We start from the raw sequence: 57,671 nt of genomic DNA, 5'->3' as shown, positions 1-57,671 counted from the left end.
AGCACTTTACCTGCGCAAACTCATTCAAAACCGCAGCACGCTCGACAAACAAGTCCGGACTTTTCTCCTGAATGTCCTGGACAAAACTGAGAGCCAAGGAGCCTGACATGAACATGGCAACCCGAACCGCCGACCCCGCATCCTACGCCATCAGTTCCTGGCCTGATAATCGCGACCTCATGGACCGGCTCAACGTGCTTCTGAAGCAGCCACCCAAGGGCATCTCGGCCGCCAACATGCCCAAGGTGCTGAATTACTTCGAGGAGAAATGCACGACCTCGAAGGCATGGGCCAAACGCGCGGCAGAGGTCATTCCCGGTGGCGTCCAGCACAACCTCGCCTTCAATTACCCATTCGCGATTGCCGCCACGAAAGTCGATGGACCTTATATGTGGGATGCCGACGGCAACCGCTATATCGACTTCCTGCAGGCAGGCGGTCCGACCGTGCTCGGCTCCAACTACCTGCCGGTGCGGCAGAAGGCGCACGAAATCATCGATGACTGCGGACCGGTTACCGGTTTGCTGCACGAATACGAATTCAAGCTCGCCGAAATCATCCGCCAGCACATGCCCGGCATCGAGATGTTCCGCATGCTGGGCTCCGGTACCGAAGCCTGCATGGGCGCGATCCGCCTGGCGCGCGTCTATACTGGAAAGAAATGGGTCATCAAGGTGGGTGGTGACTATCATGGCTGGAGCGACCAGATGGTCTACGGCATGCGCGTGCCCGGCACTGGTCGGCGCGAGGCGACCGGCATTCCAAAGGGCGTGACCGGCCACACCCAGGAGGTCTTCCCCAACGAACTCGGCACGCTTCGTCGCAAGCTCATGCTCAACCGCATCCGGGGCGGTACGGCCGCCGTGATCGTGGAGCCGCTCGGCCCGGAAAGCGGGACGCGTCCGGTGACGCCGGAATACAACAGGGAAGTTCGCAAGCTGTGCGACGAGTTCGGCGCTCTGCTGATCTTCGACGAAGTCGTCACCGGCTTCCGCGTCGGCATGGGCGGTGCCCAGGGCTATTTCAACGTCAATCCCGACATCACCGTCTTTGGAAAATGCCTGACCGGCGGCTATCTGATGGCAGGAGGCATTGGCGGACGCAAGGAGGTGATGATGTCGCTTGTGGGTGGCATTGGCACATCGAGCAAGCGCGCTTTTGTGGGCGGCACCCTGTCGGCCAACCCGCTCTCCTGCGTGGCCGGGTACTACGCCATCGAGGAGATGGCACGGACCAACGCTCCTGTCATCGCCGGGCGTGCAGGCGACCGGCTGACACGCGGCCTCAAGGAAATCATGACCCGCCGCGGCCTGCCCTACGTGGTCTACAACATGGGATCGATCGTGCATCTCCAGACATCGGCGGTGTTGCTGATGAGCATGCGCAACCCCATCAAGCTGATGCGGGAGGCCAATGCCCGCAAACATCTGATGGAGGAAATGGGCGCGGCCTACATGGCACATGGCCTGCTGACACTGGCGGGGAGCCGCATCTACACGAGCATGGCCGATACTGACGAGGTGATCGACGATGCGCTCAACCGCTTCGACGCGGTTTTCGGTCTGATCTGAGACGACGATGTCGATATTCCAACCCCCAACATCTGCTGTCGAGCACCAACTGGGGCTTGCAGCAGCCCGCTTGTCGGGCAAGGGCCTCTTGAAGCCCGGCGACCAGCTGTCCCAGCGCATCCCGGAGCTCAATGCCTTCGTGAAGGTCATGATCACCGCGCGCAACGACGTGCCCGCAGATTTCGAGTGGGTCAGGCTCTCCGATACCCCCGCAGACCTGCATCACCGGATCTACCGCGCACGACCGGATGTCGGCGCGATAGCCGCCGGTCGTCCGACCTGGACCTCGTGGCTTTCGCGCATCGACCTGTCGATGCCCGGGGTTTTTGACGAACAGATCCGCCATCTGGGGATCGAGGCCAGACGGATCGGCATGTCGTCGAGCGAGACGGCACCGATGCCTGCCCTGTCGAGTGGCGCCAACGCCTATTGCCTCGATGATCTCGTGCTCTGCTTCGGCATGGGACTTGAGCGGCTGCTGCTCAACATCGAGATCCTGGAAAAATGCGCCGAATGCTACGTGCTGGCGCAAAGCACCGGCGCGGAGGTGAAGCGCATCCCCTGGCTGATCCGTTTCATCGCCAACGGCCGTCTGCGAAAGGACCAGAAAGAGGCTGCAGCTCGGCACCTGCGGGGGGAGAGATCCATTCTAAAGGCCGGATACTGACGTCGGGCGGGTCGAACCGCCCGCCCTATCCCACCAAGGAAGCAACGTCACGCCACGCAAACGGAACAGGTGTTCACATGCAAGACAAGGTGCTCGTCACAGGCGGAAGCGGCTTCGTCGCCAGCCATCTGATCCTTCAGTTGCTCGAGGCTGGCACCATGGTCCATGCCACGATCAGAAGTCTTGAAAACAGGGCGAAGATCCAGCCGCTGACCGAGATGGCATCTCGGTTTCCCGGTCGCCTTCGCCTGTTCGAGGCCGACTTGCTGAAGGAAGGCTCTTTCGATGACGCGATGAGCGGCTGCGAAGTCGTCTTCCATGTTGCCTCTCCGTTCAAGCTGCCCGAGAAGATCAAGGACGGTCAGCGCGAAATGGTCGAGCCTGCGCTGCGCGGCACACATAACGTGCTGGCGAGCGTTCAACGGACCAAGAGCGTTCGGCGCGTCGTCATGACCTCGACGATCGGGGCTATTTTTGGCGATTATGCCGATGTACGACGGATGAAAAACAACACCGTCGCGGAGGACTACTTCAACACGTCCAGCAATGTGCGCAACAATCCCTATCACTACTCGAAGGTGCTCGCCGAAAAGGCGGCTTGGGCCAAGGCCAGCGAACAAGAGCGTTGGAGCCTCGTCACCATCAATCCCGGCATGATCCTCGGCCCGTCGCTGACGCCTGCGTCGGAATCGGGCTCTCTGTTTCTGCTCGACGAGATGTTCAAGGGCTATTTCTTCTATGGCATGCCGGATCTGAGCCTCGCCTGCGTCGACGTGCGGGACGTGGCAGCCGCCCATGTTCGTGCGGCCGAAAATCCGGCGGCCAAAGGCCGCTACATCGTCTCGGAGGACCACACCCGAACCTTTCTTGAGATCGCAGCAGTTGCAAGGCGTTTCCATTCAAGACCCTATCTCCTGCCGACGTGGCAGATCCCGAACGCCGTGGTCCGTCTCGTCGGCCCGCTCTTCGGGCTGACGCAGTCTTACATGACCAACCATCTCGGCATCCGTTTTGCGCTGGACAACCGCCGCAGCCGTGACGAACTCGGCATTGTCTACCGCCCCTTTGCCACAACCATTGCCGACCATTACCGCTCCTGGGCGCATCTCCAATCGATGCCCAAAGCCTGAGACCTCTCTCGCAACGCAGGATTGGTTTCTGTCCGCATGTCCGCCCACTGTCGGCTGAGCACGGTTGCGTTGCATGAATGGCCGCAAATGATCCCAATTTGTCCCGTTCCCACATTGATGGCTCGCCGGCTGCCCATATTCTGGACATGTTGAGCGCGGAGGGGCGTCGCAGGTCGGTTCGGGGAAAAGCCGGCATGCCATGAATGGCGTCGCGACTGCGTGGTCACCACCACTATAAAAGATGGGAACACGACAGATGAAATTGATGATGGTGGGGCGCCGGCGCGCCTTGTTGCTGACGCTTGGCGTCAGCAGCCTGATTGCCATGCCGGCTATGGCCGGTGGCTTCTCGCGCGGCGAAGCCAATACGGACATGCTCTTCAATGAAGCCCGCTTCGGAGCGGAAGCGTCATATGTCTATGTGTCACCCGACCGCAGCTATTCCAGCCTGATGGGCCAGCCCGTTGACGAGGACTCCTATTCCGACGAGTTCCGGATTCCCAACATCGCGCTCGGCATGCGGATCGGCGAGGATTTCTCCTGCGCGCTGACCTATACCAAGCCCTTCGGCGCTTCTGCGACCTACAGTGCCGCTGCACAGTTGGCCGAATACCAGACTGCGGTGGCCAATGGCATAGACGCCAATCCGACATCGAAAATGAAATTCTCGTCCGAAGAATTCGGCGCGACCTGTGATATGCGCTTCGACGCAGGGCCTGGTCGCCTCCATATGATCGGCGGCGCATTCGTCGAGACCTTCGAATATGCCGAAGACACATTTATCGGCAATGTCCGACTGAAAGATGACGGCAAACTGGGCTATCGCCTGGGCCTTGCTTACGACATCCCCGAATACGCCCTGCGTGTGCAGTTGATGTATCGTTCGCAGATCAAGCACGAAGGCGACGGAACCTTCACGGCGTCTGCGGACGGCCTCGGGCTCGGTATTCCGGGCACGCTGCCGGCCAACGGCGCTGGCACCCTGCCGCAATCCGTCAAGCTCTACGCCCAGACAGGCATTGCACCCGGTTGGCTCGCCTACGGGTCCATCGCCTGGACCGATTGGAGCGTCCTTCCCAACTTCAACTACACGGTGACCGGTCTCGGCACATCGAACAAGGTGTTTAACTATACCGATGGCTATACCGTTCAGCTGGGCGTCGGGCATGAGTTCAATGACAAGCTTTCAGGCACGGTCAATATAACCTGGGATGAAGGTGTCGGAACGGGCGCCGACATCACCACAGACAGCTGGACGCTCGGTCTGGGCGCACAATACAAGGCAACTGTCGGTACCATTGGAGTTGGCGCCGCTGTCACCTATCTGACGGCCGGCTCGCAAAGCGCATCGAAAGGCGCGACCTACGATGCCGAAGCCAGCGCCGACTGGGCTGTCGCGGCCGGTGTATCCTACAAGATCGAGTTCTGATCTAGAGATGGATCAAGAAGGCGGCCCACCGGAGCCGCCTTCTTCCATACCATCCGGCGTCTCAGGCAATCTCGGGCAGCGCGCCGATGAGCTTGTCGAGCGTGATCGGATAGTTCCGGACCCGAACGCCTGTCGCGTTGTGGATCGCATTGGCGATTGCCGCCGAAACACCACACAAACCAAGCTCCCCGACACCCTTGGCTTTCATCGGAGACGAGTAAGGGTCCGTCTCGTCCATGAAGATCACATCCTGACGCGGAATGTCCGCATGGACAGGAACTTCATAAAGGGCCAGATCGTGGTTGACGAAGACGCCATAGCGCGTGTCGACCGAGAGTTCCTCGCACAATGCCGCGCCCACACCCATGGTCATCGCGCCGATCACCTGGCTGCGCGCCGTGATAGGGTTCAGGATGCGCCCCGCCGCACAGACGGCAAGCATGCGACGGATTCGGGTCTCGCCTGTGACAACATCGACGCCCACCTCCACGAAGTGCGCACCGAAGGTCGATTGTTGATGGGTTTCGGTCAGATCCCCCCATTCCATCTTATCCTCTCCGACAAGGCCGTCGGCCCCTGCAGCTTCGGACAATGGGACGGCGCGATTGCCGGAACGCACTTCGCCGTTTTCGAAAATGGCATCGGTGGAATTGAAACCAAGCTTGCTGGCCACTGCTTCGCGCAGTTTCACAAAGGCCGCATAGACGCCTGAAGTCGCGGAATTTGCGCCGAACTGGCCACCAGAGCCTGCCGAAACCGGGAATCGGGAGTCGCCAAGCTTCACCTCGACCTTGTCGACATCGAGACCCATCATTTCGGCTGCCGTCTGCGCGATGATCGTATAACTGCCGGTCCCGATATCCGTCATGTCCGTCTCGACAGTCACGATCCCACGACTGTCCAATCGTATCCGCGCGCCAGACGACACAACGAGGTTGTTGCGAAATGCGGCAGCAACGCCCATCCCGATCATCCAGTTGCCTTCACGGCGCATGCCTGGAGCCTGGCGCTTGTCCCATCCGAACACACTTGCACCTTTCTCAAGACAGCCGACCAGGTCACGATAGGAGAATGGCCGCTCTGGATGCTCAGGGTCGACCTGGGTATCGTTGGCGATCCGGAACGCCACCGGGTCCATGCCCAGCTTCTCCGCCATCTCGTCGATCGCGATCTCAAGGGCCATCAAACCTGGGGCCTCGCCGGGTGCACGCATCGCATTGCCTTCCGGTAGGTCCATCGTCGCAAGCTTCATCGATGTCATTCGATTGGCCCCGGCGTAGAGAAGGCGCGTCTGCATGACCGCCACCTCCGGTCCACCGCCAGGCAGATCGCCGGACCAGCTTTCGTGACCGATTGCGGAAATCTTTCCGTCAGCTTCAGCTCCGATACGGATGCGCTGGATCGTCGCTGGGCGATGGGTTGTATTGTTCGGCATCATCGGACGTGGGAGCGCCACTTTGACGGGTCGTCCGATCTCCCTTGATGCGAGCGCGGCGAGAAGCGCGTCGGCCCGCAGAAAGAGCTTGCCGCCAAATCCTCCACCGATGAAGGGAGACATCAGGCGTACCTTCTCCTTGTCGATCCCCAGAGTGATCGCCAGATCGCTGCGCCACCAGTCGATCATCTGGCTGGAGGTCCAGACGGTCACGGCGTCATCATCCCAGACCGCGATGGAAGCATGCGGCTCGATCATCGAATGCGACTGGTCTGGCGTTGTGTATTCGGCGTCCAACGTGACGGGTGCCGTTTTGAAGGCAGCCTCGAAATTGCCGAAGGCACTGTCCGGTTCGGTCGAAGGCTCGGGCGTCCTCGCATTCGGCATTGCGGCCCGCAGATCAAAAGCCCCAGGCTCTGCCGCATACACGACCTCAACAAGGGCAGCCGCTGCCCGGGCCTGTTCGAATGTCTCGGCTACCACGATCGCGACCGCCTGGTGGTAGTGCTGGACCCGGCTCCCGCCAAAAAGGTTCGCGGTGTTCTTTTCGCCTTTGGGCAAGTCGCCGATGTCGAGCGTCGTGATGACGCCGAGGACACCTGTGGCGCTTCTTGCCGAGCGCGTGTCGATGGAAATGACGTGCCCTTTAGCAATGGCCGCACCGACCGGATAGCCATAAACATAGGCGAGGTCGGGATCATGCCATTCGTAGGCATAGGTTGCGCTGCCCGTCACTTTAAGCGGGCCGTCGATGCGGTGGATTGGCTTGCCGACAACCTTGAGACGGTCGATCGGATTGGTGGTTGCTGGCTTGTCGAATTGCATGATCTTATCCGTTTGCCTCTGCAAGCATCGCGCCGAGCGTACGCTGGACGAGATCGAGCTTGAACCGGTTCTGCTCCGTCGGACGGGCACCATCCAGAATGGCGCTGGTTGCTGCACGGGCGCCATGGGTCAGTTCCGGCTCCGCGCGCTCTACCCGCCATGGTCGAGGGGCGACACCGCCAATTGCAACACGTCCGGTGCCATCCGGCTGGATCACGGCACCGACGGAAATCAGGGCAAAGGCGTAGGACGCCCGGTCACGGACCTTGCGATAGATATGCTGACCCCCGATTGGCGGCGGCAGGGTCACGGAGACGATGAATTCGCCTCGCTCAAGTACGGTCTCAACATGGGGCGTCTCACCGGGGAGACAAAGGAAATCGGCGATCGGGACTGAGCGTTTCGAACCGTCTGCCCGAACCGTCTCGATGGTGGCATCAAGGGCGCGCATGGCAACAGCCATGTCACTTGGATGGGTTGCAAGGCACGCCTCACTGACACCGATCACAGCCAGCTGCCGCGTGATGCCGCCGATGGCGGAGCAGCCGCTACCCGGCTGGCGTTTGTTGCAGGGCAGGTTCGTGTCATAGAAATATGGGCAACGGGTTCGTTGCAGCAGGTTACCTGCCGTCGTCGCCTTGTTGCGCAACTGGCCGGAGGCACCTGCCAGGAGGGCCCGCGACAGAAGTCCGTAATCTCGTCGAACAATTTCGTGTGAGGCAAGATCGGTGTTGCGCACCAGCGCTCCGATGCGAAGCCCCCCTTCCGCCGTCTTTTCGATCTCGTCCAATCCGAGGCCGTTGACGTCGATCAGATGTGAAGGTCGTTCGATCTGCAGCTTCATCAGGTCGAGCAGGTTCGTGCCCCCGGCGATGAATTTGCTACCCGGATTGGCAATTGCCGCCTGCGCTGCCGCCTCGACAGAAGCGGCGCGTTCAAAGGTGAATTCTCTCATGCCGGTGCTCCCGCAACCTCAAGAACGGCATCGAGGATGTTTGAATAAGCACCGCATCGACAGAGATTTCCGCTCATTCTTTCCCGAATTTCGTCCGGCGTGACGGCCGCTTGACCTGCGAGGTCTGCCGTCACGTGGCTCGGGATATTGGCCTTGATCTCTGCGAGCACCGCAATGGATGAGCAGATTTGACCCGGGGTGCAATAACCGCATTGAAAGCCGTCATGTTTGACAAATGCGGCTTGCATTTGATGCAGGTTGTCCGGTTGGCCGAGGCCCTCGATTGTGGTGATGTCGTCGCCGTCGTGCATCACGGCTAGCGTCAGACACGCGTTGATCCGGCGCCCCTGCACGATGACCGTACAGGCACCGCACTGGCCATGATCGCAGCCTTTCTTGGTTCCGGTCAGGTGCAGGTGCTCGCGAAGTGCATCCAGCAAGGTCGTGCGATTGTCGAGGTCGAGAGACCGGGTCTCGCCATTGACGGTGAAAGTTACGGCGGTCGAAATGCTCACTGGGTTCCCCATGGTTTCTGGCGGGCTGCGCTGCCACGGCTCGAAGGCCTGCAAACGGGGCAGCAGATGAGACAAATCGGGGCAAGGGCGGAAAGTTCCATCCGCCAGTGTGACAGATGAACTTCGGTAGCGGCTTTCGGGCACAGTCATCCCTGCACCGCTTCCAAGCGCAGCGTCAAAGGATCGATATCACAAACTGGGCTGTTTCAATTCGAAGAGGGGTTCCGGCACACGCAGTCACGCATGGCCGTCAGACATCGCATGTTCAGGTCTCGGAGGGACCTTGCGCGCTGGTTTGGACGATCGAAAGTAAACGCTTGAGAGGCGTCTCGACGGCTTCGGCGACGGTCACAGGAAGCAGCAGGTTGCCGTCTTCGTCACAAATCTCGACGGCAGCTATGCTGCAGGGCTCACCCGTGGAGAAGGATTCGGCAACGACGCTGCGAATACCGCGAATAGCGACGGCTCGCGCCGTATCAATGTCGGAACTCTCGGTGCCTTCGACGTCGAGGAGACGTTCGCCGTCTTCGATCACATGCATGTAATAAAGTGGCAAGGCAGAACTCCGGCAGCAAACAGCAGTTGCACCTGCACGTCATATTTGGTGTGCAGATCACCTCCAGAGCTACTTTGCCAAGGTCGCTGCTGTCTATAACAATCTTCGATGCAAGCGAAAACATCGGCCAAAATTGGTGACTTTTTTTGTCTCGCCGCAAGGGGTCCGTTTACTGGTAAAAATCGAGGCGAGCAGGCCCTATCGCCGCATATTTCTGAGCTGGCGCAAGGCACTCCGCGCATATGCAGACAATGCAGGGTTATTCTTCACCTGCTGCTTCAACCCGCCCACCAGTCCTTCGGAGAAGTTGATCGCACTTCCCTTCCCCGTCAGTGGCACAGAGAGACTGTAGAGATCGCGCGCCTGACCGCCAAATCCACTCTTGTAGGCCATGTCCCCAACCGAGAAATCCATCACGGTCAGCCCCTTTTCCCGAGCCCAGCGCATATAGCGGGCCAGAATAGCCATGCCGGGTGAACAGGGCTGCCACTCGCCCCCGGCCATCGTCACGATCGTCAGGTGAATGGTGTTCCCGTGGATGAGCGTATAGGTCGTGGCGATCCAGATATCGTCGACGGCAAGGCCAAAGACCTGAGCCGGCCCGCGTCCGTCGAGGCTTGCAAGGGCGGCCGTTCGGTAACATTCCTCGACGCCCCGCTCCGTCAGGTGATCGAAGCGTCCGAGTTCACGAAAACGCGCAAAGCGCTGCTCGACCATGACGCGCAGCAAGGTGTTTACGTCGTCCTGTGTCGTCGCCGCCAGAAATCTTACCACACCGCGCTCGGCCATTCGCCGTGCCGACGTCTTGAGGATCCGCCGCGTCTGATTGTTCACCAGACGGTCGACAACTGTCTCCGGGTCCCCTTCCATGGCGACATCGAAACTCTTTTTCGGCGAGAGCGTCAGCCCCGGCAGGCTCGCGAGCGGATTGGGCCGCCCCTGGACAGTCTGGGTAATCTGACCGATCTGCACCAGATCTGCCGTCGGCAATGCAGTGGCAATCGCCTGCCAAAGGAGTGCCCCTGCCTCCCCCGGCATTTCATAGCCGGGAGACAGAATTGCCGCGCTGATGTCGCTGACTTCGGAACCGAGAAATTCGATGCGATTGTGGATCCGCCCCTTCTTGAGAACGAGGGGCAGCAGCATGAGTCCGTCACCGGAGACCTTGTCGTTGACCTCGATGACGAAGGCATGGTCACCGCGAGGACGCACAAGATGGGCATCGATTGCCTTCAGCCAGTCGAAGCGCTGGAATGCCGACAGCGTGCCGGTGGTTTCGAGCTGGCGCCAATGGTGTTCCAGTGCCGTCAAGTCATCATGGCGACGGGCTGCAAAACGCGTCGAGACATCGGCAGAAGCCGTTGTTGCAAGGGAGGTCATCATGGGCCTTCCGTTCTGGTGCGCCAAGTCTGATCGGCGGCACTATCTCAAGGGCCTGTTAAAGATCGGTATAGGCAACCCACAAGTTGCCTCACTGCAACAGGGACCTCAGAACTTGTATTCGTGGCGGTATCCTGTCGACCGTCACAGCGGAAACCGTCTCATCATGCTACAAAGAGGCGGAGCGAGCGGGACAGAGAACGGCCATGGATGCATTGCGGGCGAGACTGACGGACCAAGCCTATGAGGAGGCAATCCGCCATTGCACCACCAGCATTCTGCCGATGCATCTCGGCGAGCGGCTGGTGAACAAGATCTTCGGACGCAATCTCCAATCTCATGCGGCCGGTCTCTTGGCTGTCATGCATTGCGAGGCAGAGCTGGGCCTTGCCGCCCGGCCGACGCTGACGCAGATCCAAGAGGAAATGGGCGCGTCCCGCACACTATCGGCGTTTTTCGCCCTGCTGAAAGTCGCAGGTTTCGTCGAGACGATCCCGAACGCAGACGACAGGCGCGCCAAGCTTCTGGCGGCAAAGACACCGCTGATTGACGGTCTGACGACGTGGCTCTCTCATCACATGACCTGCGCCGAGGTTGCGGGTCTTCTGCCAGATGGCAATGCCCGACGCCTGCGCGCGGACGAGGATTTCGCCGTCGCCTTCATTGCCTCGGCACGTCCGATCCTGGAGCGCACGCGGTCTGCGCTGAAGCAGCCCGGCGCATGGGCATGGTTCGATGAATTTGACTGCGGCGACCGCATGGCGCTTGCCCTGCTGCGCGCGCACTACAGCAGCAATGACCTCGACGGCGATCGCTGGTTCGCGCTTGAATCCCGATATCTGGCGAGCCAACTCGGCATTTCCCATTCCCACCTGCGCAACGTCATCAATGCGGCCGAAGCGGAAGGGCTTGTCCTGCAGAACCGCCATTCGCACCGCGTGGCCCTTACCCCTCGCATGCTTTCCGATGTGCGCAGCTTTCACCTCGCCTTCTGGGGATGGATCGCCGAAGCCGCAGATCAGGCGCTGAGACACCGCAGTCATCGCGCATGACACACCGCGGGAGAGAGCCGACCAGCCATTGGGCTAGGAAAAGTCCCTCGCCGCCGCTAGCCTGTCCCGGAACACACCAAAGCGCTTGAAAGGCCACCGATGGAACAGACGCATGACACGAGCCAGCTGGAAATGGTGGTGTTGATGACACCCGACATGGCAAACTTTTCCGGCAAGGTGCATGGCGGTGCCTTGTTGAACCTGCTCGACCGCGTCGCCTATTCCTGCGCTTCGCGTTACTCTCAACAATATGCCGTGACCCTTTCGGTCGACCAGGTGGTCTTCCGCCAGCCCATCCATGTCGGCGAACTCGTGACGTTCCGAGCCTCGATCAATCACGCAGGCCGCACCTCGATGGAAATCGGCATTCGGGTCGAAGCAGAGAACATTCGCACCGGCGAGCGCCGGCACACGAATTCCTGTTATTTTACCATGGTCGCCGTGGATGCCGAGGGACGCCCCACTGCGGTGCCACCCTATGAAGCCAAGACGGAAGTGCGTAAACGCCGCCAGCGCGCCGCCGACATCCGCCGCGCGCTTCGCCTGGAATTCGAGGCACGTTTCAAGGAAGCCGCAACCATGGCGGAATCCGGATCTCCAGCGACATAGCGGACGTAAACGCGATGCTCGAGACGCAGTTGCGCCCTTAAGTACCTTCAGGTCGCCATGCGGGAAAAAGCCGCGAGGACGGTCCGCTCAGACTGGGCAAGATAGGCTTCAAGCGCCGCCGCCGCCTCTTTCGGATGCCCGGTTTCCAATAGATCGAGGATCGACGCGTTGAGTTCGACATAGGGTGCGTGCAGCAATTCCGGATCATCGAGCAGTCCGAAGCTCAAGCGCAGTTCTGCGGCGATCTGGGCATAAAAGGCACTCAGTCGGCTGCTGTCTGCAAGCTCGACGATAGCCGAATGGAACTTCATGTTCTCGCTGCCGACAGTCCCCCAGTCTCCTGCCTGTCGTGCGATGCGGGCCCGGTCCACGGCGGCCCGCATGCGCATGGCAGCCGGATGATTGGGATAGGCATCCGCCAGCGCCCGGCACTCGATGATGCGGCGCACGCGGTAGATGTCGATGATCGAGGCCATGCTCGGCGTGGCGACAAAAACCCCGCGATTGGGCTCGTGACGCAGCAGGCCTTCCTTGGTGAGCAAACGGAAGGCCTCGCGCAGTGAATTGCGCGACACGTCGAGGTCGGCGCTCAGCGCCGCCTCCGACAGCCGCTGACCCGGCTTCAACTCGCCGCGGATCAGCTTGTCGCGAATCTCCTCCGCAAGTCTCGGCGCAAGTGCCGCCGTCGTGTCCGCTTCTGCCATTCCTGTTCCCATTCCGGCCGTTGCCCAGGCCCCTGTCGATCGCCGCCCGCCAGGCGTTCCGACAAGCTGTGTTCTGCGCCGCCCTGCCAACGCATCAAATGTCAAAAGGCGCGTCTGCCTTATTGTCCAAAGCCCGACTGGCGGCAACTGCAGGGCGTGACAGGATCAAAAAATGTCCGAAACAAGGTCGAAGGCGTCCAGAATTCCGACATTTTGCTCAACATTTCATCACTATAGTAGAACGATAAAGAATTATCGTTGAACAATCTTGACAGAATTGTGAAACGCGGCGACGCTGAGGCCAGTCGATCATCAAGTCTGCCGGAGCAACCGGTGCAAGATCCACGGAGAGGGTAACATGGAACAGAATTCGACAGCGCCGGTGAGCGCCGGACCGGGCGGCATGTCCGTCAAATCGCGACGAGCGGCTCTCGTCGCCGCCATCTTCCTGATGGCGACGTCCGCCATTGGACCAGGCTTCATCACGCAGACCGCAACCTTCACGACGAAACTCGGCTCAGCCTTCGCCTTTGCCATCCTCGCCTCGATCCTGATCGACTTCGTCGTCCAGCTGAACATCTGGAGGATCGTGACGCTGACGAAGATGCGGGCATCCGACATAGCCAATGCCGCGATCCCCGGCACAGGTTATGTCCTCGCCGTGCTCGTGATCATCGGCGGGCTGTTCTTCAACATCGGCAATATCGGTGGCTCAGGTCTCGGCCTCAATGCCATGCTGGGCATGGACCCCAAATGGGGCGGCGCGATCAGCGCCCTGATCGCAATCGGCATCTTCACCTCCAAACGCGCTGGCTTGGCCGTAGACCGCCTGATCGTCGTTGCCGGTATCGCGATGATCCTGCTGACGTTTTATGTGGCGATCGTCTCGCAGCCGCCGGTCGGTGACGCCCTGTTCCAGACCTTCCTGCCTTCCACCATCGATTTCGCCACGATCACCACCATCGTCGGCGGCACGGTCGGAGGCTACATCACCTATTCCGGCGCCCATCGCCTGCTCGACAAGGGCACCGTCGGCATCGAAAACCTCGGTGCCGTCAACCGCGCGGCGCTGACCGGCATCGCGGTGACCGGCCTGATGCGCTACGTGCTCTTCCTCGCCATCCTCGGCGTGGTCGCCTCCGGTGTTGTCATCGATATCTCGGGCAAGGGTGCAAACCCGGCCGCCCAGGCCTTCCAGGCAGCCGCAGGCGACGTTGGCTATCGCATCTTCGGCGCCGTGCTCTGGTTCGCCGCCATCACCTCGGTGATCGGGGCCGCCTATACCTCTGTGTCCTTCATCACCGTGTTCAAGCAGGACATCAGCGAACGCGCCCGCAACATCGCGACCGTGATTTTCATCGCCGTCTCGCTGTTCTTCTACGTCGTCATCACCACCCCGCCGGCTCAGATGCTGGTCTTCGTTGGTGGCCTCAACGGTCTCATCCTTCCGATCGGCCTCTCGATCTTCATCTATGCCGCCTGGGCGCGCTCTGACCTGATGGGTGGCTATCGGTACCCGCGCTGGCTGCTGGTGCTCGGGGTGCTTACTTGTGCGCTGACCTGGTACATGGGCTACAAGTCGATCGGTCCGATCTTTGCCCTTCTGACCGGCGCCTGATCGGCAAGGCTAACCCAAACGAGGGAGGAAGACATGACTGCCATCGATCTCAACAGCGACCTTGGCGAGAGCTACGGCGCGTGGGCCATGGGCGACGACGAAGCCATGCTTTCGATCGTCTCCAGCGCCAATGTCGCCTGCGGTTTTCATGCCGGCGATCCGCTCGGCATCCTGAAGACCGTGCAAGCGGCGGCCAAACAGGGTGTCTCGATTGGTGCGCATGTCTCCTATCCCGATCGCGTCGGCTTCGGCCGGCGCGACATGGATGTGACCTCGGCGGAACTCACCGCCGACGTCATCTACCAGATCGGCGCGATCAAGGGCGTGGCGGCTGCCGCCGGCGTCACCGTCGGCTATGTCAAGCCGCATGGCGCGCTCTACAACCGCATCGCCCATGATCCGAAGCAGGGCCAGGCCGTCATCGACGGCATAAAGGCCATCGATCCAAACCTGGTGCTGATGGGCCTTGCCGGCGCCCCGATCCTCGCGCTTGCACAAAAATCCGGTCTAAAAACCGTCGCGGAAGCCTTTGCCGACCGGGCCTATACGCCTGAAGGAGAACTGGTCTCGCGCCGCGAGGCCGGGTCCGTTCTGCATGATCCTGACCTCATTGCCCGACGCATGCTGCAGCTCGCCCGCGAAGGCACGCTGGAGGCAATCGATGGGTCGACCATCAAGGTCGATGCGCAATCGATCTGCGTGCATGGCGATAGCCCAGGCGCCGTTGCCATTGCCCGCGAAATCCGCCGCGCTTTCGAGACCGATGGAATCGCGGTCCGCTCCTTCCTGAAAGCCTGACACCATCGCCCGAACATCGTCTGGAGCATAGTCATGATCGCACTCGACCACCTCCGTCATGTCGACGCCACACCGGCCCGCCTTGCCCGCGAAAGCTATCGTGCCGGCGAGGTTGCCCCAACGTCGGGCGTGGCGCCGGGTTTCACCCAGGCCAATATGATCGTGCTTCCCCGTGACTGGGCCTTCGATTTTCTGCTTTATGCGCAGCGCAATCCGAAGGCCTGCCCCGTGCTCGACGTCTCCGATCCCGGTTCGCATGCCACACTTCTGGCGCCGGGCGCCGATCTGCGAAAAGATCTTCCGCTGTACCGGATCTGGCGCGATGGCCAGCTTGCCGAGGAAACACCGGATGCGACCAAAGCGTGGGCCGAACACCCGGATCTCGTCAGTTTCCTGATCGGTTGCAGCTTCACCTTCGAGACGCCGATGGTGGAAGCCGGCATCGAAATCCGCCATATCACCGACAAGTCCAATGTGCCCATGTACCTGACCAACCGCCCCTGCCGACCGGCGGGCCGGCTGCACGGCAACATGGTCGTCTCGATGCGGCCGATCCCGGCATCCCGCGTGGCGGATGCCGCAACCATTTCCGGCCGGTTTCCGGCTGTCCATGGCGCACCCGTGCATGTCGGCGCACCGGAAGAGCTCGGCATCGCAGATCTTGCAAAACCTGAGTTTGGCGATCCCGTCCGGATCGAGCCCGGCGAAGTGCCGGTCTTCTGGGCCTGCGGCGTGACACCCCAGGCCGCCGTCATGGCATCGGGCGTGCCCTTTGCCATCACCCATGCACCGGGCCACATGTTCATCACTGATATTCCCGATTCCGCCTATCACGCCTGAGGTGCCCATGCGTTTCCTGCCCGTCAGCCTGACCGTCCTGCTTGTCGAACTCACCGATCTCGACGAGACGCTGGCGCTGTTTGCATCGCTGGAGGCCGATCCGGTCGATGGCATCGAGGACATGGTGCCGGCGGCGCGCACGCTGATGATACGCTTCCGACCGGATCGGCTGTCAGCCGAACGTCTTGCCGCGGATATCGCTGGGCGCGACCTCTCGGCTCGCATCGCGCCCTCGGACATGCTGGTCGAGATCCCGGTGCAGTATGACGGCGAGGACCTGGCTGACGTCGCCGAACTGACGGGCCTTTCGGTCGAGGAGGTCATCCGCCGCCACACCGAAAGCACCTTCACCGTTGCTTTTTGTGGCTTTGCCCCCGGCTTCGGCTATCTCGTCGGCGGTGATCCTCTCCTCCAGGTGCCGCGCCGGCAAAGCCCGCGCACGAAAATCCCGGCAGGCTCGGTGGCGCTGGCCGGCGCCTTTTCCGGCGTCTATCCGCAGAACAGTCCCGGCGGCTGGCAGATTATCGGCACCACGCCAGTGAAGATGTGGGACCTCACCCGCGATCCGCCAGCGCTGTTTCAGCCCGGCTACCGCGTTCGCTTCGTTGATCTGGCGCGTCGCGCCGTGGTGGCGACCCCGGAGACGTCAGCGCCGGAGACGGTTCTCGCCGGTGATCCGGCCTCCGGCGCCGTCTCGGTCACCGTACTGGCTGCCCCGATGCCTGCTCTCTTCCAGGATCTCGGTCGCTTCGGCCAGACCGGCCAGGGCGTGTCGGCATCCGGCGCGCTCGACCAGGGCGCCTTCAAGGCGGCCAACCGTGCCGTCGGCAATCCCGTCTCCACGCCGGCTCTCGAAATCACGCTCGGCGGCTTCTCCTTCGAAGTCTCCGGCCGGGCCGTCATGGCGCTGACCGGTGCCCCCTGCCCGATCACCATCCGCGACGCCAAAGGCCGCGGGATCAAAGCCGAAACCTATCGCCCGATCTCGCTTGAAGCGGGCGATGTGGTGACCCTCGGCTTTGCGGCCAAGGGTGCCCGCAGCTATCTCGCCTTCCGAGGTGGGCTCGAGGTCACGCCGGTTCTCGGCAGCGCCTCCACCGATACGCTGGCCGTCGTTGGACCTGACCCGGTCGTTGCGGGCACGGAGCTGCGCATCGGAGAGCGCCAGGGTCTGGCCCCAGTGTCGCTCGATGAGGCCCCCGCCTTCGACTGTCCCGCAGCAGGTGAGACCGTCACGCTCGACGTGATCATGGGGCCGCGCAGCGACTGGTTCACGGAGCATGGCATCGCGACGCTGAGTGCGCAGCTCTACACCGTGACCCCCCAGTCCAACCGCGTCGGCGTCCGCATCGAGGGCCCCGAACCACTGGAGCGCAAGGACAAGGCCGAGTTGCCGAGCGAAGGCACGGCGACCGGTGCGATCCAGGTGCCGCATAGCGGCCAGCCGGTGCTGTTCCTCGCCGACCATCCCTTGACTGGCGGTTACCCTGTGATCGGCACGGTTGCCGAATACCATCTCGATCTTGCCGGGCAGATCCCGGTCAATGCCAAAATCCAGTTCCGGCCCGTGACTATCTTCGCCGAGATCAAGCCCGCCAGGGGCTGATCCGCGAGAATCGGATGTGACGTGCGCCAAGAAAACAGTGAGGAGACCCCGATGAAGAAAGTGCTGATCGCCAACCGCGGCGAAATCGCCGTGCGCATCATTCGCGCCTGCCGCGACCATGGCCTCAAATCGGTGGCCGTCTATGCCGATCCGGACATGGATGCGCTCTTCGTCCAGCTTGCCGACGAAGCCTATGGGCTGGATGGTAGCCGCCCAGCCGAGACCTATCTCGACATCGACAAATTGATCGCGATCGCGGAGCGATCCGGGGCGGATGCCGTCCACCCCGGCTATGGCTTTCTCTCCGAGCGTGCCGAGTTTGCCCGCGCCGTGCAAGAAGCGGGCCTCGCCTGGATCGGCCCGGACCCGCATGTGATAGAAGCGCTCGGCGACAAGGTCGAGGCGCGACGGATTGCAACCAGCGTCGGCGCGCCGCTCGTGGCCGGCAGCGACGGGCCGGTCGAGACGGCAGCCGAAGTCATCGCCTTTGCTGAGGCCCATGGTCTCCCGGTGGCCATCAAGGCAGCCCATGGCGGCGGCGGACGGGGTCTGAAGGTTGCCTGGAAGATGGAAGAGATCGCCGAGCTGTACGAATCCGCCGTGCGCGAGGCGAAAGTCGCGTTCGGCCGTGGTGAATGTTTCCTCGAACGGTTCCTCGACCGCCCGCGCCATATCGAGGCACAGGTGCTGGCCGACAAACACGGCAATGTGCTGGTGCTCGGCACCCGCGACTGCTCGCTGCAGCGGCGCAACCAGAAGCTCGTTGAGGAGGCACCGGCCCCGTTCCTGACCGACACCCAGCGCCATCAGATCCATGATGCAGCCAAGCGCATCTGTGCGGCGGCCGGCTATTCAGGTGCCGGCACGGTGGAATTCCTGCTCGGTGTCGACGGCACGATCTCCTTCCTCGAGGTCAATACCCGCCTGCAGGTGGAGCATCCGGTGACCGAAGAGACAACCGGCATCGACCTCGTGATCGAGCAGTTCCGCATTGCCGAAGGCAAGGCGCTGGAGGTAACGGAAACGCCTGCCCCACGCGGCCATTCGATCGAATTCCGCATCAATGCCGAGGATCCCGGTCGCGGCTTCCTGCCGACCCCGGGTGAGATCACCCTGTTCGATGCGCCTTCCGGTCCCGGCATCCGGCTCGACACCGGCGTCGTTTCGGGCTCGACCGTGCCCGGCACCTTCGATTCTCTGATGGCCAAGCTGATTGTCACAGGTGCGACCCGTGAACAGGCGATTGTCCGCGCCCGCCGGGCGTTGAAGGAATTCCGGATCGAGGGTGTGGCCACGGTTCTGCCGTTCGATCGCGCCGTTCTGGAACACGCGGACTTTACCGGTGAAGACGGGTTCAAGGTGCATACCCGCTGGATCGAGACCGATTTTGCCGGCGCTCTGGACGCGCTGGCACGGCCCGAACCGACGGCGGAGGATGGCCTTATCCGCACCCATGTCGAGATCGACGGCAAACGGCATGCACTCGGCATACCTGCAGCACTTCTCGCCGGCCTTGGCGGACTGGGTGCCGGCAATGCAGCAACCACCCCTGTGAAGGCAGAGGACAAGGACAGCATCACGGCCCCGATTGCCGGCACCCTGCAGGCCTTCAAGGTAGAAGACGGAGCGATGGTCGAGGTCGGTGATCTGATCGCCGTCATGGAAGCGATGAAGATGGAAACCCAGGTCACGGCGACCAGGGCGGGGCATGTGCGCTTCACGGCTGCGGCTGGCGCCTATGCATCAGCTGGAACGGAGATTGCCCGCTACGAAGCATAGGGGATGCGATGCCGTCGGCCTCTATGCAGGTGAGCGCGGGCTCTGACGTCGTCAGCGCCCTCACTCATTCGCGGCTGTTCTCCTCAAGCAGCCCGAACTTGCGCAGACGATATTCAAGCTTGGCGCGCGAAAGTCCCAGCGCTCTTGCGGCGGCCGAGACATTGCCGCCCGCCTGGTCCAGGGCGCTTCGATAGAGATCCACCTCTGCTGCTGCGAGTTCCTGGGCAGACCGCAGCGTACTTGTTCCGGCAGAGGCCCGAATTGCGGCTGAGACACTTGTCGGAATCGACAACCGCCCTTCAGCGGTCAGCGACGGAGAGAAGGGCGACGTGACCTCTCCGGCCGTGAAGAGATGATGGACATCGATCCAGCCGCCGGCATCGGCGAAGATCACCCCGCGTTCGATCAGGTTCTGCAATTCGCGGATATTGCCGGGAAAATCATAAGCCAGCAGCGCATCCATCGCCCGCCGCGTGAGGCCAACCACCTCCCGGCGATGGCGCTCGCGAAACAGCCGCAGGAAATGATCGACAAGAAGCGGAATGTCGTCTCGCCGTTCCCGAAGCGATGGAATGGAAATCGGAAAGACGCAGAGGCGGAAATACAGGTCCTGGCGGAAGCGCCCCGCCCGCACCTCGTCGGCGAGATCGACATTCGACGCGGCAATGACCCTGACATCGGCGGGCACGCTCTTTGAGCCACCGACCCGTTCGATGACCCGCTCCTGAATGGCGCGCAAAAGCTTGCCTTGGGCTGCATAGGCCAGCGAAGCGATCTCGTCGAGGAACAGCGTCCCGCCAGCCGCGCGTTCGAAATAGCCCGGTCGCGAGGCGACGGCTCCGGTATAAGCTCCTTTTTCGACCCCGAAGAGTTCCGATTCGACCAGCGTATCGGGGATCGCCGCACAGTTGAGGGCCACAAAGGGGCCGCCGGCGCGCGAACTCAAGCGATGCAACTGCTGCGAAAAGAGCTCCTTGCCGACACCCGATTCGCCGACAAGAAGGACCGTCGCCTCGGTATCGGCGACCTTCTCGACCATCAGCCTTGCGCGCAGAAAGCTTGCGGATACGCCAACCACCGGATCGCGCGGCGTGTTGCTGTCGTCCGCGACTGGCTCGGGCGTTGCAACGCGCGCCTTTGCCGCCGAAGGGCGGCGGATGGTGCTCGATCTTGGCCATTCGAGCCCCAGATAGGCGCGCTCCGGCGCATCTTCACCCCATTCTTCGGCATTCTGACCGACGACATAACAGCGCGGCGCTCCCATGGCGCTGCATTCGATTTCGCGGAAGATCACCGGCCGGCCGAACAGCGTGCTGGTATAGCCGCTTGGATAGCCCGTCTGCATCCAGCACACCGGCTCCTGCGCCAGGCCATGATGGGCGACATGCTCGCCAGCCTCTGAGGAGTCATGCCAGTAGAATTCGCCGAAATAGGTGCCCTTGTCGCTGTCGAATTCGAACTGCTTGGTGACGACCTTCACAAACCCTTCGAGCGTATGGACACGCGGGCCGGCAGCAAGCGCGTGGGTGAGGTCCTGGTTCGGAAACCGCTTCTGGATCAGTTCCGCGTCACGTACCCCCTGCATATAGCCGACCCGCATGAAAATGCCCTTGGCCACCTCCATGCCGAAGGCTTCGATGATCTCCTGCCTCAGCCGACCGAGGACCTTGCTCTGCATCAGGACCATACGCTGGTCGTTGAGCCAGATCCGGCCGTCTCCCAATGAAAAATGCAGCGCCTCGGTCAGCTCCGAAAGCGTCGGCGAGGCACCGGTGTCCAGTTCGCTGAAGGCCCCCTTGGAGAGCATCTTGCCGGTCGACTTCGACACATCAGCCAATGACACGAGAGTTGGAGCGCGGTCTTTCGGCATGGAAGACTTTCATCAATTCCGCAATATTCAGCAGAGTTTCATTTTTTGATGAAAATCGCAATAGATGCTGCTAATCGCTTCAATGCTTGACGATGCGCAAAAACGATAGCCGGTACAAAGGGAAAGCCGGATTTCCCACGTCAGCGTCATCTCACACTCCGATTTGGCACGCGCCTTGCGATCCTAATCTTCGAGCCGCTTGAGGAGGCGGCAAGGAGGATGACGCATCACGGACTGATCGGGTGAGCGGCTGGCAGCAGCCTGCCTCGCAACGGCGAAGCTGTGACTGCGACCTCCCAGACCAGACGGGATTGGAGGCCCGAGCCGATGAACATGCATGCACCTAAATTTCTCGACACCGGTCGCTGGGGCGGGATGGCCTATATTTCCGAATGGCAGGAGGCACTGGGCGGTACAATCAACGTCACCGATCCGGCCAATGGTAATGTGCTCGCTGCCGTCGGCTTTTGCGGCGTGGCCGATGTTCAGCGCGCCGCGGCCCAAGCGCGCGCTGCCCAATCAGCCTGGGCCAAGACGCAGCCATCGACGCGGGCCGCGATCCTCAACCGGGCCGCAGACCTGCTGGAGCAGAATGGCGCGGAACTCGCCAGCTGGATCATGCAGGAATCAGGCTCGATCCATGCGAAGGCGATGATCGAGATCGAGCACGGCGCATTGTTTATCCGCCATGCCGCTTCGCTTGCGATGCAGCCGAGCGGGATGTTCCTGCCCGGTATGGATGACCGCACCAATTACGCCCGTCGCGTGCCGCATGGCGTGGTCGGCGTCATCTCGCCGTTCAACTTCCCGCTGGTCCTCTCGGTCCGCTCCATCGCTGCTGCCATCGCGCTTGGCAATACGGTGGTTCACAAGCCCGATCCGCGCACACCGATCTCCGGCGGCATCATCATCGCCCGCATCTTCGAAGAGGCGGGCCTGCCGAAGGGCGTGCTGCATGTCGTGCCCGGCGGGGCTGAAGCTGGTGAGGCTTTGTGCAGCGATCCCAACATCGCCATGGTCTCGTTCACAGGGTCGGCCCGGGGCGGCGCCAAGGTTGGCGAGGTCTGTGGCCGCAATCTGAAACGGGTCCAGCTCGAGCTCGGTGGCAAGAATGCACTCGTCATTCTCGACGATGCCGATCTCGACATCGCCGCCTCCAACGCCGCCTGGGGCGCTTTCCTGCACCAGGGGCAGATCTGCATGGCGACCGGCCTGATCCTGGTCAACGAGAAGATCGAGCAGGGCCTGACGGACCGGCTCGTCGCCAAGGCGCAGCATCTGCCGGCAGGCGATCCATCCACACAGCAGGTGGCGCTCGGCCCGATCATTTCCGATGCGCAGGTCGAAACAATCCAGAAGATCGTTGATGACGCTGTAGCCAAGGGGGCAAAACTGCTCGCCGGCGGCACGCATGATGGCCGCTTCTATACGGCGACCGTCCTCTCCGGCGTCAAGCCGGGCATGCTCGCCTTCGAGGAAGAAATCTTCGGCCCTGTTGCCTGCATCACGTCCTTCAAGACCGACGACGAAGCCGTGGCTCTTGCCAACCATTCCGACTACGGCCTGGCCGCCGGGGTGATCTCTGCCGATCTTGGCAGGGCCATGGCACTCGGCGACCAGTTGAATGTCGGTCAGTTGCATATCAACGACCAGACCATAAACGGTGGCCCCTATGCTCCCTTTGGCGGGCGGGGCAAGTCCGGCAACGGTACCCGGGTTGGCGGCCCCGCTGACATCGAGGAGTTCACCCAGTGGCAATGGGTCTCCGTGAAGAACGCGGCAACCCCTTACCCCTTCTGACCCGGCACGAAGTCCATCGCATCAGCGCAGCGTTCGTCGTCTGGCGAACGGTGCTGATCTCACACAATTCCAGGAACCACGACCATGACACTTTCAGGAAAGACAATTGTCATCACCGGCGTCTCCTCCGGCATCGGCGGCGAAGTCGCCCGTCTCGCCCGCTTTCGCGGTGCAACCGTCATTGGCGTCGACCGCAATGACGCGCTGCTGACGCTCGACGGCTTCATCAAGCTCGACCTCTCGGATCCGGCTGCGATCGATGCATCTCTGGCGCAGTTTCCCACCCGCATCGACGCCTTGGTCAACGCCGCAGGCGTGCCCGGCACGGCGGACAAGCACCTGGTCGCAAGAGTCAATTATCTCGGCCTGCGCCATCTCACCGAAGCGCTTCTCGATCGCATGCCGAAGGGGTCGTCGATCGTCAACTTTGCCTCGATCCTGGGGGCCGAATGGCCCCACCGTGTCGAGCTTCACAAGCAGCTCGCCGCGACAGACAGCTTCGCTGCGGGGCATGATTGGCTCGCCGCCAATCCGGTCGCCCAGGACACCTGCTACCAGTATTTCAAGGAAGCGCTGATCGTCTGGACGATGAAGCGGAGCCATTCGCTGTTCATGGAACGCGACATCCGCATGAACTCCGTCGCTCCGGGTCCCGTCTTCACCCCGATCCTCGGCGACTTCGTCACCATGCTCGGCCAGGAGCGCGTTCAAGCCGATGCCCACAAGATGAAGCGTCCGGCACTCGCCGACGAGATTGCAGGCCCGGTCCTGTTCCTGTGCTCGGACGACGCGCGCTGGGTAGCAGGCATCAACCTGCCGATCGATGGCGGTCTTGCTGCAGTCTACATCTGAAACGAAAAACGGGAATGAGGCGCTTCGGCTTCGTTCCCGTCTCAGACGGATCATCAGAGGGACGGTCTGTGTCGATCCGTCGTCCCAAGCACCGCTCAAAAACCGAAAGGCCCGCACAATGGCGGGCCTAAAGGTATGGTGACACAAAAAGTGTCAAACCTTGTCGATGACGTTCTTCACGGCATCCTTGGCATGACCCTTGGCCTGCTGGGCATCGCCCTTGGCTTCCTGGGCTACGCCCTTGGCCTGAAGGCTGCGGTTGTCGGTCGCATCGCCAACGGCCTGCTTTGCCTTGCCCGTCAGCTCATTCGCCTTACCGGCGATCTTGTCGGCTGTAGAACCCATGATCAATCTCCTTCTGTGGCGGTTACGCGCGGCCTTCAAGTTGCTATCCGGTCAAATGCCGGGGAAGTCCGTTTCGGGCTGCTTAACGATCCGCTTATCTTAACAATGCTCCCAGACGGTTTTCGTTCCGGTTGCTCAGCAAAGAGATGGCCAGGTCCCTTCAAGAGACCTGGCCAAGATGGTCAGGGTTCGGCTGGCTCTTAGCGCTTGTAGGCGCCGAGACCCGGGCGGTAGGTCTTGTCATCGAGGAACTGCTTCAGGCCCTCGGCGCGGCCGTTGCTCTTGTCGAGGAACAGCATCTGTTCGAGCTTGGCGTAGATATAATCGTCCGCCTGCTCCCAGGGCATGTTGCGCACCCGCTTGAAGGTGTCCTTGGCGGCCTTCAGAACCACCGGGTTCTTCTCGAGCAGACTGGCGCAGATGGCGCGAACCCGGGTTTCGAGATCGGCAAGCGGCACGGATTCGTTGACGAGACCCATGTCGCGCGCCTTCTGGCCGCCGAAATTCTCACCCGTCATGATGTAGTAGAGCGAGTCGCGATGGTTCATCACCTCGGCGACAGCGCGCGTGACATTGCCGCCCGGCAGAATGCCCCAGTTGATTTCCGAAAGGCCGAAGGTTGCTTCATCAGCCGCGATCGCCAGATCGCAGGCAACCAGAGGCGTGAATGCACCGCCGAAGCACCAGCCGTTGACCATGGCGATGGTCGGCTTTTCGAAATACATCAGACGGTTCCACCAGCCGCCGGACTGACGGCGGCTCTTCAGGACGGCCGCGCGGCCCTTGCCGTCGTTTTCACGGAAATATTCCTTCAGATCCATGCCGGCAGACCAGGACTGGCCGGCACCGCGCAGGACCAGAACACCGCAGCGATCGTCAGCCTCGAGTTCGTCCAGCACTTCCATCATGCGGATGTTCAGGGCCGGGTTCATCGCATTGCGCTTTTCCGGACGGTTCAGCGTAACGAAAGCGATTCCATTGTCGAATTCGACGACAACAGGGCTCGCGGAGGTTTGTTCAACTTCGCTCATGGATCATGCTCCTTGCAATAGATGTCTCGGGCCTCGCTGGCCCTGCGGTTATCAGGACGGCAGATGGGTCTGGCGCAGAATGTGTTTCTGCGCCTTGCCAGAGGCTGTGCGGGGAATGGCTTCGATAAAGACGATTCGGGCGGGCCGCTTGTAGGACGCGAGCCGCTCCGCGCAGTGGGCGAGGATCTCTTCCGCGCTTGGATGCTCGTCATGCGGTACGATGAATGCGATACCGCATTCGCCCCATTTCGGATCGGCAATACCGATCACGGCAACCTCCCGAACCTTGCGATGCGCACCGATCACGGCCTCGACTTCCGCTGGAAAGACGTTCTCCCCGCCTGAAATATACATATCCTTCAGGCGGTCCGGCACGTGGATCACGCCGCCCTCAGCCCGCCGGCCGAGATCGCCGGACCGATACCAGCCATCGGTAAAGGCGGATGCCGTCTCCTCCGGCTTGTTCCAGTAGCCTGGCGTCACCGAGGGGCCACGCAACCAGATCTCTCCAATTTCGCCATCGGCCACCTCTTCGCCGTTCTCGTCGACGAGCTTTACCTCCAGCAAGGGAGCCGCGAAGCCGACGCTGCCGGGATAACGGGCGACCATCTCGCGATCGAGCGGCATGTGGATGGCAGTTCCGGCCTCGCTCATGCCATAGCCGTTGACGAGCGGGATGCCATCTTCGAGGAAGGTCTCGATCAAGACTGGTGACAGCGGTGCGCCGCCGATGAAGATGGCCTGCAAGGCTTTCAATGCAGCCGGGTTCCAGCCGGGCGCCGCGCGCAAGGCCGCTGCCATCTGCGGTACGGCGAAATAATGGGTGACACCGAGCGCGGGATCGCCGAGCGTGGCAAGCGTGCGGTCCGGCATGAAGCGGTCGGAAATGACCAGCCGCCCACCCATCATCAGGGTCGTCCGGCCGATCGCAACGAGACCGATGGTGTGAAAGAAAGGCAGATCGCAAAGCGCGACGCTGCTTGCCGTCACCTCTCCGACCATAGAAAAGTTGATGGCCGAGGCAAAGGCGTTGCGCCGGGTGATGACGACGCCCTTGGGGGCACCGGTCGTGCCGGACGTGTAGAGCATGATGCAAGGCCGATCCGCCTCGAAGGCAAGCGGCGCAAGAGGCTGGACCTGAACCGCCAGTTCCCACAAACCGTCAGCTCCCTCCGCAGGCAAGGTCGGCACGCTGAGATCGGTCATGCCGGCGAGCGCGTCTGCAAACTCCGCATCATGCACAATGAGCGACGGCTGGCAGTCATCGATGATCCGCTTCAGCTCGGAGGCTCCAAGCCGCCAGTTCAGCGGCACAAAGACAAACCCTGCCCTTTGGCATGCAAGACAGGTGCTGATCTGGGCGATCGAATTGCGGCCGAGAAAGGCAATGCGGGTGGTCGCGGTATCTTCAGCCCGAGCAGCCAGAAACGCTGCAATGCGACCAACGACAAGGTTCAGTTCGCCATAGCTGTAGCTACGGCCGGATGCCACCTCAAAGACCGCAGGCCGGTTGGGGCCAGTCTTCGCGCGATAGATCAGCGGATCATCCGTTTCCAGACCCACTGCACCTGATCCCTGGCTGGTCGACAGCAAAGCATGCTGCATGCTCGTTCTCCTCCATGCCGCCTCATCGAGGCCTCCTCGGCATTTGTATGCTACACTTACTATCTACGGTGTCTTTTGGCAACAGGGATTTGACTGTTGCATGCGATAGTGATCATGAATGATGGCTACAGTGATCGGCGCACAAGCAGAAGAGAAACAATGACGACGCACAAGGACCTGAGGCCGGCGAACGACGATGAGGGTTTCGAACTGGGCAGCCCCCTGCGGACCGGCCGGCTTGATGACATCCTCGGCTTTCACCTGCGCATGGCCAACGTCGCGATCTACCAGGATTACACCGCGGCAATGGGCGATCTCGGCCTGACGCAGAAGCAGTTCGCAGTGCTCGAACTGGTGGCAGCCAATCCCAAAGTCAGCCAGATCGACATCGCCAACCAGCTGAGCATGGACAGGGCGACGATGATGGCGCTGGTCAACCGGCTTGAGGGGCGCAATCTGGTTGCGAGGCAACCATCCTCAGTGGATCGGCGCCGTCAGGAACTGACCCTCACAGGGGAAGGCGCGACGATGCTGACAAAGGCCCGCGACATCCAGAACCAACACGAGGCCCGCTTCACCGGACGCTTTTCGCCGAAGGAGTTGCAGGATCTCATCGCAGCTTTGAAGCGCATCTACAGCGACGCGTCATCGGACACCTGATTTCGGCAGAAGGTGACGGCTCCGTGTTGCGGGGGCACCTCAAAACTGAAACGGCCGCCCCGTGAGGGACGGCCGCCTGATTGGCATAGATTTAGAAGGGGTAGTGCTGGTTCGGATCTTCGATGGTGATCCAGCGCAGCTCGGTGAATTCGGCAATCGCCGCCTTGCCCCCGAAGCGGCCGTAGCCGCTGCCCTTCACACCGCCGAACGGCATCTGCGGCTCGTCGAAGACGGTCGGGCCGTTGATGTGGCAGATGCCGGATTCGATCCGGGCTGCAACCGCCAGCGCGCGGCGAATGTCGCGGCTGAAGACGGCGCCGGAAAGGCCGTATTCGGTGTCGTTGGCGATGCGGATCGCTTCTTCCTCGCCATTGACGCGGATAATCGGCTTCACCGGACCGAAGCTTTCTTCGGAATACATGCGCATTGAGGACGTGACGCCATCGAGCAGGGTCGCTTCAACGACGCTTCCTTCGCGCTTGCCGCCAGCCACAAGCTTGGCGCCCTTCGAAACCGCATCGGCAATCAGGTCGTCCATCTTCTTGGCCGACTCCAGGCTGATCAGCGAGCCGAGGACGACATGGCCCTTCGGATCGCCGGCCGGCAGTTTGGAAGCCTTGGCCGCAAGCTTCTCGACGAATTCGTCCGCGATCTTGGCGTCGACGATGATGCGCTCGGTCGACATGCAGATCTGGCCCATATTGGCGAAGGCGCCAAAGGCGGCGGCGTTTACGGCCGCGTCGATGTCAGCGTCATCGAGGATCACGAGCGGCGCCTTGCCGCCGAGTTCCAGGATCGCCGGCTTCAGGTGACGACCGCAGAGTTCGCCGATGATCTTGCCGACCTTGGTCGAGCCGGTGAAATTCACCCGCTTGACGGAGGGATGCGTGATCAGACCTTCGACGATCTTGGCCGCATCTTCCGGCGCATTGGTGATGACGCCGATGGCGCCGGTCGGCAGGCCAGCCTCGACGAGGCACTGGGCGATCAGGCGATGGGTGCCCGGGCACTGCTCGGAGGCCTTCAGGATCACCGTATTGCCGCAGGCGAGCGGCATGGCAACTGCACGGGTGCCGAGGATGACAGGTGCATTCCACGGCGCGATGCCGAGGCAGACACCGACGGCCTGGCGCATGCCCATGGACAGCGAACCCGGCTTGTTGGACGGAATGACCTCGCCGGAGATCTGGGTCGTCATCGAGGCGGCTTCGCGCAGCATGCTGGCGGCCACCATGACGTTGAAGGCACCCCAATGGCCCGTCGCACCGGTTTCGGCAACGACCAGTTCGCTGAACTCGGCGGTCTTGGATTCCATGATGTCGGCAGCCTTCAAGAGGATCTTGCGACGCTCGCCAGGACCCGTCTTCGACCAACCGGGGAAGGCTGCAGCGGCTGCCTCGACGGCGGCATTCGCATCCTCAAGGCTCGCGGCCGAGGCCGTCGTGGCCACTTCCTGCGTGAAGGGGTTGATCCGGTTGAAGGTCCGGCCGCCATGGGCAGCCTTCTCGGCACCGTTGATCAGCAATGAAATATGCATGTTCATATGAATGTCTCCTCCGTGAGCGGTTGGGCAGCCCATGAAGAGCTGCCGTTACAAGTCTCCGTTCGCCGCTGTCGCCCAGGCATCTCCCCTGCCCCGCTGCGTCCGGTTGCCGATCGGCCTGGAATTTATCTCTCCCAGACCGCCGGCCTATTCCGATCAATTAGTAAGTGTAGCGAACAATTATCATTTCGCAAGAGGGCAAGATTTCAATACGGCAAACCGACATAGTTCTCAGCCATGGCGGTTGAAGCCGCGCGGGACTGCGTCAAATAGTCGAGTTCGGCCTCCTGTATCTTCTGCCCGAAGTCGCCAGTGTCGGGGAAGCGATGCAGAAGCGTCGTCATTGACCAGGAGAAGCGAACCGCCTTCCAGACCCGCCTCAACGCGCGTTCGGAATAGGCATTGATGCCGGCTTCGCTCTTTTCCTGATAGTGTTCAAGCAGACCGGAGAGCAGATAGAACACGTCAGACGCCGCGAGGTTCAGGCCCTTGGCACCCGTCGGCGGGACGATATGAGCAGCGTCGCCGACCAGGAAGAGACGCCCGAAGCGCATCGGCTCGGCGACGAAAGAGCGCAGGGGCGCGATCGATTTTTCGAAGCTCGGACCCGTCACCAGCGCGTCTGCATGGTGGACCGGCAGGCGCCGACGCAACTCGTCCCAGAAGCGGTCGTCTGACCACATGTCCACCGTATCGTCGAGCGAACACTGGACGTAATAGCGGCTGCGCGTGTTTGAGCGCATCGAGCAGAGAGCAAAGCCACGCGGATGGTTGGCGTAGATCAGCTCGTGACTGACCGGGGGCACTTCCGCCAGGATCCCGAGCCAGCCGAAGGGGTAGATCTTTTCGAATGTCTTGATGGCGTCCGCCGGGACCGCCTTGCGGCTCGCCCCGTGAAACCCGTCGCATCCGGCGATGAAATCGCAATCGATGCGGTGGCTTACCCCATCCTTTTCATAGGTGACGTAAGGGTGGTCGCCGTCAAATCCCCCAGGCGTCACCTGGGCCGCATCATAGATCGTCAGGCCGCCGTCACGCTCACGCCGTTCGATCAGATCCAGCGTCACTTCCGTCTGGCCATAAACCATGACGCGCTTTCCGCCCGTCAGATCGAAGAGGTCGATACGGTGGTCGCGGCCGTCGAAAGCCAGCGAAAAGCCGTCATGCGGCAGGCCTTCGCGATGCATGCGCTCGCCGACACCCGCCTTGTCGAGAAGGCCGACTGCCCCCTCTTCCAGCACACCGGCGCGCACGCGCGACAGGATATGCTCACGGCTCACACGGTCGACGATGACATTGTCGATGCCGGCATTGGTGAGCAACTGACCGAGCAGCAGACCCGACGGTCCTGATCCGATGATGGCGACTTTGGTGCGCATGGTTCCTCCCGATGGCGTGCCGTCACTTGGCAATGCGCAAGTCTTCGCCGTCGGAAGGCCCATAGACAATGGACGAAGCTATCCTTTTATTGCACAATTCGAACATGACAAAGCGCAACAGTGGCCCAACCAGCATCATCCCGACCTATGAGCTCTACGGCGAGGATGATGCCGCATCCGCTCAATTTCGGTTGCACTGCGAAACAATTCCGTCGCGAAGCAGTCTGCATCATTGGGAAATCGGGCTGCATCGCCACGAATATTTCTTCCAGATTCTGCTGATCACGCGCGGCTCCGGTGATGCTGTCTATGGTGACCAGATTGTGCGCTTCGAACCTGTGTCCGTGCTCACGGTGCCACCATCCGTCGGCCACGGTTTCCGCTTCTCTCCGGATATCGACGGCTTTGTCTTCACCATCCTCGCCAACCGCCTTCCGGTGAGGCCAGGGGAGCCGGGCGCGATTGGCGCATTTCTGTCTCAACCCCGCATCACCCGCCTCCCCGAGCAGACCGCCGAAAGCGATCTCATCCGATCCAATCTGGAGAGGGTGGCCGCCGAGTGGAACACGCGCCTTAGCGGGCGGTCCGTCTTGATGGAAACAGGACTTGCAACGGCGCTCGTGCTGACCGCCCGGATCGCAGCCCAGGAGGCGGACGAAGTGGAGATCGGTGGGGACAACGACCGGCGCATCGAAGCCCTGCTGGCGCTTCTGCATCGCGAGGTGCGCCAGCATCGCCCGGCCTCCTTCTATGCCGATGCGCTCGGCATCTCGACCACCCATCTCAACCGCGTGGTGAAAGCAAAGACAGGGCTCAGCACCCAGGACCTGATCGCAAGACGCTTGCTGGAGGAGGCGCAGCGCGAACTGCTGTTCACACCCGACAGCGTGCAGGAGGTCGCGTTTCGGCTCGGCTTCGCAGACCCCGCTTATTTCTCCCGCTTCTTCACCCGCCAGACCGGCGTCACGCCGCGAAACTGGAAACGTCAGGAGCAACGTCGGCTGGGTTCGAGAGGCGAGGTCGCGCCGAGCGGTAACGCGGCATCGCACGCCATCAGCGCTCGCTGAAGCGATCGATCAACACCTGGCGCATGGCGTCCATCGGCCATTCGCGTGCATTGGCCGCAGGCAGCATGCCTGCCGAAAACCCTTCGGCACGGAAGCGGGCGATCAAATCGGTATCGCCGCTCACCACGTGCAGCGGAACCGCACGCGACGCATTCGGTCCCGTGACGATCGCCGCCGGCTGGTGATCGCCGAGCACGATGAAGACGGTATCCTTGCCGAAACGGGCCATGTAGCTGCCCAGCGTTTCCAGCGAATAGTCGATCGTGGCAATGTACTGGCGGCGTACCCGGTCCGGATCTGACCAGACGACGGAAGGAGGATCGCCACTTGTCGCCTGCTCGTTGAACACAGAACCATCACCGACAGCATCCCAATCAATCATGCGGGCGACCGGCGTCCAGGGGGCATGGCTCGAGATCAGGGCAATTTCCGCCATGAAAGGCTTGCCGCTCTCTCGCTCCGGCCCGCGAACAAGACGTTCGAAGGCCGCCAGCGTGTACTGGTCCGGCATGGTGATCCAGTTGAACGGTTTGCCGCGGTAGCCGAGGCCGGCCGCCGGCAGGATCTGGCTGTAACCGTAATAGGACGCGTCGGGCCAATCCATGGTGATTGCCGGCATGATGGCGGCTGTCTTCCAGCCCGCTTGCGCAAACAGCCGGTTGAGGCTCGGCTGGTCGCTCCTGATCAGCCGGTCATAACGCGCCTGGCTGTCGACCCAAAGGCCGGAGAGCAGCGTGCCGTGGGCGAGCCAGCTCAGCCCACCGACCGTGGGTGACCTTACCCACGCACTTGCCGACTGCAAGCCGGCGGCATCCAGCATCGCCTGGACAGATTGCAGGCGCGGTCGGGTGACGCCGGCATAACGCGGATCGTCGACGGCGCTGCGACCATAGGACTCGACGAAGATCAGAACCACGTCCTTGCCGGCAACGGCCTGGAAAAGGCGCTCGCCGCTGCGCGGGCCAGTCCCTTGCTTAAGCTCGGCCTCGAAGAGCCGCATGTCATCGATGGAACGCACCACCAGCGAGAGCCGGCCGGACAGATAACCAGCCATATGAAGTTCTACACCCGGTCGACCCAGTGCAAGCAGCAGCGATCCGATGATGGCAAGCGCACCAAAGGCAAGCAGCAGCAAGGCGCGGGAAAGCCCGCGCGCATGCGCCATCCACTGCATCGACCGGAGAAAGAGCCCCATGAGCAGCAGGAGGCCGGCGACCGCCATGGAAGCGACAAGCACCGCAACCAGCGAGCCGAACGTGCCCGACATCAGGTTCCAGCCGTCGCCGATCATCTTGATGTCGAGATAGGGATTGAACGGCCTCTGGAAGGCTGCCTGCGTGCCGATATCGGCGATCTTGAGGAAAAGAATGACAAAGACGACAACAGCGGCCATCAATCCCAGCACACGACGCAGGCGCCCACTTGTCATCAACAGAACCAGGGCGCCCAACGGCCATTCAAGCGGCAACCGCAGAAAGGGTGAGAGGCCCAACGCATCCGGGTGATCGGGAAGCGTGAAGGCGCCGAAAGCGATCAGGCTGAACAGAAGCGTGCCGACCACGACGCGCCAGCGGGGCGGAAGAGCCTCGGATGTGGAACGGATCTCGTAAATGTTTTCAGCTATCCTATGTTTCATGCACACCACCTGCCCGAACCTGCCAGAGACCGGCACCCGGCACGGCGGCTGCCATGTCCGGAGAAGATTGCCCCGTGTCGCCTCGTGCCAGATGTCTGCCCCCGCTTCTCATGATCGGGCTTCTCGTCGTTTTGCTCTGGCGCACCGATCTTGGCGCCCTCGGCCAAGCTTTCGCGCGGATATCGCCAGCCCCCGTGATTGCGGGTCTGTGCCTCGTCCAGTTCCAGATCATCCTGTCGGCCCTGCGCTGGCGTTTTACCGCAGCGAGGCTCGGGCAGGTCATCAGCGCAGGGCGCGCCATCCGCGAATATTACGTGGCGAGCCTGCTCAATCAGAGCCTGCCCGGCGGCATGGGCGGGGATGCCATCCGGGCCTGGCGCATGCGCTTCGCCGGAGAGGGTGGGTGGAAGCTGCCGGCCAAAGCAATCCTCTATGAGCGCCTGTCGGGTCAGGCGATATTCTTCCTGATCCTCGCCCTCGGTCTGCCGCTCTGGCCCTTGCTGATCGCCGGCCAATCTCCCTTGCGAATGCAATGGTTGGTGATCGCGATAGGTTCGGCTGGTCTGCTGCTGATTTTCGGCGTCTGGTGGCTGTCTAGGGGATCGGCCCGGACCACGCTGCAGAACCTGTCCAACGACGCCGCCGAAGTTTTCCTGCGCCGTCATGCCTGGCTGGTGCAATCGGGCGTGAGCCTGGTGGTGGTCGCGGCCTATGTCGCGGTCTTCCTGCTGTCGTCCTTCGCGATCGGCGCAAGCCTGCCCTGGCAGGCGGCCCTGACGATCATCCCGCTGTGCCTGTTGTCGATGCTTATTCCCGTCGGGCTCGGCGGCTGGGGCACGCGTGAAGCAGCCGCCATGGCGCTTTGGCCGCTCTTCGGCTTCTCGGCGGCCGACGGGCTGGCGGCTAGCCTGCTCTATGGTGCCCTGTCGTTTCTGGGAGCAACTCCAGGTCTGTTGATCCTGGTGGCGGAAGCATTGCGGCCGCGGCGTCGCGCGGAGTGACTTCTGCTTCACGGTGCGAGGACCTGCGGACGAAGCAGATAGTGGATGTCAACGGCGAAGGAATAGCTGAGAAGCAGGAGCGCCGAGAGCGCCACGATCGTCGAGACCGGCGGCACGACGAATGGCACGAGAAGCAGGCACAATGCCACGATCTGCAGCACACAGACGAGTTTCCGACGAAAGGACGGCGGCAGCCGACCGTTCAGCCTGGGTTCGTATCGTGCGGCAAGCACGAAGGCATACCGCATCAGACCGATCATCACCACCCAGAGCCCGGCCTTTTCGAGCAGCGCGGCAGCGGCGGAGAGAATGAGGATCAGCAAGGCATCGACCTCCATGTCGAAGCGCGCACCAAAGTCCGATTCCTGGCCCTGGCGGCGGGCGAGATAGCCGTCGAATCCGTCAAGGGTCAGCGCAAAGAGGACGACCCCCACCAGAGCGAGCAAGGCAGTCCGGTCGGCAGCCAGGTCGTCGAAACAGAAGATGCAAGCGCCAAGCAGGCTGACGAGGCTGGCGCGGAATGCCGTCACCAGATTGGCATGGCCAAAGCGATCAAAGGGATGACCGGAGAGGCCACCGAGAACCAGAGCGAAGATCACCGCCGCGCACAGAACAGGCCAGGCAATGAAGTCCCAGCCCAGTTCCGGCCGCAATGCGCTCAGCGCCAGTGCCACAACGGCCGTTCCAGCCAGCAAGCCAGACAGAATGATCAACGTGTCGCGCAGCAGCGACGGCGCCACAGAAAGCCTTTCGGCCCCATTCTGCCGCCCCTCGCCCAGCCTGCCCGGCTCGCTTGCCATTCTAATGCTCCAGCCCCTGTTGCACGCCGCAGTCTACTCGGCTGCGACGAGGCTGGCGAGATCCATCATATGGCCTGCCCTCAGTGTCTTTGTGCGCAGGTAATTCTCGTTTTCGGCGGTAACGCGACCGTTCACCGCAGCGCGTGCCTCGACTTGGATGCCACCCAGACGCAGGCCTTCGATCTTCGTCGGATTGTTGGTGTAGACCGCCACCCGGTCGATCTTCAGATGCTGCAGCATGGCGACGGCCGCTTCATAGCGACGGTGATCCTCGCGCAGACCGAGCTCGGCATCCGCATCGATCGTGTCGAGGCCGAGATGCTGGTAGCCATAGGCACGCATCTTCGCACCGATGCCCGTTCCGCGACCTTCCTGATCGAGATAAAGCAGGACGCCACCACCGGCGCTCTTCAGGAGAGCCAGCCCGTTGCGCAACTGGTCGCCGCAATCGCATTTCAGCGAACCGCATAGGTCGCCAGTGATGCAGGACGAGTGAATCCGGATCGGGACTGTCTTCGACACATCGGGCTTTCCGACGACGATGGCAACCTGATCCTTCTGGGCAAGGCCACCACGGAATACCACGAAGTCGGCATCGCCCAAATCCTTCAACGGGACGCGGGTGCGCACAACCTGGTCGAAACGCTGGCGGGCGACATCAGCCCCCTTCAGGCGGCTTGCCGAAAGTTCGCAGCAACCGGCAAAGCGATCGGCCATGTCGGTGACGTCGGCGACCACCATCGCCGGCAGCAGAAGTGCCAGGCGGGCAAGTTCTGCGGACTGGGAGGCCAGCTGATCGGCCTGCTGCCAAGAGCGGGGCGCATCTGCACCGAGCGAATAAGCAAGACGCGATGCCTGGTCGAAGGTGATGCCGGACAGAGGGGCGAGGATGTCGCCATCGGTTGGCAGACCCAATCGCGAAGCGCGTGGCGCTGTGAGGAGAAGAGCATGGCGGTCTTCGGTCGCCGCAGCGAACTGGTCGTAAACAGAGGGGGCAACGCAATCCAGCGCAAAGGTCGCAAGCCGTCGCGGTCCTGCATTCAGCAGCACGGGACGGCCGTAACGAAGTTCGGACACGGCCCTCTCGACCTCAATTTCCGGCGTGGAGAACTGGAAGACGGCCTGGCTGGACTTCGACATGGTGTTACTCTCCCTGAGACAGTGGTTCCAATACGCCGAACCCCCGTCGGCGGATTGCGGTCCCGCCATAAATTAAATTCTGTTGTCCTCAAGGAACCAAATGCGCATTTAGGCCATACGTTCCTGAGCCGCGGAGCATAAATGGTCATCATGGAGGATCATGTGAAGAGCCAAGGTGATGAACAGAGCGTATCGGCATCCAGGACGGGACAGGCACTTTGGATCGAGGCTGCCGGCCGGTGTGATCTGCGCCATGAAACCGTGCCTGCCATTCGCCCCGGAGAGGTTTTGGTGCGCACGCTTTACAGCGGTATCAGCCGAGGCACGGAAGCCCTCGTCTTCGAGGGCCGCGTTCCACAGAGCGAGTTCGAGCGCATGCGGGGGCCGGGCATGGAAGGGCATTTCCCCTTCCCCGTCAAATACGGATATTCTGCTGTTGGCGTGATTGAGGCCGGTCCGCCAGAGTTGATGGAGCGGGAGGTTTTCTGTCTCCACCCGCACCAGGACTTTTTTGTCGTGCCCGCCGAGCGCGTCACAATCCTGCCGGCGTCGCTGCCGGCCCGACGTGCCATTCTAGCCGCCAATATGGAAACGGCGTTGAACGTGGTCTGGGATGCCCAGATCCAACCTGGTGATCGGGTTGCCGTGTTCGGGGCAGGCGTCGTCGGAGCGTTGATCGCCTATCTGTCATCAAGGATCGCGGGTACCGAGACAGTTCTCATTGATCGCGAGCCCAGCAGGGCCGCCCTCGCCGCCGCGCTCGGACTGACCTTCTCCTCACCCGGTGACCTTGCCGGCGAGTTCGATGTGATCGTCAATGCGACGGCGTCGGCCCAGGTGCTGGAGGCCGCCATCGGTCTTGCCGGACTGGAAGGACGGATCGTCGAGGCGAGCTGGTATGGAGATCGATCGGTCACACTTCCGCTTGGCGGCGCTTTCCACGCGCGTCGGCTGTCGCTCGTCAGCTCGCAGGTCGGCAACTTGCCTGCCTCTCATCGGGCACGCTGGACTTATGCCCGCCGCCTCGCCAAAGCCCTCGACCTGCTGCTCGATGTCAAACTCGATGCCCTGATCTCTGGCGAGACACCTTTTTCTGAACTATCCGCCGCCTATGCGCGTATCCTGTCGAGACCCGACACACTCTGCCATCGCATCCGCTACTGAAGAAAAGAGAGCTTATGTTTGCTGTTGAAGTTCGAGACCATATCATGATCGCCCACAGCCTGCCGCGCCCGGTTTTCGGGCCAGCCCAGGGCATGCATGGCGCCACCTTTGTCGTGGATGCTGCCTTCTTCACCAAGGACGTCGATGAAGATGGGCTCGCAGTCGACATCGGAGCCGCGACCACGGTGCTGGCAGAGGTGCTGAAGCCGCTCAACTACCAGAACCTCGACGAACTTGCCGTTTTCAAGGGCAAGGTGAGCACGACCGAGGTGATTGCCAAACACATCTTCGACGAACTCTCGGAAGCCGTCGCCGCCAAGCGTCTCGGTCCGGGAAGCGGACGCATCTGCCGCCTGAAGGTGACCCTGCACGAGTCTCATGCCGCGCGCGGCTGGTATGAGGCCGATCTTTGAGCCTTAGCCTTACCTTCGCCTATCCCGGCGATCTCGGGATCAACACCGGCGGCTATGGTTATGACCGCCGGGTTGTCGCCGGCCTACAAACCCTCGGGTGGAGTGTGACGCTCCTGCCACTGGGCGACGGATTTCCGGCACCCTCTCAAACGGTGCTGGATACGGCGGACGCTCGCCTCTCCGCCCTTGCGGATAACACATTGGTGCTTGTGGACGGCCTTGCCTACGGGGTGCTCGACGGCTGGGCCAGCGACCATGCAACGCGGCTTCGGATCGCTGCGCTGGTTCATCATCCGCTGGCATTGGAGACAGGCATATCACGCGATGAGCGTCTCCGGGTGGCTGCAAGCGAACGGAAGGCCCTGTCCTTCGCGCGACATGTTTTCGTGACGTCGCCGATGACGGGCCGGGAGCTTGTTGAGAATTATGCGGTTTCGCCGACCGCACTGACCGTTGCGCTACCCGGAACCGAGCCGTCCGGCCTCTCACCCCGCAAAAACGAACCGCCGGTGATCATTTCGGTGGGTACGCTGACACGCCGCAAGGGCCACGATGTCCTGATCAGGGCCTTGAAGCAGGTGGAAACGCTTCCCTGGACGGCCAGAATTGTTGGCAGTCGCACACTCGACACCGCAACAGCCTCGGCGCTCGACGCGCTCATTGCTTCGCTCGACCTTGCGGAACGGATAAAACTGGTCGGAGAAGTCGAAGACAGCCGCGCGGAGATGATGCGCGCCGATATCTTCGCACTCGCCAGCCGGTATGAGGGTTACGGCATGGTCTTTGCGGAAGCCCTGTCGCATGGCCTGCCAATCGTCGCCTGCGCAACGGGCGCCGTCCCGGAGGTCGTTCCCGAGAATGCGGGCATGCTTGTTCCCGTCGACAACGTGGAAGCCTTTGCCGGAGCACTGCGCCAGATGCTGACCGAGGCCACGACCCGCAAGGCCAAAGCCCGGGGATCAGCTGCGGCTGGCGGACGCCTGCCAACGTGGAATGACACAGCTGCCATCCTATCACGCCGTTTGCAGGAACTGACATGAGCGGATTCGACAAAGACTGGCTGGCACTTCGTGAGCCCGCCGACCGTCAGGCAAGAGCAAAACCTCTGATGGATGCCCTCCGCCGTCATCTGGTGGAGGAGACGGAAACCCCGTCGCTGCTCGACATTGGCTGCGGCACGGGCTCGACCTATCGCGCCCTCTCTTCTCTTCTGCCGGCAAACACCCGGTGGCAACTGCTCGACTATGATCCGCAGCTTCTCCAGGAGGCGGCCAGACGGATCGGCACCTCGGACATGGTCACGATGCGCCAGCACGATCTCAACGATCTCGCCGCCCTGCCACTCGACGGGGTATCGGTGGTAACGGCCTCAGCGCTCTTCGATCTCTGTTCGGCCGATTTCTGCAGCCGCTTTGTCAACCGGCTTGCGGAGCAAGCGGCGGGGCTCTATGCGGCGCTGAATTACGATGGTGTCATGCAATGGAGCGTCCCCCATCCACTCGATGGAGCGGTCGTCGAAAGCTTCAATCGCCACCAACGGCTGGACAAGGGCTTCGGTCCGGCGCTGGGACCCGATGCGACCGGCCATCTGCGCCACTCGCTGGAACCCCTGGGTTACAGGGTGATGACCGGTGAAAGTCCCTGGCATCTCGGCCCTGAGCAGCAAGCGCTACAGGTCGAGTTGCTACGCGGCATAGAGAAGCCGGTGAGCGAGATCGGCGTGATCGATGCGTCCGATCTCAAAAGTTGGCTTGCCTTTCGCCTGGCGGCCGTTACCGCGCAGAACAGCTCATGCGTGATCGGCCACTCGGACCTTCTGGCCATACGCACTCGCTGACGAGATCTGCGGGCGCAATTCACAATCGAAAAGGATGTCGCTGCCGAGATTGTAGACCTTGGCAGTCGGTCGATGAGCGCTGGAGAGTTCCGCAATCGGCGGCAGGCTTATTCCGGCCGGGCCGGAACCGATGATCAGCGGCGCAATCGCCACATGCAACCGGTCGACCAGGCCGGCATCAATGAAACGGGAGATGGTGCGCGCACCTCCTTCAACGAGAATGCGGCACAGTCCGCGCTCCCCAAGCGCATCCAGCATCGCCTGCGGATCGAGGCCCTGTTCGGTCCGCCGCACGCGTATGACATCGGCCGCATAGGTCCGCGTCGGCACGTCATGCGCCTGGATCAGGATCACGGGTGCACCACCATCGTGGAAAAGCGTCTCTTCCCCGGTGAGTTCCGCGCGACAGTCGACCACGACACGCACGGGGTTCGGTCCTTTCACGGCCCGCACTGACAGGCGCGGATTGTCAGCCTTGACCGTTCCGACACCGACGATCACGGCCTCGACCAGAGCACGGCAACGATGCAGATGGGCAATGCCATCGGGTCCGGAGATGTCACGAGCGTCGCCGGCAGGTGTCGCCACGCGGCCGTCGATCGATTGCCCGACCTGGGCCAGCACGAAACCGCCCCGTGTCGAAGCGATCGGCCCGTAGAGGGCCAGGGCCGGATCATTCTCCTCACCGGCCGTCACGCTCGTCCGACCGCCCCGCATGGCCAGAAGCCTTGCCCAGAGATGGTCGGTCATGTCGATCTTGCGCATGAGGGTCGTCCCGGCGTTCACAGAATACGATACAGCGTGCCGTCGCGACGCAGGATATGGTGGAAGAGCGCGGCACCCAGATGCAACGCAAACAGGGTCAAAAGGATCCAGGCGCTTGTTTCGTGAATAGATGAGAGTGTCCAGGCGATATCCGGTGACTTGCCAATCGGGCTCCAGACCGGGAACAGGCCGAACCACTGCAACGGAAAGCCATGCGCATTGGTGGCCAGAAATCCCGTGACGGGCATGAGGACGAGGAAAAGATAGAGAAGCCCGTGAACGCTGCCGGCAGCCATGCGTTCGATCGCAGACCCTTCGCTGGGAGGCGCCGAGCCAGTCAGCCTGACGCCGATGCGCAGGAGCATGATCCAGAGGACAAGGAAGCCGATACTCTCATGCACGAGATAAAAATCGAGCTTCACATCATCCTTGACGAAACCGATCATCAGGCCGAGGGGCCAGGTCACCAGAACCAGCGCTGCGACCAGCCAATGCAGGAGCCGGAGAGCCGGCCGATGGCGCACGACGGCGTCGCTATTGTTTGAGTTTTCCATCGCATCCCCTTGAGCGGCTAACCTTTAGGCAGCTGCCATTTATTGGTCTTGTCCAATAAATAGGATGAGACAAACTTTTCCGCAATCTAACGCCTGAGCGCGAAGACTTGTCTCAGCTCAAACTCAGGTGATCAGAGAGTGGCCGGGGCACGCTGGAAGAACACATACGAGCCTTTCGACACCTTGAAGATATCGCAATTTCGGCGAACCTTGCCGCCCTCTTCAAGGCGAAAAACGCCGAGCGATCCCGAGAAGCCTTCCAGCGCCATCATGCGCTCGGGCGCAAAAGCGGTATTGCCCCAGCGACTGACCAGCCCGATGGCCATGGCCGTGGCGTCGAAGCCATAACCGGCATTGGCTGAGGCCGGCATGCCGTAGCTCTGCATGTAGCGCGTACCGATGCGCGCCTGGATATTCTGATCGTAGCGACAGACGATGGTGCCTGTCAGCTTGGGTTCGGCGAGATCCGCCGGCATGAGCGTTGTGCTTGCCACCAGACGGCGTCCTGGCGCCGGCGGTTTGGTTGCATCGATTTTCTTCAAGACATCACCGGGAGACTTGATGCCCGGCATGAGCACGACGATGTCAGCCTTGCTCCAGGAGGCAAGCGATTTCGGCGGGATAGCGCTGCCGGCAAGTTCGATCACTGGCTCGACCTTGCCTCCGAAGGCCTTGATCTGCGACGCCACGCGCTCGGCCTGGATCTTCTCGGCCGGAGATGCGGCGAGGATGACGGCATGACGCCCCCCCTCCGCCATCGCAAATGATGACGCCTCGATCAGGCTGTCGACGGGGCTCGAGACGAAGGCATAAACGGACGGCGGTAGCGTTGCTTCATTGGTCTGGAGGGTAACGATCGGCACTGGGCGGCCCGCAAGGCCCTTTTGAATGATATCCAGTTCAGCGCCACGCGCGGTGGTGATGATCAGGGCGGCACCATTGAGACCGAGTGACTTTGCGGCAGCCTCGATGGCATCGGGCTTTTCCGTCGTCTCCACCATTGTGAGCTTGATCACGTCACTGCCGAGCGAATTCACCGCGAGCGCTGCACCGTCGCGCGTCTCGTTGTCAGCCTGTCGGCTCGCCTGGTCCATCCGTCTCACGCCGATATAACCGACAAGCGTCGCGCCGGCGCCGAGCGTCTGGTTGTACAGTCCGGTATCGGACGCGACTTGGCCCTGGGCACCCCCGTCCTTCGCAACGTCCTTCAGCACGAGGTCATCTGTCTGACACCCGCCAAGGAAGAGGCTGACGAGCGTCACCGCCCCAGCACGAGCCCACATGCGCCCCGGTGTTGCCAATACACTCATGCTCTTGATGACTTTTTGCTCCCAAACCCTGGGAAACCGTAAGCATAGGACGGCCGCAAAGCAAGAGCCGAGCTGTCCCATATCTGGGCACATATCTGGATCGGTAAACGGCCCCCTCACCCGGATCCTGTGCAAAAGCCGGCATTCGCGGTGCGACGTGGCATAGTTAACGGAACGCTGACTGGAACCAGAAGATTTTATGATAATATAGCCTTGGGGTTTTACAGTATATAATCCAAGTATCGGAACGAATAATTGAACTGATCAACGTATTCTTCGAGCAATATCGGAGAAAAGCGATGATCAACAAGAACAAGAAAATTCTCGCAGTCTCGACGTTCGTTCTCGCAACGATGATGTCGGCAAGTGTGCAGGCAACACCGCTGTCGATCGAGGTGCCATCCTTCCCCGCCAACAGCGCCACCATGCTTCAGGGCATGAGCCCTATGCCGGTTCCCATGGGAGGGCTGCTTGTACAGGGCATCTCCGCAGGCTGGAAGGCGGCCTCAGCGGTGTGGACCAACAACAGCTGGACGGGCACGGCAGTCGCCTCGCTTGTCGACCGCAGCCTGACGACCAGTGCCGTCACCATGCCGCGCAGCAAGGAGCCGCTCGTCAAGCCACGGCAGATAACCGAAGACGTCTTCGGATCCGTCGCCATTCCCTTCAAGAAGCTGGGCGCCCTGAAGAAGGCCGCTCCGACCTTCGCTGAAATTGCCAAAGGCACCGTCCTCACCTGCGGCGGAGAGAATTGTGTGCAGGTCAAGGCGATGGTTCAGAAGACGGCTGCCGGGAATGGCATGTCCTCGATCCGAGACAAGCTCAACTTCGTCAACAGCGATATCAACCGGCGCATTCAGTACCGCAAGGACATCGATGTGCACGGCAAGCTCGATCGCTGGGCCACACCATCAGAAACCCTGAAGCTGGGCGTCGGCGACTGCGAAGATTATGCGCTGCTGAAAATGGCCGTCCTTGCAAGCCAGGGCATTGCACTGACCGACATGACCGTGGTCATCCTCTATGACACCAAGCGGCATTTCTACCACGCGATCCTCTCGGTCGAGGTGCAGGGTCGCCACTACATCCTGGACAATATGCGCGAACAGGTGCTGACCGACGCACAGCTTCCGGACTACATGCCGCTGTTTTCGATCTCCAACGGGCGTGGTTTCCTGCATGGTACAAAAACCAAGGGCAAGGCGCTGGCGATGACAAGTTTCGACGGCATTGCCCCCGGTGAAGGCGGCGAACTCTGACAGGCATCGGCAACCATGCGAACGATGGCCGACGTCCAGTCTCGGCCATCAATGGCGAACGATGTAACCCATCAGCATCTGCTTTGAATGCACAGGGGCCAGCGCCAGGTTGATCTGCCCCGTCAACTGTTTGCCGGCGCAGCTGGCGATGAAGCCTGTCGTCATCATCTTGCGCGTTGCAACCAGATTGTCGATCGCGTCTTCGACATTGGTGTCGAGCACGAAGCGAAAGCCTGACGACATCTGCGCCACATTGCCAAGGGACAGCCTCTGTTTCAGCATCGTCACGAAGGGCTCGTTGAAGAGCTGGATCTTTTTTTCCCGGGTGAGCACGATCGCCGGTGACGGACAGGCGTGAAGCAGGACGCCAAGGCTTTCGATCGAGTATGAGGCTTCCGCCGCAGCCAGCCGGCGCCACATCCACCGAAAAGCAATAACACGCAGCATGGAAGCGAGATTGCCGTTGTCGCCGACATGCTGGGCCGCCTGCTCGACCACATCCCCCATCGACTGGCGCGATCCGGTCAAAAGCCAGGAGAGGCCTTCCCAATAGACCTGTTCCAGACGGATGCCGCGACGGACACCACCCCGGCCGATGATTGCCCGGAACTTCGGCTCGCTATCCCCGTCACCGATCTGAAACAGCGTCTGGCCGGGAAGATCGACCCTCTCAGCCTGAGGCGGTGTCCGGTCCGGCGCCAACATGCCTCACCGCTCGGTCAGGGCGACGGATTGCGCCTTGTTGATCGGCTTCATCAGATAGCTGAGAATGGTCTTGCGTCCGGTCATGATCTCGACCGACGCCACCATGCCAGGAATGATCGGATAGGACTTGCCATTGCGTTTCAGCTCTGACTGGTCGGTTTTGACCTGGACAAGATAGAAAGTCTCGCCCTTTTCCTTTTCCACGATACTGTCGGCGGAAATATTGGTCACCTCGCCTTCGAGCCCACCAAAAATCGAGAAGTCATAGGCGGTGACCTTGACGATCGCCTTCTGCCCGCGCCGGATGAAGGCGACATCACGGGGCGAAATTTTCGCCTCGATCAGCAGGACATCGGCCGTCGGCACGATGCCCGCAATCACGGTCCCGGGATCGACATAGGCGCCGATGGTGTTGACTTCGAGCGTATTGACGATGCCGTCTACCGGAGAGCGGATATCCGTGCGGTCGACACGGTCTGAGGCTCCGCGAATGGTCTCGTCGATAACCGACAGCTCGGCGAGCGTCTGCGCCTTCTCGGTGAGCGCCTGCTGACGCAGCTGAAGGGCGAGTTCATCGACCTGCAGCTTGGCTTCCTCAACCGCGCCACGCAGTCGCTCCAGGCTTTCGGTATAGACATCGACCTGTCCGCGCTGGTCGGTCAGTTCGCGTTCGACCGTCAGCAACTGCGTCTGCGCGACCAGTCCTTTTTTCGCCAGCGGGCTCATCAGGTCATATTGCCGGGTTGCCGCCTCAATATTCTGCTGCAGGCGCACGATGTTGGCCTGCGCCTCGCTCAACTCGTTTTCGCGCTGGCGCACACGCTCCTGCAGCACGCCGAGCTTGTTGAGGTAGCTCGCCTTATTGGCGGCAAACAGGCTTTCCTCATTGTCGCAGACCTTGCTCGCCACCGCCTTCACATCTTCGGGGCAGACGAAATCGACGTCATACTTTCCGGCCTCTTCAAGCGCCAGCCGCGCCACCTTGGCACCGAGCGCCCGCGCTTTGGCATTCGCTTCGCCAAGCGAGGATTCCGTTGTCGTGTTGTTCAGCTGGACGATCAGTTCGCCCTTGCGCACCACCTGCCCCAGCTGCACGGCAATGGTCTGGACGATACCGGCTTCCGAAGACTGCACGATCTGGGTCTTCGACACCGGGATGACCTTGCCTTCGCCACGCGCCAATTCATCGATCTCGGCAAAGGCTGCCCAGGCGAGAAAAACCACGATCAAAAGCGCGACCAGGGAAACGATCGTGCGGGCAAAAAACGGGGGCGTATCAACGACCGCACGGCTCATGGCTTCACCACCGCCTTTTTCTGCATCGCCTCGATGACCGTCTTCTTCGGTCCGTCAGCCACCACGCGCCCCTTGTCGAGCACGATCAGGCGATCGACGAGATCGAGCATGGTGAAGCGATGGGTGGCAATGAGAAGTGTCGTGTTGCGATCAAAGGCACTCGACAGCCGATTGATCAGATGGCGCTCGCTGGCCAGATCCATCGCACCCGAGGGCTCGTCCAGAAAGACGATCTTCGGCTTGGTGAGCAGGAGCCGGGCAATCGTCATCGCCTGCTTCTGTCCGCTGGACAGATTGGTTCCGCGCTCACCGACCGGCATATCGAAGCCGCGCGGATGGCGGGAAACGAATTCCTCGACACCGGTCATTCGGGCCACGTGCAGAAGTTCCTCGTCCGTGGCGTCCGCCCGACCGATCAGCAGGTTCTCCTTGACCGTACCGGAAAAGAGATCCGACGACTGGCCGGCCACGGCGACAGCCGATCGAACCTCAGACATGTGATACTGGCGGATGTCGACGCCGTCGATCAGGATGCGACCATCGGTCGGCACGAACAAGCCGTCGAGCAGGCGACCAAGCGTCGTCTTGCCCGAACCAATGCGGCCGATGATGCCGACGCGCTCTCCCGGCTGAACCGTGAGATTGAACTGGTTGATGACGGGATGGTCGGAGCCCGGATAATTGAACGAGACGTTCTGGAACGAGAAGCCGCCTTCCTTGATCTCGCGATTGACAAAACCGACGGAAGACGGCCGGTCCTCCGGCTGATCCATCACCTGATCGAGAATGCGCAAGGACAGGGTTGCCTGGCGGAAGCGCGCGAGCGTCATGGCAATCTGACCAAGCGGCGCACCTGCCCGGCTGGCCAGCATGACGGTTGCGACGATCGCACCCATCGCAAGCCGACCCTCGGAAAATTCGTAGGTGCCGGCAATGACGATCAGGACGCCGACGATCTGCTGGATGAGTGCCGTCAGATTGATCGCATTGGTCGAGACATGCTTGATGTCTTCGTTGGTGCGGCTCGAATGCTTCATCAGCTCCTGCCAGCGGCGCAGCATGGTCGCTTCTGCGCGCAAGCTCTTCAGTGTCTCGATGGTTGAAATCGTCTCGACAAGCAAAGACTGGCGCTTCGAGGCTTCATTGGATGCCGCAGCCATGCGATGGCCGATTTGGGCCTGGGCGCGCAGTCCGATGGCGACCGACAGCAGGAGGGCAACAGCCGGAATGATCGCGAGCCAACCCGAGATCAGATAGATCACGATCAGGAAGATGAAGACGAAAGCAGTATCGATCACCAGACCGATCGTATTCGAGGTGAAGAACTCACGCACGAACTCGTATTGCATCACACGATTGGCGTATTCGCCGGTCGAGAGCGGCCGCGACGCGAGAGTGGTATTCAACACCTTGTCGAATATCATCTGCGACAGCCGCAAATCAGCGCTGCGACCTGCGTGATCGATCAAGGCCGCACGTGCCGTTTTCAGAAGATAGTCGAAGAGATAAGCAAGCAGGATGCCGACCGCCAGCACCCAAAGGGTGGGGATTGCCTTGTTCGGCAGCACCCGGTCGTAGACGTTCATGGTGAAGAGCGGCGAGCCGAGCGCAATCAGGTTGATGAACAGGGCGGCGATCACCACGCGCACATAGGTTCGCCAATAGGGCGTGAGCGCGCGAACGAGCCAGTGGCGTTTCTCGATTTCATCGGCTGAGCCGATGAGCGCTTCTTCGCCGTCATTGCGATAGAAAAGTGTGAAGCCGAAGGCGAATTCCGGCTGCAACGCCAGAAGCTCCTCGCGGCTGAGCCGGGTCGCCAACGGACCGCCCGCAACATCAAGTGTGTATTCGCCCGCTTCACTGATTTCCAGAAGCGGAAGGGTGCCGCCATCCTTGAGCACAACGATAGCCGGACAGTCGAAATCGCCCTCACGCACGGCGCGCTCGGCCACTCGTATGACCTGAAGGCCTATACGTTCAGCAACATGCTCAACATCATCGAGCTCGAGAGACTCGACGATTTCGTCCGGCAGACCGGAAAACAAAACGGTATCGGAACTGGGCCGGCCATAATATCCAGCCACAGCCTTGAATGAAGCACGAAAACTGTGGCGGGCACGAGTGCCCGCCGGTTCGCTGAAGCTATTTAACATTTCATCCAATCGGATGGACGGTTACTGGAGCGGCGCCAGGAGGTCCATCGGCACACCCGCCTTTTGCCGCGGATCCCGCTCGACATAGGCACCATCGGCCGCCGTCTTCACGGAAAATTCGTTGCGCGCGTAAGCTTCCGTCTGAGCCACGGGCTTGCCACCCATGACCTTCAGCAGAGAGCCGGTCGCGGCCAGGATCTTGTATTCGGCGAAGAGCGCCGCGAAGCGGGCAGTTTCCGCGACGATGCTGGTGTTGAAGCGCGTATTCTGAGCATCCAGCACGTCAAGCAGCGAGCGCTGACCGATCTTGAACTGTTCGCCATAGGATGAAACGAGCTTGGCGTTCTGCGACGACTGCGATCCGAGGATCTGCGACAGCTCACCACGGCTACCGCGTTCGTTCCAGGCCGACCGAACCGACTCTTCGATTTCGCGATGAACCTGGTCGGACGCATAGCGCTGTTCGCTGGCGCGGCGGATCTGCTCCTGCTCGCGCGCCTGGTCGATGCCGCCGCGATAAAGGTTCCAGCGCGCGACCAGACGAACTTCCAGGTCGTTGGTGTTGCCCTGGCTGCCGCTGATGTCATTGCCGACCGTGGCACGACCTTCGAGATCGACGGTCGGCGCATAGTTGGAGCGTGCGCCGCGAACAGCGGCATCAGCTGCATCGATATCAGCGCGAGCCGAGTAGATGCGCGGATTGTTGGTCTTGGCCAGCTCGATGGCGTCCTGCAGCGAGCGCGGCAGGGCCTTGCCGAGCGAGCCCGGCATCTTGGCGTTGACAATCGGCTCGCCGACCGTCTGAAGGAAGCGGATCTTGGTCGCTTCCAATTCTTCCTGAGCCTCTCGCAGACGGGCCCTGGCCGCTTCAAGGCGCTCGCGACCCTGGAGGCTGTCGACATCCGTCAAAGCGCCGCCGGCAATGCCCTGATTGATGTCACCCAGAATACCCTGGTGGAAATCAACATTCTGCTTGGCGATACCGACGATCTTGGTCTGCAGGATGTATTCAAGATAGTCCTGCGCCACCTGAAGCGCGACAGTCTCGGAACGTTCGAGCACCCGGAAGGAGGCGCCATCGACACGCGATGCCTGGGCATCGACCTGGGCACGCCGCGCGCCGCCGTCAAGCAGGCGCTGCGTGATCGTCAGCCCGACATCCGAGGAATTGAAGGTTTCATAATCCTTCGTCAGCGTGCCGGTGCTGGCGTTGGAGAGTCGGCGCTTTCCCACGCCGGCCTCGAGATCGATCGACGGCAGATACAAGCCGCGCGCCTGGCGCAGCTCGAATTCGACGGCTTCACGGTTCTTCACCGCTTGCGAAATCTGCGGATTTGTCGTCAGCGCCTTCTGGATCGCCTCCTGCAGCGACATTGCGCTTGCAGGTGTCCAGGACACAATTGCCAGTGCCGCAGACGTGTACAAGGCCGCGAACAATCTATTTTTGGTAAACAATTTAGTGCCCCTGCCCAAACTCAATTAGCACTTCTTATATACCGGTGCCTCTCTCGCTGTGAAGTCTAATCCGCCGGTTGAGAAGATGCACCCAATTTTGATCTCTTGACGTGATCTGACTGCTTTTTGGACGCAAGATTAAACTTTTGTCCTCTACAGGGGTCAACTTCAACGAATTGTAGCGCTGTGAGAAACAAGACTTCGAAAAATTTTCCGCGGTCTCATTTTGGACAGTTCACATCCATGGGCCAGATTACCCCTGCAAATGTAGAGAAATATCGGGCATGTCTCCCTTCAGCCACAGGGGTTTGACCGATCGTCCAAGCAGTGGCTGTGGATTGCTGTGCAAAAACGGAGTCTCATCGCAGAATCAGCAAAGTAGATCAAAGCGAATGATCATGGAACATACATAAAAGGGGCGCCCGACGGGCGCCCCTTTTTCTGACTGAACTGTCCGGACGAAACTCAGTCGTGATGTGTGACAGTGACCGAGTGCTGGTCGTCGAAGAGAACCTTGATGGCCGTTGTGTGGTTCTCAAGAACCGCAACGTCCTTCCAGCTGTTCTCTGCAACCTGGACACTGACGGTGGTATTGCCGTCGGCGACAGTCGCCTTGATGTTCGCCGCTGCGGTCTCCGCCGTTGCCTGCTCACCGAGCAGACTGTCGAGCAGGGCCGAGACATCCAGCTGGTCACCCTGTTCCGACGAGAAGTCGGTGATCACGTCCGCCACGTCGAGATCGCTGAGCGCAGTCTCGTCGAAGACGAAGGTATCGGCACCTTCACCGCCGGTCAGGAAGACCTGACCCATGCCGCCATGCAGGACATCGTCTCCGTCGGTACCAACAACGGTCAAGGTGTCGGACGCATCCGAGCCGAAGATCGTGTCGAAGCCGACTTCAACGAAGTTGCCGGTCGAACCGTCGTCGAAGGTGAACGAACCTTCGCCGAGGATCGCCTGGCCGTCTTCCGCACCGCCGGTCGTATCCGTGGTGAGCGAGATGCTGGCCACGTGATGATCGGAAAGGCTCGAAAGCTCACCATCGTCGCTGATGCCGTTGTTGTTGGCATCGATCCAGACCTTCAGCTTGGAGAAGGCATCGTCACCACCGTCGATCTTGCCGTCGTGATTGCCATCCAGCGAAGCGAGAGCCGCCACGCCGCTGGCAAAGGTGCCGTTGTTAAAGTTCGGCGTAAAGATCTCCGACCCATTGTCGATCTTGCCATCGCCGTCGACGTCATAGGCGAGGATGCCATCGTCGCTGGTCCAGGCGCTCTGGTCCTTATGGCCATCGGCATTGATGTCGAAGGTCACACCATTGTCGATGGAGGAGAAGGCGAAGCCGTTCTTGTCGAGGTCAAGAACGAGCGGATCGGCAAGCGAAGAATGATCCGCAAAGTCACTCAGATCAATCGCCTGGAACTTTGCAAGCGTATTGATGTTGCTAAGCACCGCGACGAGGGATCGAGATCCTGCATCTTTCCAGTTCGTATCGAACCAGACTTCGGCTCGTGACAGCTCCGAGTTCCACAAGACAACGTATGTGTCTTGGGCATTACCACTGGACGTACCCGAGGCGATTGTTGCGGTAGTCAGATTTGTCTGGCTTACGAGGACGACTGCGTCATCTGCGCTTCCAACTCCATTGATCGTTGTTGCAGTGCCACCGTACAGATTGCCATAGAAACTCAGGGTGTCCACGTTGACCGTGAAGTCGGTGATAGTGTCAGTTCCAGAATTTCCTCCGATCCTGAATTCATCTTCGCCAGCACCACCTGTCAAAGTGTCTGAACCGGCCCCAGCATTAATCACGTCATCCCCGCTGCCACCCGTAATGGTGTCGGCTCCAGAAGAGCCTACCAACTTGAAACCTTCCGTCTGGTTGGTAAGATTCAGCACTCCAGACGACAGCATTTCCACCTTATCGATTTTGGTAATTTGCGCATCATTTGCACTTGTGAAACTACCATCAACCCGAAGAGTGTTGTCGCCATCTCCGCCGTTTAGAACCCGGTCCGTCTGGTCGCCATAGAGGATGTCGTTGCTCGTGCCACCGTAGAGCGCATCTCTACCAGCTCCACCGTACAGGACATCCTGCGAAGATTGGCCGAACAGAGTATCGTCGCCATCACCGCCGTAAATCGTGTCGTTGTTTCCATCGCCGTACAGAATGTCGTCGCCAACCAATATTGCGGCACCTGATCCACCCGTCGGCAGAGTATCGTCACCACCGTCTCCGGTGATCACATTGAAGGTTTCCGTGCGGACGCCCCCAAGGCCGTCTTCAACCCTGACGTTCAGAGTATAGGTCTTGTTTTGGTCCAGATTGTCGGTGGCCTTCACTTGGCCCCCTTCACTGACAGTAAAGCCAGAGCTTGAGCCACTCAGGAGCGTGTACTTGTAGCCGCCGGTGTTATCCGGATCGGTAACCGAGAGATTTCCGATCAAGTGGCCGTCCTTCGGGAAGGAAGAACCTGGATCGACAGCGGTCCAGAGGATATCCGTCGGCGCTTGATTAACGACTTCCCCGACATTGTTGACCGTGACCGAGACATCCTTGCTCGATTGAGCCGTCCCGTCAGATGCCACGACGGTGAAGTTATAGACGTTGTTGCCCCCCTGGTCAGTCGGCGCCTCATAATCAGGCGACGAGATGAACGTGACAACTCCCGTGTTCGGGTCGATCTTGAACTTGGCGGCATCGTCCCCAGTCAGCGAGTAGCTGATTGATGAGCTGTCCACGTCCGTCGCATTCGCCGTGTAAACGACCGTGGATGTCGGGCTATTCTCATCGATGGATGCCGATGCCCCTGACGTGATGACAGGCGCGTCATTTGCCCCGTTGATCGTGATCGACACAACCTGCTCGGTACCATCCACGGTCTTCACCGTGAAGCTATCGCTCAGGGTCTGGCCCGCCGGCAATGCGTTCACCGCCGGATTCCCATTGTTCAAGCTGTAGGTCCAGTGGCCAGTCGCATCGATCGAGAACGTGCCGAAGCCGTTCGCCGTTGTGCCACCCGCTCCGACAGCAACCCAGCTATCATTCGGACCATCGACGTCGGTAGCGTTCAGATCGCCACTGGTAACCAGACCCGACGGGCTCGTCGCATGAACAACGATGTTGTCGATGCCGAAGCTTTCGTCGGCAAACTCTTGGTTCAGGGTGTCACCAAAGCCCAGAGTTACAGTGTCGCCAAAGCCTGTACCTGTGAGGGTTATGTGATAAATTCGGCCCTCGGATCCCGGCAGATTGGTCGGCGCCGCAATCGTGTAGGCCCCCTGAATTCCGCCGATCACGAAAGTTCCACTCGTCGGGCTCGCGGCATTCAATCCCGAATTCGGGTAAAATTCCAATGCCTTGCCACCATCCAGGTAAACCTGAATCTTCTCCAGGGCATCCCAGGAGCGCACGCTGAGGAAATCAAACTCGATGACCGTTGGCGCATTGCCGGCCGGAACCTGTATTACCTTCGATATGGACTGCGTGTTGGTGTTATTCACGCTTTCCGTGAGATACTGACCGTATCCACCGATGCTTGCGAGCGCGCCATTGGTCCAGCCGTTCACGCTACCCGACGACGAGAAGTTCTCGTTGTAGGTCTCTACCTTACCGCCGACAGCGTCTTCGGTGACTGTGCCCGAAGTGCTCCCCGAGATAACCGCCGCATCATTCGCGCCTTTAACCTCGATCTTCAGCGATCCCGTTCCCGGCTGGTTCTGATTGTCGGCCAGTGTGTAGGAGAAGGTCTCGACCTTCACCTCGCCACCCTTCAGGCCCTGTGTTGCCGCACGGTCGTTGTCCAGGGTGTAGACATACGATCCGTCGGACTTGATCACGAGGTCACCATAGGTGCCGGTGATCTTCTCGCCATCGGCATCGATGACCGTATTGCCAACCTTGGTCACGGAAAGCTTGTCGACGATGTGGAAGTTCGTGTCGAAATTGCCGTCTCTGTCATTGGCCAGCACATTGCCGATGGCCTGGCTGATGCCGGGGGTGCCGTTGGCAACGCCGCCTGCCTCAGTGACGGACCCGTTATCTTCCAGTCCATTGGGTGCCAGATTGACAACCTTGTCGATGGACATGGTGTAGCCGGGCTTGCCTTCTGTTCCGGTGAACTGGACGAATTCGATACCCTTGACGGTGGCGATCGGCGCACCGTTCTTGGAGATCGTGAAGACGTCCTGATACTGAGTAAAGACGTAGTCCGTCCACAGTCCTGCAAGCTTCACCTTGTCTGCGGTCCCGCCGTTGTCGACGATCTCGGCCTTGCTGCCGGCGAAGTTTGTCAGGTCGATGGTGTCGTTGCCGACACCGCCATTGATGACAACGGTCGTCGGCTGGATCGCCGACCCGGACACGCTGTTCAGGGTGACCGTGTCACCACCGGAGCCGAGGTTGAAGGTCACACGCTCGATTTCGTCGGCCCGAACGGAACCGGCATTGGCACCGTCATAGGTAACAAGGATATCGGCTTGGTCGTCAGCCGGCGTGATCTCGGTGCCACCGGTGGCGAGACCGAGCGTGAAGTTGCGAGCGACACCGTCGCCATTGATCGTGAGGATGTCATAATCCGGGTTGGACAAACCGGTTTCGGTGCCGCCATCGACGGTGTCGTTGCCATCGCCAACGTTGTGGATGATCTTGTCGTTGCCGTCGCCACCAGTGATGACGTCGTCGCCGGCATTGCCATACAATGTGTCGTTGTCTGCGCCGCCATCGATCGTGTCGTCGCCAGCACCACCCCAGATCTCGTCGTTACCTGTGCCGCCCTGCAGTATGTCTTTGCCGCCAAGACCGGAAATCAGGTCGTTGTCAGCGCCGCCCGTGATCGTATCAGAGCCTGCACCGCCGCCGAGCACGTCATCACCCGCATTACCGGAGATGGCAATCCCGCTACCCACGGCATCGCTGAGATAGGCGTCATCGACGAGGATCACGTCCTTGCCCGCCGTACCGTTGATCGCTTCAATACCGCTCATATAGCTTGGCGCCGAGTAGGTATCGTGCACGTAACCAGGTGTCGCACCGTTGTTGAGAACGATGACATCGGCCCCAATGCCGCCCTGAACAATATCTGCCGTGCCGGCGAGGCCCGCGACGGAAACCGCACGAAGTGTGCCGTCACCGAGCTCGATATTGCGCGTTCCAGAGGCGGTAACATCACCTGCCAGCAGGAAGGCATCGTTGCCGGCGCCGCCCTTCAGCAGGTCGCCGCCGCCATTGCCGATCAGCAGATCGTCGCTGTCGTCGCCAGTGAAGGTCTCGTTGCCGGAGGTACCCTGGATCGCGATGTCGTTATAGGGCGCCGGGAAGTTGTTGACGACCGTCAGCGGCACGCCCGACAGATCGACGGTTCCGCCGACGTTGTCGATGTTGAGACCATGCCAATTGGCGTTGACGTTCACGTCGAGACCGCCATTGACGATCTGCAGTCCGTCAACATTGGTGTAGTTGTAGATCGCTACGCCAACCTTGCCATAAGTGCCGGTGACATCGACATTGTCGAAGACGACGGTACCCATCGGCTGGAAGGGCGCGTCGACTCCGCGCAGCTGGATGCCGTTTTCGGCAGCCGCACCCGGATTGCTGACATCGACATCCTTGAACGTGACGTTACCATTGTAGAGATAGATCGTGACCGGGCCTTCGCCAGCACCAGAGTCGACGGTAGCATTGCCGGAGAAGTTAACCTTCTCGACGACGATACCTTCCACCTTTGTGGCGTTCTCGACGAAGAGGCCGTGGTAATCGCCACCAGTCACGTCACCATTCTTGAGGGTGACAGCATCAAAATCCGCCGTCTTGTCGACGAGAATGACGGACGAGGACGAACCCTTCAGATCGATGCCGTCGATGAGCAGGGATTGCCCGGCGCCACCACCATTGACGGTAATGGCAGGACCCGCCTCGCCACCGTCGATCACGACGTTGCCCACGCCCTTCAGCGTGATGCCTTCACCGATGACCACGGCTTCGTTGTAGGTCCCCTCGTGCACTTCGACCGTGAAACCAGCATCGGCGAAAGAGACGCCAGCCTGGATCGTCGAGAATGTACCGACAAGCTGATTGGCAGCGTTGAACACGAGAACATTTGCGGTGAGGTCCAACTCAACGGCACCGCCGTTGAAGTTGATGTGCTCGACACCATACAATGCATCGGTTTCGCCAGCGCTGGTGATCGTCCAGGAGCCATCGCTGTTGCGGGTCACCGCGTAGTCGTTCTGGTTACCGTAGACAACGACCTCGTCGCTTTCACCCAGCGTCGCCAGGCGGTTGCTGTCGACCGAAAGATCGGTTGCGTTGCCGTAAACGGTGTCGCTGCCGCCGCCGATGAAGAACTGATCATCGCCGCCGCCACCGATCAGGGTATCGGCACCGCCGTCACCCGTAATCCGGTCCGCACCGGCACCGCCATCGATGATGTCATCGCCAGCACCGCCGCGCAGAATGTCTTCGCCATCATTGCCGTAGAGCTTGTCGGCATCGTCACCACCTTCGATGGTGTCCTTGCCGGCGCCGCCCCAGATTTCGTCCGAGCCCTTGCCGCCGAACAGTTCGTCATCGCCGCCGAGACCGGAAATCAGGTCGTTACCTTCACCGCCGGTGATCTTGTCGCCCTGGATGTCGGAGCCCTGAAGCGTGTCATTGCCCTTGCCGCCATCGATTTCGATCAGAACCGAGTCGGAGGTGGTGTAGGACTTCGGAAGCAGAATGACGTCATCGCCGTCCGTGCCTTCGAAACGTTCGACACCGGAAAGTCCGAGCGACGAGTTCGCACGGTCGAAGACAAAGCCGGATGCACCGGCCGCAGCTTCGAACTTGACGGTATCAAAGTCACTGCCACCGATCAGCGTATCACCTTCACCGGACAGGCCGGCAAGGGAGACGGAACGCGTAGAGCCATCGCCGAGTGTAACCTGGCGCGGGCCAAAGGCGCCGGCATTGTCGATATCCGCCGAAACCACCAGCGTATCATCGCCTGCGCCGCCTTCGAGACGGTCACTGCCCTTGCCACCGACGAGCGTGTCACCGCCATCGTTGCCGATGAGGACATCGTCACCCTCATTGCCCTTCAGCACGTTGGCTTCCGCACCACCGACCAGGATGTCGGCAGACTTGCTGCCATAGGCATCGTTGACGCCTGCCATGCCGTCGACGCCGACGACGTGAGCGCCGGTGCGATCGGTCGCCGTGTCATTTGCCACGGTCTGACCGTCACGGGTGACCGAAGCCTCGCTCAGGTTGACGAAGACGCCGGTGTCGAGGTTGCCGTAGTTGATCGAGCCGATCGTGCCGGCGGCATCGACGCGCACGGTGACCGTGCCGGTTGCCGTATCGTTGTCACCATCCTTGGCGGTGACCTCGAAGGACAGGTCGAGATACTGCTTGCCGCCCGTGGGCGAGGTATGGTCGAGCGGCTGCTTCAGGTCGAATGCGTATTCGCCGGTGGTCTTGTCGACCGACGCGGTGAAGACGACATTGCTGTTGGAGGCGAGGTTAGCGACGGTCGGCGCGGTATTGCCGAGGTAGCCGACCAGCACCGCACCCACCAGGGCGATGTTGACCGCCTGGGTGTTGGACTTCAGCTCGAGCGTATTGCCATCCTGATCCTTGACGACCACGCCGGAACCCAAAGCGAGCGAGCGGTTGGCGCCGTTGTCGGCACCCCAGTTGACTCCGGTGGAGCCAGCTTCGCTCTTGTCGCCGTCTTCAGCAACCTGGATGAGGGCCTGGCCGACGAAGGACGGAACGGAATCCGTGACCTTGATATTCAACTGGCCGGAAAGCGCAACCTTGTCGCCATCGGCGTCTTCGATGGTCACCGCCGTCGAGAGATCGAGCGTGAGTCCATCCACCGGCACGCCGGTGAAGTGGCCATGGCCCGGATTGACGACCGTCTTGACGCTGCCATTCCCCGCGTCAAGGAGTTCGACCTTGGTGTTGTCAGGCAGATTGCCGACATTCAGGTAGAAAGTCGTGTGGGCCGGAATGGTCAGTGTGTATTCAGCCGAACCGTTTTTGTCGGTGTCGACACCCCAGGTGACAGGGCCGTTATCCGAATTCGTGATCCGGATAATGTCGTCGCCATTGGTGAGATCACCAACGAAGTGGATCTTCGGACCGTTCACTTCCGGCACGGAGATATACTGGCCGACGCTCGGAACCTGTCCGACATGGTCAAGCGGACCCGTCTGGACGAAGCTGTAGGCACCGGTCTGCGGGTTCACCGTGAAGGTGAAGATCGTCTCATTGCCGACCTTGGCATAGAGCGTATCGCCGACCACGCTGAAGGTGAGGCTCGAGCCGTTCGACTTGAGCGATGTCAGAGACGAAGACAGATTGTCCTTCTCGACGGTGTATTTGCCCAAACCATCCGCGCCGAAGCCGACCTGGGTCGACAGCGTGCCGGAGACGGACACCAGTTCGGTCGCCACATGCTCGATGGGAGCAACGTCCAGGACCTTCGGCATGTCGTCATCGACATTGATGGTGAGTGTGCCGTTGATGCTGTCGTTGTCACCATCGGTGACCTTGTAGGTCAGCGTGAAGGTCTG

At 61.0% G+C, this 57,671-nt stretch carries 45 protein-coding genes (1 of these 45 running past the window's edge); 22 read left to right on the top strand and 23 right to left on the bottom strand.

Translation table 11 applies throughout. The features are described from left to right. The 5 genes from DFO46_RS19525 to DFO46_RS19505 form a co-directional block, all read left to right on the top strand. Positions 1-106, top strand: partial view of a class II aldolase/adducin family protein gene (locus DFO46_RS19525; RefSeq protein ID WP_120278681.1) — the final stretch only. It extends 548 nt beyond the left edge of the window; 106 of the gene's 654 nt are visible here — the last part of the coding sequence; the start codon falls outside the window, past its left edge; its stop codon occupies positions 104-106. 1 nt (position 107) lies between these two features. Continuing rightward, positions 108-1,571: an aminotransferase class III-fold pyridoxal phosphate-dependent enzyme gene (locus DFO46_RS19520; RefSeq protein ID WP_120278679.1), complete on the top strand. Its 1,464-nt coding sequence runs from the start codon at positions 108-110 to the stop codon at positions 1,569-1,571. Between the two features lie 7 nt (positions 1,572-1,578). Further along, positions 1,579-2,238: a hypothetical protein gene (locus tag DFO46_RS19515; protein WP_120278677.1), complete on the top strand. Its 660-nt coding sequence runs from the start codon at positions 1,579-1,581 to the stop codon at positions 2,236-2,238. 77 nt (positions 2,239-2,315) lie between these two features. Next, a complete protein-coding gene (locus DFO46_RS19510; protein ID WP_120278675.1) occupies positions 2,316-3,368 on the top strand; it encodes an NAD-dependent epimerase/dehydratase family protein in 1,053 nt (350 codons plus the stop codon). Between the two features lie 256 nt (positions 3,369-3,624). Next, positions 3,625-4,797, top strand: coding sequence for an outer membrane protein transport protein (locus DFO46_RS19505; RefSeq protein WP_110794032.1), 1,173 nt, complete (start codon positions 3,625-3,627; stop codon positions 4,795-4,797). Between the two features lie 61 nt (positions 4,798-4,858). On the opposite strand, the gene paoC is transcribed toward DFO46_RS19505, so the two are convergent. From paoC to DFO46_RS19480, 5 genes are all read right to left on the bottom strand, one after another. Then, on the bottom strand, positions 4,859-7,057 hold the full coding sequence (gene paoC, locus DFO46_RS19500; protein ID WP_120278674.1) for an aldehyde oxidoreductase molybdenum-binding subunit PaoC: 2,199 nt from the start codon (positions 7,055-7,057) through the stop codon (positions 4,859-4,861). A gap of 4 nt (positions 7,058-7,061) precedes the next feature. Next, on the bottom strand, positions 7,062-8,012 hold the full coding sequence (locus DFO46_RS19495) for a xanthine dehydrogenase family protein subunit M (RefSeq protein WP_120278672.1): 951 nt from the start codon (positions 8,010-8,012) through the stop codon (positions 7,062-7,064). Further along, positions 8,009-8,677, bottom strand: a complete 669-nt coding sequence (paoA, locus tag DFO46_RS19490) for an aldehyde dehydrogenase iron-sulfur subunit PaoA (protein WP_245422658.1) — start codon at positions 8,675-8,677, stop codon at positions 8,009-8,011. The genes DFO46_RS19495 and paoA overlap by 4 nt, the downstream gene beginning before the upstream one ends. Positions 8,678-8,792: 115 nt before the next feature. After that, complete coding sequence (locus DFO46_RS19485; protein WP_133253058.1) at positions 8,793-9,083, bottom strand: hypothetical protein; 291 nt, start codon at positions 9,081-9,083, stop codon at positions 8,793-8,795. A 198-nt stretch (positions 9,084-9,281) separates the two neighbouring features. Then, positions 9,282-10,466 carry a GNAT family N-acetyltransferase gene (locus tag DFO46_RS19480; protein WP_120278671.1) on the bottom strand — a complete coding sequence of 395 codons (1,185 nt, stop codon included), beginning with the start codon at positions 10,464-10,466 and terminating at the stop codon, positions 9,282-9,284. A gap of 203 nt (positions 10,467-10,669) precedes the next feature. Here DFO46_RS19480 and DFO46_RS19475 point away from each other — a divergent pair, with 203 nt between their 5' ends. Continuing rightward, positions 10,670-11,515 (top strand): hypothetical protein, encoded by an 846-nt coding sequence (locus DFO46_RS19475; protein ID WP_110794027.1) that lies wholly within the window; start codon positions 10,670-10,672, stop codon positions 11,513-11,515. A 99-nt stretch (positions 11,516-11,614) separates the two neighbouring features. Next, positions 11,615-12,124 (top strand): acyl-CoA thioesterase, encoded by a 510-nt coding sequence (locus tag DFO46_RS19470; protein WP_110794026.1) that lies wholly within the window; start codon positions 11,615-11,617, stop codon positions 12,122-12,124. 47 nt (positions 12,125-12,171) lie between these two features. On the opposite strand, the gene DFO46_RS19465 is transcribed toward DFO46_RS19470, so the two are convergent. Next, positions 12,172-12,828, bottom strand: coding sequence for a GntR family transcriptional regulator (locus DFO46_RS19465; RefSeq protein WP_120278669.1), 657 nt, complete (start codon positions 12,826-12,828; stop codon positions 12,172-12,174). A gap of 358 nt (positions 12,829-13,186) precedes the next feature. On the opposite strand from DFO46_RS19465, the gene DFO46_RS19460 reads away from it, so the two are divergent. Genes DFO46_RS19460 through DFO46_RS19440 form a run of 5 tightly spaced genes read left to right on the top strand, consistent with a single transcriptional unit; the run spans position 13,187 to position 19,469 of the window. Next, on the top strand, positions 13,187-14,446 hold the full coding sequence (locus DFO46_RS19460) for an NRAMP family divalent metal transporter (RefSeq protein ID WP_120278667.1): 1,260 nt from the start codon (positions 13,187-13,189) through the stop codon (positions 14,444-14,446). A gap of 33 nt (positions 14,447-14,479) precedes the next feature. Next, the gene (locus tag DFO46_RS19455; RefSeq protein ID WP_120278666.1) at positions 14,480-15,244 is read left to right on the top strand and encodes a 5-oxoprolinase subunit PxpA; all 765 of its coding nucleotides are present in this window, start codon (positions 14,480-14,482) and stop codon (positions 15,242-15,244) included. A 33-nt stretch (positions 15,245-15,277) separates the two neighbouring features. Next, positions 15,278-16,084, top strand: coding sequence for a putative hydro-lyase (locus DFO46_RS19450; RefSeq protein WP_120278665.1), 807 nt, complete (start codon positions 15,278-15,280; stop codon positions 16,082-16,084). A 7-nt stretch (positions 16,085-16,091) separates the two neighbouring features. Next, positions 16,092-17,690, top strand: coding sequence for a 5-oxoprolinase/urea amidolyase family protein (locus DFO46_RS19445; protein ID WP_120278664.1), 1,599 nt, complete (start codon positions 16,092-16,094; stop codon positions 17,688-17,690). Between the two features lie 51 nt (positions 17,691-17,741). Further along, on the top strand, positions 17,742-19,469 hold the full coding sequence (locus DFO46_RS19440) for a biotin carboxylase N-terminal domain-containing protein (protein WP_120278663.1): 1,728 nt from the start codon (positions 17,742-17,744) through the stop codon (positions 19,467-19,469). Between the two features lie 64 nt (positions 19,470-19,533). On the opposite strand, the gene DFO46_RS19435 is transcribed toward DFO46_RS19440, so the two are convergent. Then, positions 19,534-21,339, bottom strand: coding sequence for a sigma-54-dependent Fis family transcriptional regulator (locus DFO46_RS19435; RefSeq protein ID WP_120278662.1), 1,806 nt, complete (start codon positions 21,337-21,339; stop codon positions 19,534-19,536). 327 nt (positions 21,340-21,666) lie between these two features. On the opposite strand from DFO46_RS19435, the gene DFO46_RS19430 reads away from it, so the two are divergent. Then, positions 21,667-23,139 carry a benzaldehyde dehydrogenase gene (locus DFO46_RS19430; RefSeq protein ID WP_120278661.1) on the top strand — a complete coding sequence of 491 codons (1,473 nt, stop codon included), beginning with the start codon at positions 21,667-21,669 and terminating at the stop codon, positions 23,137-23,139. A gap of 84 nt (positions 23,140-23,223) precedes the next feature. Continuing rightward, positions 23,224-23,991, top strand: a complete 768-nt coding sequence (locus tag DFO46_RS19425) for a coniferyl-alcohol dehydrogenase (RefSeq protein WP_120278660.1) — start codon at positions 23,224-23,226, stop codon at positions 23,989-23,991. 153 nt (positions 23,992-24,144) lie between these two features. Here the strand turns inward: DFO46_RS19425 and DFO46_RS19420 are convergent, their stop codons facing one another. The 3 genes from DFO46_RS19420 to DFO46_RS19410 all read right to left on the bottom strand — a co-directional run bounded on the left by DFO46_RS19420 (position 24,145) and on the right by DFO46_RS19410 (position 26,972). Continuing rightward, positions 24,145-24,336 (bottom strand): CsbD family protein, encoded by a 192-nt coding sequence (locus tag DFO46_RS19420; protein WP_110794016.1) that lies wholly within the window; start codon positions 24,334-24,336, stop codon positions 24,145-24,147. Between the two features lie 200 nt (positions 24,337-24,536). After that, complete coding sequence (locus DFO46_RS19415) at positions 24,537-25,367, bottom strand: p-hydroxycinnamoyl CoA hydratase/lyase (protein WP_120278659.1); 831 nt, start codon at positions 25,365-25,367, stop codon at positions 24,537-24,539. Between the two features lie 51 nt (positions 25,368-25,418). Further along, entirely contained in the window at positions 25,419-26,972 is a 1,554-nt protein-coding gene (locus DFO46_RS19410) for an AMP-binding protein (RefSeq protein ID WP_120278658.1), read from the bottom strand. A gap of 159 nt (positions 26,973-27,131) precedes the next feature. On the opposite strand from DFO46_RS19410, the gene DFO46_RS19405 reads away from it, so the two are divergent. Then, positions 27,132-27,632, top strand: a complete 501-nt coding sequence (locus DFO46_RS19405) for a MarR family winged helix-turn-helix transcriptional regulator (RefSeq protein WP_110794013.1) — start codon at positions 27,132-27,134, stop codon at positions 27,630-27,632. 91 nt (positions 27,633-27,723) lie between these two features. Here the strand turns inward: DFO46_RS19405 and DFO46_RS19400 are convergent, their stop codons facing one another. Beyond that, the gene (locus tag DFO46_RS19400; RefSeq protein WP_110794045.1) at positions 27,724-29,169 is read right to left on the bottom strand and encodes an aldehyde dehydrogenase; all 1,446 of its coding nucleotides are present in this window, start codon (positions 29,167-29,169) and stop codon (positions 27,724-27,726) included. A gap of 212 nt (positions 29,170-29,381) precedes the next feature. Beyond that, the gene (gene pobA / locus DFO46_RS19395; RefSeq protein ID WP_120278657.1) at positions 29,382-30,554 is read right to left on the bottom strand and encodes a 4-hydroxybenzoate 3-monooxygenase; all 1,173 of its coding nucleotides are present in this window, start codon (positions 30,552-30,554) and stop codon (positions 29,382-29,384) included. Positions 30,555-30,658: 104 nt separating this feature from the next. Between pobA and DFO46_RS19390 the strand changes: the two genes are divergently transcribed. Further along, a complete protein-coding gene (locus tag DFO46_RS19390) occupies positions 30,659-31,621 on the top strand; it encodes a helix-turn-helix domain-containing protein (RefSeq protein WP_120278960.1) in 963 nt (320 codons plus the stop codon). Here DFO46_RS19390 and DFO46_RS19385 read toward each other — a convergent pair. Then, the gene (locus DFO46_RS19385) at positions 31,608-33,257 is read right to left on the bottom strand and encodes a sulfatase-like hydrolase/transferase (RefSeq protein ID WP_120278656.1); all 1,650 of its coding nucleotides are present in this window, start codon (positions 33,255-33,257) and stop codon (positions 31,608-31,610) included. The genes DFO46_RS19390 and DFO46_RS19385 overlap by 14 nt on opposite strands. A 74-nt stretch (positions 33,258-33,331) precedes the next feature. On the opposite strand from DFO46_RS19385, the gene DFO46_RS19380 reads away from it, so the two are divergent. Beyond that, positions 33,332-34,258, top strand: coding sequence for a lysylphosphatidylglycerol synthase transmembrane domain-containing protein (locus tag DFO46_RS19380; protein ID WP_245422657.1), 927 nt, complete (start codon positions 33,332-33,334; stop codon positions 34,256-34,258). Positions 34,259-34,266: 8 nt separating this feature from the next. Here the strand turns inward: DFO46_RS19380 and DFO46_RS19375 are convergent, their stop codons facing one another. Both DFO46_RS19375 and ribA read right to left on the bottom strand, forming a co-directional pair. Then, the gene (locus DFO46_RS19375) at positions 34,267-35,058 is read right to left on the bottom strand and encodes a CDP-alcohol phosphatidyltransferase family protein (protein ID WP_120278654.1); all 792 of its coding nucleotides are present in this window, start codon (positions 35,056-35,058) and stop codon (positions 34,267-34,269) included. Between the two features lie 33 nt (positions 35,059-35,091). Further along, positions 35,092-36,198, bottom strand: coding sequence for a GTP cyclohydrolase II RibA (gene ribA, locus DFO46_RS19370; RefSeq protein WP_120278653.1), 1,107 nt, complete (start codon positions 36,196-36,198; stop codon positions 35,092-35,094). Between the two features lie 141 nt (positions 36,199-36,339). Here ribA and DFO46_RS19365 point away from each other — a divergent pair, with 141 nt between their 5' ends. From DFO46_RS19365 to DFO46_RS19350, 4 genes are read left to right on the top strand one after another with little or no spacing between them, the layout of a single operon-like run. After that, positions 36,340-37,362 (top strand): zinc-binding alcohol dehydrogenase, encoded by a 1,023-nt coding sequence (locus DFO46_RS19365; protein ID WP_348627756.1) that lies wholly within the window; start codon positions 36,340-36,342, stop codon positions 37,360-37,362. Positions 37,363-37,376: 14 nt separating this feature from the next. After that, entirely contained in the window at positions 37,377-37,775 is a 399-nt protein-coding gene (locus tag DFO46_RS19360; RefSeq protein ID WP_110794008.1) for a 6-carboxytetrahydropterin synthase, read from the top strand. Further along, positions 37,772-38,815, top strand: coding sequence for a glycosyltransferase family 4 protein (locus DFO46_RS19355; protein WP_120278652.1), 1,044 nt, complete (start codon positions 37,772-37,774; stop codon positions 38,813-38,815). The genes DFO46_RS19360 and DFO46_RS19355 overlap by 4 nt, the downstream gene beginning before the upstream one ends. After that, positions 38,812-39,612 carry a class I SAM-dependent methyltransferase gene (locus tag DFO46_RS19350; protein ID WP_120278651.1) on the top strand — a complete coding sequence of 267 codons (801 nt, stop codon included), beginning with the start codon at positions 38,812-38,814 and terminating at the stop codon, positions 39,610-39,612. Before DFO46_RS19355 ends, DFO46_RS19350 begins: the two co-directional genes overlap by 4 nt. Here the strand turns inward: DFO46_RS19350 and DFO46_RS19345 are convergent. The 3 genes from DFO46_RS19345 to DFO46_RS19335 form a co-directional block, all read right to left on the bottom strand. Further along, a complete protein-coding gene (locus DFO46_RS19345) occupies positions 39,565-40,377 on the bottom strand; it encodes a RibD family protein (protein WP_120278650.1) in 813 nt (270 codons plus the stop codon). The genes DFO46_RS19350 and DFO46_RS19345 overlap by 48 nt on opposite strands. 17 nt (positions 40,378-40,394) lie before the next feature. Beyond that, positions 40,395-40,931 carry a cytochrome b gene (locus DFO46_RS19340; protein ID WP_120278649.1) on the bottom strand — a complete coding sequence of 179 codons (537 nt, stop codon included), beginning with the start codon at positions 40,929-40,931 and terminating at the stop codon, positions 40,395-40,397. Positions 40,932-41,062: 131 nt separating this feature from the next. Next, positions 41,063-42,241 (bottom strand): hypothetical protein, encoded by a 1,179-nt coding sequence (locus tag DFO46_RS19335; RefSeq protein WP_120278648.1) that lies wholly within the window; start codon positions 42,239-42,241, stop codon positions 41,063-41,065. A gap of 299 nt (positions 42,242-42,540) precedes the next feature. Between DFO46_RS19335 and DFO46_RS19330 the strand changes: the two genes are divergently transcribed. Further along, complete coding sequence (locus DFO46_RS19330) at positions 42,541-43,500, top strand: transglutaminase-like cysteine peptidase (RefSeq protein WP_120278647.1); 960 nt, start codon at positions 42,541-42,543, stop codon at positions 43,498-43,500. Between the two features lie 48 nt (positions 43,501-43,548). Here DFO46_RS19330 and DFO46_RS19325 read toward each other — a convergent pair whose 3' ends face one another. From DFO46_RS19325 to DFO46_RS19305, 5 genes are all read right to left on the bottom strand, one after another. Next, complete coding sequence (locus DFO46_RS19325; protein ID WP_110794001.1) at positions 43,549-44,205, bottom strand: ribbon-helix-helix domain-containing protein; 657 nt, start codon at positions 44,203-44,205, stop codon at positions 43,549-43,551. A 3-nt stretch (positions 44,206-44,208) separates the two neighbouring features. Then, positions 44,209-45,501 (bottom strand): HlyD family type I secretion periplasmic adaptor subunit, encoded by a 1,293-nt coding sequence (locus DFO46_RS19320; protein ID WP_110794000.1) that lies wholly within the window; start codon positions 45,499-45,501, stop codon positions 44,209-44,211. Further along, on the bottom strand, positions 45,498-47,654 hold the full coding sequence (locus DFO46_RS19315) for a type I secretion system permease/ATPase (protein ID WP_120278646.1): 2,157 nt from the start codon (positions 47,652-47,654) through the stop codon (positions 45,498-45,500). The genes DFO46_RS19320 and DFO46_RS19315 overlap by 4 nt, the downstream gene beginning before the upstream one ends. Positions 47,655-47,675: 21 nt before the next feature. Next, positions 47,676-49,028, bottom strand: coding sequence for a TolC family outer membrane protein (locus DFO46_RS19310; RefSeq protein ID WP_110793998.1), 1,353 nt, complete (start codon positions 49,026-49,028; stop codon positions 47,676-47,678). A 546-nt stretch (positions 49,029-49,574) separates the two neighbouring features. Beyond that, positions 49,575-57,671: VCBS domain-containing protein (locus tag DFO46_RS19305; protein ID WP_120278645.1), on the bottom strand; the 8,097-nt coding region annotated here is incomplete at its 5' end.

Origin of the sequence: Rhizobium sp. AG855, assembly GCF_003610655.1 — a bacterium.
GTDB lineage: Bacteria > Pseudomonadota > Alphaproteobacteria > Rhizobiales > Rhizobiaceae > Allorhizobium > Allorhizobium wuzhouense.
The sequence above is the reverse complement of the archived record's forward strand: the minus strand, read 5'-3'. Positions and strand labels throughout refer to the sequence as shown.

What these genes read in the sequence shown, in the direction of transcription:
- DFO46_RS19360 (WP_110794008.1), top strand. Translation starts at nt 37,377, where the DNA reads ATGTTTGCTGTTGAAGTTCGAGACCATATCATGATCGCCCACAGCCTG.
- DFO46_RS19315 (WP_120278646.1), bottom strand. Translation starts at nt 47,654, where the DNA reads ATGTTAAATAGCTTCAGCGAACCGGCGGGCACTCGTGCCCGCCACAGT.
- DFO46_RS19425 (WP_120278660.1), top strand. Translation starts at nt 23,224, where the DNA reads ATGACACTTTCAGGAAAGACAATTGTCATCACCGGCGTCTCCTCCGGC.
- DFO46_RS19505 (WP_110794032.1), top strand. Translation starts at nt 3,625, where the DNA reads ATGAAATTGATGATGGTGGGGCGCCGGCGCGCCTTGTTGCTGACGCTT.
- DFO46_RS19445 (WP_120278664.1), top strand. Translation starts at nt 16,092, where the DNA reads ATGCGTTTCCTGCCCGTCAGCCTGACCGTCCTGCTTGTCGAACTCACC.
- DFO46_RS19520 (WP_120278679.1), top strand. Translation starts at nt 108, where the DNA reads ATGAACATGGCAACCCGAACCGCCGACCCCGCATCCTACGCCATCAGT.
- DFO46_RS19365 (WP_348627756.1), top strand. Translation starts at nt 36,340, where the DNA reads ATGGTCATCATGGAGGATCATGTGAAGAGCCAAGGTGATGAACAGAGC.
- DFO46_RS19390 (WP_120278960.1), top strand. Translation starts at nt 30,659, where the DNA reads ATGACAAAGCGCAACAGTGGCCCAACCAGCATCATCCCGACCTATGAG.
- DFO46_RS19515 (WP_120278677.1), top strand. Translation starts at nt 1,579, where the DNA reads ATGTCGATATTCCAACCCCCAACATCTGCTGTCGAGCACCAACTGGGG.
- DFO46_RS19420 (WP_110794016.1), bottom strand. Translation starts at nt 24,336, where the DNA reads ATGGGTTCTACAGCCGACAAGATCGCCGGTAAGGCGAATGAGCTGACG.
- DFO46_RS19330 (WP_120278647.1), top strand. Translation starts at nt 42,541, where the DNA reads ATGATCAACAAGAACAAGAAAATTCTCGCAGTCTCGACGTTCGTTCTC.
- DFO46_RS19470 (WP_110794026.1), top strand. Translation starts at nt 11,615, where the DNA reads ATGGAACAGACGCATGACACGAGCCAGCTGGAAATGGTGGTGTTGATG.
- DFO46_RS19340 (WP_120278649.1), bottom strand. Translation starts at nt 40,931, where the DNA reads ATGGAAAACTCAAACAATAGCGACGCCGTCGTGCGCCATCGGCCGGCT.
- DFO46_RS19400 (WP_110794045.1), bottom strand. Translation starts at nt 29,169, where the DNA reads ATGCATATTTCATTGCTGATCAACGGTGCCGAGAAGGCTGCCCATGGC.
- DFO46_RS19495 (WP_120278672.1), bottom strand. Translation starts at nt 8,012, where the DNA reads ATGAGAGAATTCACCTTTGAACGCGCCGCTTCTGTCGAGGCGGCAGCG.
- DFO46_RS19465 (WP_120278669.1), bottom strand. Translation starts at nt 12,828, where the DNA reads ATGGCAGAAGCGGACACGACGGCGGCACTTGCGCCGAGACTTGCGGAG.
- DFO46_RS19410 (WP_120278658.1), bottom strand. Translation starts at nt 26,972, where the DNA reads ATGCAGCATGCTTTGCTGTCGACCAGCCAGGGATCAGGTGCAGTGGGT.
- ribA (WP_120278653.1), bottom strand. Translation starts at nt 36,198, where the DNA reads ATGTCGAAGTCCAGCCAGGCCGTCTTCCAGTTCTCCACGCCGGAAATT.
- DFO46_RS19385 (WP_120278656.1), bottom strand. Translation starts at nt 33,257, where the DNA reads ATGAAACATAGGATAGCTGAAAACATTTACGAGATCCGTTCCACATCC.
- DFO46_RS19415 (WP_120278659.1), bottom strand. Translation starts at nt 25,367, where the DNA reads ATGAGCGAAGTTGAACAAACCTCCGCGAGCCCTGTTGTCGTCGAATTC.
- DFO46_RS19480 (WP_120278671.1), bottom strand. Translation starts at nt 10,466, where the DNA reads ATGATGACCTCCCTTGCAACAACGGCTTCTGCCGATGTCTCGACGCGT.
- DFO46_RS19455 (WP_120278666.1), top strand. Translation starts at nt 14,480, where the DNA reads ATGACTGCCATCGATCTCAACAGCGACCTTGGCGAGAGCTACGGCGCG.
- DFO46_RS19320 (WP_110794000.1), bottom strand. Translation starts at nt 45,501, where the DNA reads ATGAGCCGTGCGGTCGTTGATACGCCCCCGTTTTTTGCCCGCACGATC.
- DFO46_RS19460 (WP_120278667.1), top strand. Translation starts at nt 13,187, where the DNA reads ATGGAACAGAATTCGACAGCGCCGGTGAGCGCCGGACCGGGCGGCATG.
- DFO46_RS19475 (WP_110794027.1), top strand. Translation starts at nt 10,670, where the DNA reads ATGGATGCATTGCGGGCGAGACTGACGGACCAAGCCTATGAGGAGGCA.
- DFO46_RS19430 (WP_120278661.1), top strand. Translation starts at nt 21,667, where the DNA reads ATGAACATGCATGCACCTAAATTTCTCGACACCGGTCGCTGGGGCGGG.
- pobA (WP_120278657.1), bottom strand. Translation starts at nt 30,554, where the DNA reads ATGCGCACCAAAGTCGCCATCATCGGATCAGGACCGTCGGGTCTGCTG.
- DFO46_RS19450 (WP_120278665.1), top strand. Translation starts at nt 15,278, where the DNA reads ATGATCGCACTCGACCACCTCCGTCATGTCGACGCCACACCGGCCCGC.
- DFO46_RS19375 (WP_120278654.1), bottom strand. Translation starts at nt 35,058, where the DNA reads ATGGCAAGCGAGCCGGGCAGGCTGGGCGAGGGGCGGCAGAATGGGGCC.
- DFO46_RS19405 (WP_110794013.1), top strand. Translation starts at nt 27,132, where the DNA reads ATGACGACGCACAAGGACCTGAGGCCGGCGAACGACGATGAGGGTTTC.
- paoA (WP_245422658.1), bottom strand. Translation starts at nt 8,677, where the DNA reads ATGACTGTGCCCGAAAGCCGCTACCGAAGTTCATCTGTCACACTGGCG.
- DFO46_RS19440 (WP_120278663.1), top strand. Translation starts at nt 17,742, where the DNA reads ATGAAGAAAGTGCTGATCGCCAACCGCGGCGAAATCGCCGTGCGCATC.
- DFO46_RS19310 (WP_110793998.1), bottom strand. Translation starts at nt 49,028, where the DNA reads ATGTCGCTGCAGGAGGCGATCCAGAAGGCGCTGACGACAAATCCGCAG.
- DFO46_RS19510 (WP_120278675.1), top strand. Translation starts at nt 2,316, where the DNA reads ATGCAAGACAAGGTGCTCGTCACAGGCGGAAGCGGCTTCGTCGCCAGC.
- DFO46_RS19335 (WP_120278648.1), bottom strand. Translation starts at nt 42,241, where the DNA reads ATGAGTGTATTGGCAACACCGGGGCGCATGTGGGCTCGTGCTGGGGCG.
- DFO46_RS19350 (WP_120278651.1), top strand. Translation starts at nt 38,812, where the DNA reads ATGAGCGGATTCGACAAAGACTGGCTGGCACTTCGTGAGCCCGCCGAC.
- DFO46_RS19345 (WP_120278650.1), bottom strand. Translation starts at nt 40,377, where the DNA reads ATGCGCAAGATCGACATGACCGACCATCTCTGGGCAAGGCTTCTGGCC.
- paoC (WP_120278674.1), bottom strand. Translation starts at nt 7,057, where the DNA reads ATGCAATTCGACAAGCCAGCAACCACCAATCCGATCGACCGTCTCAAG.
- DFO46_RS19435 (WP_120278662.1), bottom strand. Translation starts at nt 21,339, where the DNA reads ATGCCGAAAGACCGCGCTCCAACTCTCGTGTCATTGGCTGATGTGTCG.
- DFO46_RS19325 (WP_110794001.1), bottom strand. Translation starts at nt 44,205, where the DNA reads ATGTTGGCGCCGGACCGGACACCGCCTCAGGCTGAGAGGGTCGATCTT.